The 57,671-nt window shown below is 40.9% G+C and carries 55 protein-coding genes (1 of these 55 running past the window's edge); 22 read left to right on the top strand and 33 right to left on the bottom strand.

Going from position 1 to position 57,671, the window contains the following annotated elements; all coding sequences use genetic code 11:
• The 3 genes from ACTF5Q_RS05285 to ACTF5Q_RS05275 all read left to right on the top strand — a co-directional run.
• A protein-coding gene (locus ACTF5Q_RS05285; RefSeq protein WP_438953615.1) for a 3-hydroxyacyl-CoA dehydrogenase NAD-binding domain-containing protein crosses the window boundary here: on the top strand, window positions 1-1,392 show its 3' portion. It extends 804 nt beyond the left edge of the window; only the last 1,392 of its 2,196 coding nucleotides appear in the window; the start codon falls outside the window, past its left edge; the stop codon is at window positions 1,390-1,392.
• Window positions 1,393-1,527: 135 nt separating this feature from the next.
• On the top strand, window positions 1,528-3,159 hold the full coding sequence (locus ACTF5Q_RS05280) for an AMP-binding protein (protein WP_438953614.1): 1,632 nt from the start codon (window positions 1,528-1,530) through the stop codon (window positions 3,157-3,159).
• Between the two features lie 49 nt (window positions 3,160-3,208).
• Window positions 3,209-4,228 (top strand): hypothetical protein, encoded by a 1,020-nt coding sequence (locus tag ACTF5Q_RS05275; RefSeq protein WP_438953613.1) that lies wholly within the window; start codon window positions 3,209-3,211, stop codon window positions 4,226-4,228.
• Between the two features lie 30 nt (window positions 4,229-4,258).
• Here the strand turns inward: ACTF5Q_RS05275 and upp are convergent, their stop codons facing one another.
• Genes upp through cdd form a run of 5 tightly spaced genes read right to left on the bottom strand, consistent with a single transcriptional unit; the run spans window position 4,259 to window position 8,787 of the window.
• Window positions 4,259-4,891: a uracil phosphoribosyltransferase gene (gene upp, locus ACTF5Q_RS05270; protein ID WP_153691923.1), complete on the bottom strand. Its 633-nt coding sequence runs from the start codon at window positions 4,889-4,891 to the stop codon at window positions 4,259-4,261.
• On the bottom strand, window positions 4,876-5,874 hold the full coding sequence (locus ACTF5Q_RS05265) for an adenosine deaminase (RefSeq protein ID WP_438953612.1): 999 nt from the start codon (window positions 5,872-5,874) through the stop codon (window positions 4,876-4,878). The genes upp and ACTF5Q_RS05265 overlap by 16 nt, the downstream gene beginning before the upstream one ends.
• Window positions 5,871-7,085, bottom strand: coding sequence for a phosphopentomutase (locus ACTF5Q_RS05260; protein ID WP_438953611.1), 1,215 nt, complete (start codon window positions 7,083-7,085; stop codon window positions 5,871-5,873). The genes ACTF5Q_RS05265 and ACTF5Q_RS05260 overlap by 4 nt, the downstream gene beginning before the upstream one ends.
• Window positions 7,085-8,401 (bottom strand): thymidine phosphorylase, encoded by a 1,317-nt coding sequence (locus ACTF5Q_RS05255; RefSeq protein WP_438953610.1) that lies wholly within the window; start codon window positions 8,399-8,401, stop codon window positions 7,085-7,087. The genes ACTF5Q_RS05260 and ACTF5Q_RS05255 overlap by 1 nt, the downstream gene beginning before the upstream one ends.
• A complete protein-coding gene (gene cdd / locus ACTF5Q_RS05250) occupies window positions 8,398-8,787 on the bottom strand; it encodes a cytidine deaminase (RefSeq protein WP_154038477.1) in 390 nt (129 codons plus the stop codon). The genes ACTF5Q_RS05255 and cdd overlap by 4 nt, the downstream gene beginning before the upstream one ends.
• A gap of 304 nt (window positions 8,788-9,091) precedes the next feature.
• On the opposite strand from cdd, the gene ACTF5Q_RS05245 reads away from it, so the two are divergent.
• On the top strand, window positions 9,092-9,772 hold the full coding sequence (locus ACTF5Q_RS05245; RefSeq protein WP_438953609.1) for an NUDIX hydrolase: 681 nt from the start codon (window positions 9,092-9,094) through the stop codon (window positions 9,770-9,772).
• Window position 9,773: 1 nt separating this feature from the next.
• On the opposite strand, the gene ACTF5Q_RS05240 is transcribed toward ACTF5Q_RS05245, so the two are convergent.
• Both ACTF5Q_RS05240 and ACTF5Q_RS05235 read right to left on the bottom strand, forming a co-directional pair.
• Window positions 9,774-10,670 carry an EamA family transporter gene (locus ACTF5Q_RS05240; RefSeq protein ID WP_438953608.1) on the bottom strand — a complete coding sequence of 299 codons (897 nt, stop codon included), beginning with the start codon at window positions 10,668-10,670 and terminating at the stop codon, window positions 9,774-9,776.
• A 43-nt stretch (window positions 10,671-10,713) separates the two neighbouring features.
• On the bottom strand, window positions 10,714-11,760 hold the full coding sequence (locus tag ACTF5Q_RS05235) for an aldo/keto reductase (protein WP_438953607.1): 1,047 nt from the start codon (window positions 11,758-11,760) through the stop codon (window positions 10,714-10,716).
• A gap of 101 nt (window positions 11,761-11,861) precedes the next feature.
• Here ACTF5Q_RS05235 and ACTF5Q_RS05230 point away from each other — a divergent pair, with 101 nt between their 5' ends.
• The 4 genes from ACTF5Q_RS05230 (at window position 11,862) to ACTF5Q_RS05215 (ending at window position 16,006) form a co-directional block, all read left to right on the top strand.
• Window positions 11,862-12,458, top strand: a complete 597-nt coding sequence (locus ACTF5Q_RS05230; protein ID WP_438953606.1) for an ImuA family protein — start codon at window positions 11,862-11,864, stop codon at window positions 12,456-12,458.
• Window positions 12,459-12,520: 62 nt separating this feature from the next.
• Window positions 12,521-13,747, top strand: coding sequence for an MFS transporter (locus ACTF5Q_RS05225; protein ID WP_438953605.1), 1,227 nt, complete (start codon window positions 12,521-12,523; stop codon window positions 13,745-13,747).
• 114 nt (window positions 13,748-13,861) lie between these two features.
• A complete protein-coding gene (gene metG, locus ACTF5Q_RS05220; protein WP_438953604.1) occupies window positions 13,862-15,571 on the top strand; it encodes a methionine--tRNA ligase in 1,710 nt (569 codons plus the stop codon).
• A 69-nt stretch (window positions 15,572-15,640) separates the two neighbouring features.
• On the top strand, window positions 15,641-16,006 hold the full coding sequence (locus ACTF5Q_RS05215) for a thermonuclease family protein (RefSeq protein WP_438953603.1): 366 nt from the start codon (window positions 15,641-15,643) through the stop codon (window positions 16,004-16,006).
• 26 nt (window positions 16,007-16,032) lie between these two features.
• On the opposite strand, the gene ACTF5Q_RS05210 is transcribed toward ACTF5Q_RS05215, so the two are convergent.
• The 4 genes from ACTF5Q_RS05210 to ACTF5Q_RS05195 all read right to left on the bottom strand — a co-directional run bounded on the left by ACTF5Q_RS05210 (window position 16,033) and on the right by ACTF5Q_RS05195 (window position 20,162).
• The gene (locus tag ACTF5Q_RS05210) at window positions 16,033-17,430 is read right to left on the bottom strand and encodes a TRAP transporter large permease (RefSeq protein ID WP_438953602.1); all 1,398 of its coding nucleotides are present in this window, start codon (window positions 17,428-17,430) and stop codon (window positions 16,033-16,035) included.
• Entirely contained in the window at window positions 17,430-18,059 is a 630-nt protein-coding gene (locus ACTF5Q_RS05205; RefSeq protein ID WP_438953601.1) for a TRAP transporter small permease subunit, read from the bottom strand. Before ACTF5Q_RS05205 ends, ACTF5Q_RS05210 begins: the two co-directional genes overlap by 1 nt.
• A gap of 61 nt (window positions 18,060-18,120) precedes the next feature.
• Window positions 18,121-19,134 carry a C4-dicarboxylate TRAP transporter substrate-binding protein gene (locus ACTF5Q_RS05200; RefSeq protein ID WP_438953600.1) on the bottom strand — a complete coding sequence of 338 codons (1,014 nt, stop codon included), beginning with the start codon at window positions 19,132-19,134 and terminating at the stop codon, window positions 18,121-18,123.
• 236 nt (window positions 19,135-19,370) lie between these two features.
• Window positions 19,371-20,162, bottom strand: coding sequence for a HalD/BesD family halogenase (locus tag ACTF5Q_RS05195; protein ID WP_438953599.1), 792 nt, complete (start codon window positions 20,160-20,162; stop codon window positions 19,371-19,373).
• 263 nt (window positions 20,163-20,425) lie between these two features.
• On the opposite strand from ACTF5Q_RS05195, the gene ACTF5Q_RS05190 reads away from it, so the two are divergent.
• A complete protein-coding gene (locus ACTF5Q_RS05190; RefSeq protein ID WP_438953598.1) occupies window positions 20,426-21,433 on the top strand; it encodes a Fe(3+) ABC transporter substrate-binding protein in 1,008 nt (335 codons plus the stop codon).
• Window positions 21,434-21,466: 33 nt separating this feature from the next.
• On the opposite strand, the gene cobS is transcribed toward ACTF5Q_RS05190, so the two are convergent.
• Window positions 21,467-22,240 carry an adenosylcobinamide-GDP ribazoletransferase gene (gene cobS / locus ACTF5Q_RS05185; RefSeq protein ID WP_438953597.1) on the bottom strand — a complete coding sequence of 258 codons (774 nt, stop codon included), beginning with the start codon at window positions 22,238-22,240 and terminating at the stop codon, window positions 21,467-21,469.
• A 42-nt stretch (window positions 22,241-22,282) separates the two neighbouring features.
• Entirely contained in the window at window positions 22,283-22,861 is a 579-nt protein-coding gene (locus ACTF5Q_RS05180; protein WP_438953596.1) for a histidine phosphatase family protein, read from the bottom strand.
• Between the two features lie 47 nt (window positions 22,862-22,908).
• Here ACTF5Q_RS05180 and cobU point away from each other — a divergent pair, with 47 nt between their 5' ends.
• A complete protein-coding gene (gene cobU, locus ACTF5Q_RS05175; protein WP_438953595.1) occupies window positions 22,909-23,412 on the top strand; it encodes a bifunctional adenosylcobinamide kinase/adenosylcobinamide-phosphate guanylyltransferase in 504 nt (167 codons plus the stop codon).
• A gap of 80 nt (window positions 23,413-23,492) precedes the next feature.
• On the opposite strand, the gene hemP is transcribed toward cobU, so the two are convergent.
• Entirely contained in the window at window positions 23,493-23,678 is a 186-nt protein-coding gene (hemP, locus tag ACTF5Q_RS05170; RefSeq protein WP_438953594.1) for a hemin uptake protein HemP, read from the bottom strand.
• Between the two features lie 356 nt (window positions 23,679-24,034).
• Between hemP and ACTF5Q_RS05165 the strand changes: the two genes are divergently transcribed.
• Entirely contained in the window at window positions 24,035-25,177 is a 1,143-nt protein-coding gene (locus tag ACTF5Q_RS05165; protein WP_438953593.1) for a glycine cleavage T C-terminal barrel domain-containing protein, read from the top strand.
• A gap of 33 nt (window positions 25,178-25,210) precedes the next feature.
• Here ACTF5Q_RS05165 and ACTF5Q_RS05160 read toward each other — a convergent pair whose 3' ends face one another.
• The 4 genes from ACTF5Q_RS05160 to ACTF5Q_RS05145 form a co-directional block, all read right to left on the bottom strand.
• The gene (locus ACTF5Q_RS05160; protein ID WP_438953592.1) at window positions 25,211-26,554 is read right to left on the bottom strand and encodes an aspartate aminotransferase family protein; all 1,344 of its coding nucleotides are present in this window, start codon (window positions 26,552-26,554) and stop codon (window positions 25,211-25,213) included.
• 96 nt (window positions 26,555-26,650) lie between these two features.
• The gene (phnY, locus tag ACTF5Q_RS05155) at window positions 26,651-28,099 is read right to left on the bottom strand and encodes a phosphonoacetaldehyde dehydrogenase (protein ID WP_438953591.1); all 1,449 of its coding nucleotides are present in this window, start codon (window positions 28,097-28,099) and stop codon (window positions 26,651-26,653) included.
• Window positions 28,100-28,112: 13 nt separating this feature from the next.
• Window positions 28,113-29,357, bottom strand: coding sequence for a phosphonoacetate hydrolase (gene phnA / locus ACTF5Q_RS05150; RefSeq protein ID WP_438953590.1), 1,245 nt, complete (start codon window positions 29,355-29,357; stop codon window positions 28,113-28,115).
• Window positions 29,358-29,386: 29 nt separating this feature from the next.
• Window positions 29,387-30,574: a 2-aminoethylphosphonate--pyruvate transaminase gene (locus ACTF5Q_RS05145; protein WP_438953589.1), complete on the bottom strand. Its 1,188-nt coding sequence runs from the start codon at window positions 30,572-30,574 to the stop codon at window positions 29,387-29,389.
• Between the two features lie 88 nt (window positions 30,575-30,662).
• Between ACTF5Q_RS05145 and ACTF5Q_RS05140 the strand changes: the two genes are divergently transcribed.
• From ACTF5Q_RS05140 to ACTF5Q_RS05125, 4 genes are all read left to right on the top strand, one after another.
• Window positions 30,663-31,433, top strand: a complete 771-nt coding sequence (locus tag ACTF5Q_RS05140; RefSeq protein WP_438953588.1) for a TIM barrel protein — start codon at window positions 30,663-30,665, stop codon at window positions 31,431-31,433.
• On the top strand, window positions 31,430-32,785 hold the full coding sequence (gene pbfA, locus ACTF5Q_RS05135; RefSeq protein WP_438953587.1) for a (R)-1-hydroxy-2-aminoethylphosphonate ammonia-lyase: 1,356 nt from the start codon (window positions 31,430-31,432) through the stop codon (window positions 32,783-32,785). The genes ACTF5Q_RS05140 and pbfA overlap by 4 nt, the downstream gene beginning before the upstream one ends.
• A 97-nt stretch (window positions 32,786-32,882) precedes the next feature.
• Window positions 32,883-34,076, top strand: coding sequence for a CaiB/BaiF CoA transferase family protein (locus ACTF5Q_RS05130; RefSeq protein ID WP_438953586.1), 1,194 nt, complete (start codon window positions 32,883-32,885; stop codon window positions 34,074-34,076).
• A 145-nt stretch (window positions 34,077-34,221) separates the two neighbouring features.
• Window positions 34,222-34,989, top strand: coding sequence for a hypothetical protein (locus ACTF5Q_RS05125; RefSeq protein ID WP_438953585.1), 768 nt, complete (start codon window positions 34,222-34,224; stop codon window positions 34,987-34,989).
• Window positions 34,990-35,092: 103 nt separating this feature from the next.
• Here the strand turns inward: ACTF5Q_RS05125 and ACTF5Q_RS05120 are convergent, their stop codons facing one another.
• Genes ACTF5Q_RS05120 through ACTF5Q_RS05110 form a run of 3 tightly spaced genes read right to left on the bottom strand, consistent with a single transcriptional unit; the run spans window position 35,093 to window position 38,717 of the window.
• Entirely contained in the window at window positions 35,093-36,139 is a 1,047-nt protein-coding gene (locus ACTF5Q_RS05120) for a substrate-binding domain-containing protein (RefSeq protein ID WP_020045309.1), read from the bottom strand.
• Between the two features lie 34 nt (window positions 36,140-36,173).
• Window positions 36,174-37,178: an ABC transporter permease gene (locus ACTF5Q_RS05115; RefSeq protein ID WP_154038540.1), complete on the bottom strand. Its 1,005-nt coding sequence runs from the start codon at window positions 37,176-37,178 to the stop codon at window positions 36,174-36,176.
• 9 nt (window positions 37,179-37,187) lie between these two features.
• Window positions 37,188-38,717 carry a sugar ABC transporter ATP-binding protein gene (locus ACTF5Q_RS05110; protein WP_438953584.1) on the bottom strand — a complete coding sequence of 510 codons (1,530 nt, stop codon included), beginning with the start codon at window positions 38,715-38,717 and terminating at the stop codon, window positions 37,188-37,190.
• Window positions 38,718-38,834: 117 nt separating this feature from the next.
• On the opposite strand from ACTF5Q_RS05110, the gene mtnK reads away from it, so the two are divergent.
• Genes mtnK through ACTF5Q_RS05090 form a run of 4 tightly spaced genes read left to right on the top strand, consistent with a single transcriptional unit; the run spans window position 38,835 to window position 44,246 of the window.
• Window positions 38,835-40,097 carry an S-methyl-5-thioribose kinase gene (mtnK, locus tag ACTF5Q_RS05105; protein ID WP_438953583.1) on the top strand — a complete coding sequence of 421 codons (1,263 nt, stop codon included), beginning with the start codon at window positions 38,835-38,837 and terminating at the stop codon, window positions 40,095-40,097.
• Window positions 40,094-41,203, top strand: coding sequence for an S-methyl-5-thioribose-1-phosphate isomerase (gene mtnA, locus ACTF5Q_RS05100; protein WP_438953582.1), 1,110 nt, complete (start codon window positions 40,094-40,096; stop codon window positions 41,201-41,203). Before mtnK ends, mtnA begins: the two co-directional genes overlap by 4 nt.
• Window positions 41,196-43,229 (top strand): bifunctional aldolase/short-chain dehydrogenase, encoded by a 2,034-nt coding sequence (locus tag ACTF5Q_RS05095; protein ID WP_438953581.1) that lies wholly within the window; start codon window positions 41,196-41,198, stop codon window positions 43,227-43,229. The genes mtnA and ACTF5Q_RS05095 overlap by 8 nt, the downstream gene beginning before the upstream one ends.
• A 36-nt stretch (window positions 43,230-43,265) precedes the next feature.
• The gene (locus ACTF5Q_RS05090) at window positions 43,266-44,246 is read left to right on the top strand and encodes a sugar-binding transcriptional regulator (protein ID WP_438953580.1); all 981 of its coding nucleotides are present in this window, start codon (window positions 43,266-43,268) and stop codon (window positions 44,244-44,246) included.
• Window positions 44,247-44,282: 36 nt separating this feature from the next.
• On the opposite strand, the gene ureG is transcribed toward ACTF5Q_RS05090, so the two are convergent.
• The 10 genes from ureG to iolD form a co-directional block, all read right to left on the bottom strand.
• Window positions 44,283-44,894 carry an urease accessory protein UreG gene (gene ureG, locus ACTF5Q_RS05085; RefSeq protein ID WP_153693148.1) on the bottom strand — a complete coding sequence of 204 codons (612 nt, stop codon included), beginning with the start codon at window positions 44,892-44,894 and terminating at the stop codon, window positions 44,283-44,285.
• Window positions 44,891-45,562, bottom strand: a complete 672-nt coding sequence (locus tag ACTF5Q_RS05080; protein WP_438953579.1) for an urease accessory protein UreF — start codon at window positions 45,560-45,562, stop codon at window positions 44,891-44,893. Before ACTF5Q_RS05080 ends, ureG begins: the two co-directional genes overlap by 4 nt.
• Complete coding sequence (locus ACTF5Q_RS05075; protein WP_438953578.1) at window positions 45,528-45,965, bottom strand: urease accessory protein UreE; 438 nt, start codon at window positions 45,963-45,965, stop codon at window positions 45,528-45,530. Before ACTF5Q_RS05075 ends, ACTF5Q_RS05080 begins: the two co-directional genes overlap by 35 nt.
• Window positions 45,966-45,974: 9 nt before the next feature.
• A complete protein-coding gene (ureC, locus tag ACTF5Q_RS05070; RefSeq protein ID WP_438953577.1) occupies window positions 45,975-47,684 on the bottom strand; it encodes an urease subunit alpha in 1,710 nt (569 codons plus the stop codon).
• Window positions 47,684-47,989, bottom strand: coding sequence for an urease subunit beta (locus ACTF5Q_RS05065; RefSeq protein WP_438953576.1), 306 nt, complete (start codon window positions 47,987-47,989; stop codon window positions 47,684-47,686). The genes ureC and ACTF5Q_RS05065 overlap by 1 nt, the downstream gene beginning before the upstream one ends.
• Before the next feature lie 82 nt (window positions 47,990-48,071).
• Complete coding sequence (locus ACTF5Q_RS05060; RefSeq protein WP_438953575.1) at window positions 48,072-48,374, bottom strand: urease subunit gamma; 303 nt, start codon at window positions 48,372-48,374, stop codon at window positions 48,072-48,074.
• A gap of 1 nt (window position 48,375) precedes the next feature.
• A complete protein-coding gene (locus ACTF5Q_RS05055; RefSeq protein ID WP_438953574.1) occupies window positions 48,376-49,128 on the bottom strand; it encodes an urease accessory protein UreD in 753 nt (250 codons plus the stop codon).
• A 290-nt stretch (window positions 49,129-49,418) separates the two neighbouring features.
• On the bottom strand, window positions 49,419-50,288 hold the full coding sequence (locus ACTF5Q_RS05050) for a dimethylarginine dimethylaminohydrolase family protein (protein ID WP_438953573.1): 870 nt from the start codon (window positions 50,286-50,288) through the stop codon (window positions 49,419-49,421).
• Window positions 50,285-50,905, bottom strand: coding sequence for an isochorismatase family protein (locus ACTF5Q_RS05045; protein WP_438953572.1), 621 nt, complete (start codon window positions 50,903-50,905; stop codon window positions 50,285-50,287). Before ACTF5Q_RS05045 ends, ACTF5Q_RS05050 begins: the two co-directional genes overlap by 4 nt.
• A 40-nt stretch (window positions 50,906-50,945) precedes the next feature.
• Window positions 50,946-52,805: a 3D-(3,5/4)-trihydroxycyclohexane-1,2-dione acylhydrolase (decyclizing) gene (iolD, locus tag ACTF5Q_RS05040; protein WP_438953571.1), complete on the bottom strand. Its 1,860-nt coding sequence runs from the start codon at window positions 52,803-52,805 to the stop codon at window positions 50,946-50,948.
• A 114-nt stretch (window positions 52,806-52,919) separates the two neighbouring features.
• On the opposite strand from iolD, the gene ACTF5Q_RS05035 reads away from it, so the two are divergent.
• Genes ACTF5Q_RS05035 through ACTF5Q_RS05025 form a run of 3 tightly spaced genes read left to right on the top strand, consistent with a single transcriptional unit; the run spans window position 52,920 to window position 55,812 of the window.
• Window positions 52,920-53,729: an HpcH/HpaI aldolase family protein gene (locus ACTF5Q_RS05035; RefSeq protein WP_438953570.1), complete on the top strand. Its 810-nt coding sequence runs from the start codon at window positions 52,920-52,922 to the stop codon at window positions 53,727-53,729.
• Window positions 53,729-54,697: a hydroxyacid dehydrogenase gene (locus tag ACTF5Q_RS05030; RefSeq protein ID WP_438953569.1), complete on the top strand. Its 969-nt coding sequence runs from the start codon at window positions 53,729-53,731 to the stop codon at window positions 54,695-54,697. Before ACTF5Q_RS05035 ends, ACTF5Q_RS05030 begins: the two co-directional genes overlap by 1 nt.
• The gene (locus ACTF5Q_RS05025; protein WP_438953568.1) at window positions 54,694-55,812 is read left to right on the top strand and encodes a Gfo/Idh/MocA family protein; all 1,119 of its coding nucleotides are present in this window, start codon (window positions 54,694-54,696) and stop codon (window positions 55,810-55,812) included. Before ACTF5Q_RS05030 ends, ACTF5Q_RS05025 begins: the two co-directional genes overlap by 4 nt.
• A gap of 49 nt (window positions 55,813-55,861) precedes the next feature.
• Here the strand turns inward: ACTF5Q_RS05025 and ACTF5Q_RS05020 are convergent, their stop codons facing one another.
• A complete protein-coding gene (locus ACTF5Q_RS05020; RefSeq protein ID WP_438953567.1) occupies window positions 55,862-56,410 on the bottom strand; it encodes an NADPH-dependent FMN reductase in 549 nt (182 codons plus the stop codon).
• A 40-nt stretch (window positions 56,411-56,450) separates the two neighbouring features.
• Entirely contained in the window at window positions 56,451-57,536 is a 1,086-nt protein-coding gene (locus ACTF5Q_RS05015; protein ID WP_438953566.1) for an alanine racemase, read from the bottom strand.
• Window positions 57,537-57,671 lie beyond the last annotated feature (135 nt).

Raw genomic sequence — 57,671 nt, 5'->3', positions numbered from 1 at the left:
GTTTATGAGGGCTCACTGGTTGCTTTTGATACTGCACTGAAGATTGAGGCGCGTTGGTTCACAAATATTGTTATGAACCCTTCTTCATCTGCTATGATTAGAAGCCTATTCATTAGTAAAGGAGCGCTAGAAAAGGGAGCTGTTCGACCAAAAGAAGTACCAGATCAGCGTGCAAAGACGGTTGGAGTGTTGGGCGCGGGAATGATGGGGGCCGGCATTGCCTTGGTAGCCGCTCAAGCCGGCATCGAAGTCGTGTTAGTTGATCGAAGCCAGGATGTTGCAGATAAGGGTAAGGCTTATTCCGAACAATATCTAAATGCCGGTATAAAACGTGGAAAAGTATCTGACAAAATTAAAGACGATATCCTCAACCGTATTTTAGCAACAGATGACTACACAAGACTTTCTAAGGCAGATTTAATTATCGAAGCAGTTTTTGAGGATACAAAGGTTAAATCTGATGTCACGAAGGCAGTTTTAGAAATAGTCCGGGAAGACTGTATATTTGCATCTAATACCTCAACACTTCCAATAAGCGAATTGGCGAAGGCGAGCAAATATCCTGAGAATTATATTGGGATACACTTTTTTAGCCCCGTCGAGAAAATGCTGCTCGTTGAAATCATCAAAGGGGAAAAAACTGGAAATAGAGCAGTTGCAAAAGCGTTGGACTTTGTTCGCCAGATCAAAAAGACTCCCATTGTTGTCAACGACTCCAGGTTTTTTTACGCTAATCGATGCATCATTCCTTACCTTAATGAAGGGCTCAGAATGATTACTGAAGGGATACCTCCGAGTATAATTGAAAGCGCGGCAAAGCAATTAGGATTTCCTCTAGGACCAATACAACTCGTGGATGAAACTTCCATTGAACTGGGTGCAAAAATTGCACGTGCTACTCGAGCGGCTATGGGAAAATCATATCCGAACGATCAAATTGACGAAATTTTGTTTTGGATGGAAGATAAGGGCCGTCTAGGAAGAAAAGCCAACGCTGGGTTTTTTAACTATAACGAAAATGGCAAAAGAGAAGGGTTTTGGACTGGTTTACAAGAAAAGTATCCTCTGTCAAAAACTACACCCAACCTCACAGAAGTGCAGCATAGACTTATGTTTATCCAAGCGCTAGAGGCCGTACGTGCATTGGAGGAAGGCGTTCTGATGGATATTCGAGAGGGAGATGTAGGTGCTGTTTTGGGATGGGGCTTTGCTCCTTGGTCAGGCGGGCCGTTAAGTTGGCTAGATATCCTAGGAACCCCATACGCTGCAGAACGCAGTCAGGAATTATGCAAAACTTATGGACCAAGGTTTGACTGCCCGCCTCTTCTAGCTGATATGGGAAAAAATAATGAGGCCTTCTATGAGCGATTTTCGCCTGAAAAATTAGACTAGACTTTTTAAAAGTCAAAAAGCCAATTCTAAAAATAAAAAATGTTACCCACTAATCTTAGTTGAGTTGCAAAAGCTATTAAATTTAGCTTTATTATGGTACGAGCGTGTGAACAAACAATTAGAGGCTGAACCGATATGGGCTGGATGAAAGACGAAACAGGACTAGAGAAAACTCAAGCGAATTTTGTTCCGTTAACTCCACTTTCTCACTTACAAAGAGCAGCAAAAGTATTCCCGACTAGCACAGCAGTTGTATACAATAATCATCGAGTAAATTATGCTGAATATTATGCTCGCTGTAGCCAACTAGCGTCGGCACTAATCGACGTTGGTGTAAAACCTGGCAGCGTTGTAGCGACTATTTTGCCAAATGTTCCTGCACAAGCTGAGGCTCATTTTGGTGTACCAGCATGTGGCGCTGTTTTAAACACGATAAACACTCGTTTAGACGTGGATACTGTTTCCTACATTTTTAACCATGGAGAAGCTAAAGTTGTTTTGGTTGACACCCAATTTTTACCACTAGCAGAGAGTGCATGTGCTAAAGTAGACGGAAAACCTCCTTTAATTATAGAGGTTCCAGACCCTAGTGCAGGATTTCAAAGCAGTGGGAAATACGTAACCTATGAGCAATTTTTGTCATCTGGAGATAAACAATTTAAATGGTTGATGCCACAGGATGAGTGGGAAAGCCTGGCATTAAATTATACATCAGGAACGACGGGACGACCAAAGGGAGTGGTCTACCATCATCGCGGTGCCTATTTGATGACCATGGGAACTGTTGTTTCATGGAGAATGCAAATATTCCCAGTCTTTTTGACAATAGTGCCACTTTTTCATTGTAACGGTTGGAACCATACATGGCTCATGCCAATGGTTGGAGGTAAACTAGTATGCTGCAGGGAAATCTCAGCAGCAGCAATTTATAGTGCTATTTCGCAGGAAAAAGTCGCATTTTTTGGTGGAGCTCCTATTGTCCTTAATTTGATTGTGAATGCAGACCAAAAAGAAAGAAAGCATTTTGACCACAAAGTTGAAGTTTTCACAGCGGGTGCTCCACCCGCACCTGCGACATTGGACAAGATGGAGAAATTAGGATTCAATGTTACTCAGGTCTACGGCCTAACTGAAACATATGGGCACGTTACAGAATGTTTATGGCAAGATAATGACTGGGCCACTGTTACAGATGAGGAACGGGCAACTATAAAGGCTCGGCAAGGCATTGCTATGCCGATGATGGAAGATATCACCGTTATGGATGATGAAATGAAACAAATTCCGATGGACAGCACCACACAGGGCGAAATAATGATCCGAGGTAACTCAGTTATGAAAGGGTACTACAAGAATGAGGAGGCGACGAATGTAGCTTTTTCAGGAGGCTATTTTCACTCAGGAGACATAGCGATCCAGCACCCAAATACATATATCCAAATAGCCGATCGTGCGAAAGATATAATTATTTCTGGTGGCGAAAATATTAGTTCGGTTGAGGTTGAAGGCGTGCTTATGGCACATGAGACCGTATCGCTGTGTGCAGTTGTCGCAATGCCGGACGATAAGTGGGGAGAAGTACCGTGTGCTTTTGTGGAGCTACTGCCTAATGCTGTAACAAACGAACGTGAATTGATTGATTTCTCACGCACGAAAATAGCTGGATTTAAATGTCCTAAGAAAATTGTTTTTCAAGAATTACCGAAGACATCGACCGGCAAGATACAAAAATTTGAACTCCGAAAAGTCGCTAAGGATTTAACGTAGCGATTAGTTTAGATAATTGCGCTAACCCAAGTCTAAAAAGTAGATAAAGATGACTGCCTTAACCCAGTATCAAAGATTGGAAGCAACGGGGATTTGGCGCAAGAGTGCTGAGGCTCAAAGGATTGATGTAATAATATCAATTGGTGAGTCATCGTTAGTCATCACTGATATAAATGAAAAACCACTCACTCACTGGTCCCTTGCCGCACTGGCTGTAAAACAGTCTAAAGATGGGCATAAGCTATATCATCCAGATGGGGATCCCAGTGAAACACTTGAGTTGGGGAATAATGAAAATGAAATGGCAGAAGCGATCGAAAAATTAATGAAAGTGGTGAGTCGTAGGCGACCAAAGCCAGGTCGGCTGCGTATCTATAGCTTAGCATCAATTTTACTTATAATTTCGGGGTTAAGTATTTTTTGGCTTCCCACTGCTCTGCGCGATTATACCCAAAAAATAATTCCAGAGGTTAGAGAACAGGAAATTGGCGAAGCTGTGTTGAATGAATTTATTTCATTTGTTGGAGCACCGTGCTCAAGAGAACTTGGGAAAATGGCATTAGATAAATTTGTCTCAAACTTAGGCTTTTTAGAATACACCTTTTACATAGTGCCGAGTGAAACTATTGATGTACTACACCTTCCAGGAAAAATAATTGTAGTTTCAAAAGCTCTTGTAGAAGACTTTGATGACCCTGATGTGTTGGCAGGTTATGTGTTGGCCCAGATACAAAGGGAAGCAAAAAGTAATGCTTTGGACGAGCTCATGAAGCAAATGAGCAATATGGAAATAATTCAGTTTCTGTTCGGGAAAAGTCCCGATGCCAAGACCCTTAGAGGCTTTTCGAAAGATTGGATCACAAAAAAGAAAGAGAGTTTAGACTTAGAGAGCCTAATGAAGGAGTTCAATAATAGAGAAATTTCTTCCCTGCCATACTCATACGCCAAAGATGTTACAGGCCAAACCACGCAATTTTTGATAAATAGTGAGAAAACATCGGAAAAAGCTAGAAAACCAAGTTTGGACGATAGTTCTTGGCTTGCTTTACAAACTATTTGCGGTGGCTAACCACCGACACTCATGGCAAAGAAATAATATTTACTTCGTCCCGAACATACGGTCCCCAGCATCACCCAGTCCAGGCACAATGTAACCATTTTCATTTAATTTTTCATCTACCGCGGCCGTTACAATCGGAACATCAGGATGCGCCTCTCTCATTCGCTCAACACCCTCAGGTGCAGCAAGCAAGCATAAAAACCTTATATCCCTAGCTCCCGCGTCTTTCAAACGCTGAATTGCAGCTGCAGATGAATTTCCAGTTGCAAGCATTGGATCTACCGCAATGACTACTCGGTCCTCTATGCCATCTGGAACCTTAAAATAGTACTCGACCGGCTGCAATGTTTTCTCATCTCTGTAGAGACCAACAAAACCAACGCGGGCAGACGGGATCAATTCCAACACACCATCCAAAAGGCCATTTCCTGCCCTAAGAATTGATACTAGAGCCAGCTTTTTACCTGCCATCACAGGTGCATCCATCGGAACAAGTGGTGTGTCAATCTTTTTTAAACGTGTGGGTAGTTCGCGAGTCACCTCATAGGCCAAAAACTGGCTTATTTCGCGTAATAACTGTCTGAATAATGCAGTCGGAGTCTCTTTTTCTCGCATCAAAGTAAGCTTATGCTGGACTAATGGATGATCAACAATAATTAGGTTTTGGTCCATTCAGAATTTATCCTCTCGAGTAATATTAATTTTTGCTTCTCATCACAAAAAGCGGCGTGAATTGCATTTTGATTTATAACTTTAAAGATGTCTTCATCCCAATCAAAAACATCTTTAAGATTATTATATTCTGTTGTCATGGTTGTATTAAAGAAGGGTGGGTCATCAGTAGATACTGTCACTGAGACACCGCTTTTTAATAGTGAATCAATGGGATGCAGTGAGAGCTTTTCAAATATACCAAGAAATACATTTGAACCAGGGCAAACTTCCAATGTTATTTCTTTATCGATAGCTTCCCTTATTAAATTCTTATCATTAATTATTTGAACGCCATGGCCCAAACGGGTAACGCTGAGATCCTGGATCGCCTGTCTCACGCTCTCAGCTCCTCCCCATTCACCTGCGTGTGTCGTTAATCCTAGCCCAGCCTCCTCAGCCATATCAAAAGAGAATTTAAAATCTGCTTGGCTACCGACTAGTTCATCACCCCCCATGCCAAAACCTACAACAAAGATGGAAGCTGTCTCTGCTGCACAAATCGCAGCTTTTTTGGCTAGGGCTGGACCATTATGTCTAATGCAAGTTACAATACCTCGCATTTCTATCCCTTGATCTTTTTTTGCAATATCCGCAGCACTCTCTATCGCCGCTAAATATTCCTTCCATGCAGTTAAATCTCCTCCACCACAAAAATCTGGTGAAATAAAAACTTCTGTATAAATTACACCATTTTCTGCCGACTTTTCTAATATTGACAAAGTAAGACGATGAAAATCTTCTGGTTCTTTTAATACCTGACACGCAGCTTCATAAGTAGATAAGAATTCATTAAAATTTGAAAAACTATAATCGCCGTCAGCATTGAAAATACCAGATAGATCAACGTTCTTTTCCGCCGCAAGTTGCTGGATGAAACTAGGCGGCGCTGCACCCTCATGATGCAAATGGAGCTCGATTTTCGGCAATTTTCTCATATTCATAAGAGACTCTTTCCGGGACCAATTGTAGGTAAACTCATATAATTAGCAACTGTTGCAGCAACATCCACGAAATTCACTTTTTTATTTTTATTGGGAGAAGCGCCTACCATGAGAATAGGAACATTTTCCCTAGTGTGTTCAGAACCGCTCCAGGTTGGATCATTTCCATGGTCAGCAGTTAGAACTAAAAAATCATCTTTCCTTAATTTACTAATTATTTTTGAAATTTCGGTATCAAACCACTCTAAAGCTTTTGCATAACCGGAGATATCACGTCTGTGGCCGTACAAGGTATCAAACTCTACAAAATTACCAAAAATAAAACTATCATCAGATCCAGTTTCAATTTCTGATTCCAGCGCTTGCATTAATTGAACATCCTCACCCTTTATAAGGCGATCGAAACCACGCATTGAAAAAATATCCCCTATTTTTCCCAAGGCTAATGTCGCAATCCCATCTTCTTGCATCCATTCACTTAGTATTTTTTTTGGAGGCGCCATAGCAAAATCACGCCGGTTGATGGTTCGTGACCATCCAGACTTATTGTTGCCAATAAAAGGACGAGCAATCACTCTGCCCACGTTCATTTTATGAAGATATGGTGCCAGTAAGTGACATAAATCATATAAGCGAGATAAACCAAAATACTCTTCATGGGCTGCAATCTGAAAAACACTGTCAGCCGACGTATAACAAATTGGGTTACCAGACTGGCAGTGCTCCTCACCAAGTTCATTCAGTATTTCTGTTCCAGATGCATGACAATTGCCCAGAATGCCTTCAAGTTTCCCAAGGTCACAAATGAGGTTCACTAATTCTGTGTCAAACGCCTTATCAGTATCTGGAAAATAGTGCCAATCACAATCCAGTGGTACACCAGCTAACTCCCAATGACCTGTTATAGTATCTTTTCCCATCGATACCGGGGCCGCGACCGCATATGCTGCTCCTTTTTCAACGATTGGAATGTTTGGGGCTGTATCTCCAGTTGATAAAGAAATCGCATTTCCCAGACCTAAAGATTGTAAAGTTGGAACCCTCAAGGGACCAGTTCGACCTTCACTTGCAATGCCAGACTCGCATGCTTTTGCAATATTGAGAATAGTATTTGAGCCTGAGTCACTTATAGAGCCATTAAAATATTTATCCGAGTCGATGGCCCCTCCAACCCCCACAGAATCCATTACAAGAAGTATAGCTCTGGGCATTAAATTACTCGCTTCAAAACTAACTCTGCTTCTTTCGGAGGGGTATCGCTCACTTTCATTGCTCCTAAAACTTGTATTTTTGCTGACTCCGCATGATCAATACGCGCGGCGTGAATTTTAAGAATTGGCGTTCCCTTTGACAATTTCGTCCCAACACTAACGATATCACTAAATCCAACGGCATGATCAACTTTGTCCGTTTCGACGAGTCGCCCACCACCAAGTTTAACAACGATATTTCCCAAGAATTGCCCATCCCATCCTACTAAATATCCTGACGCAGAGGCACAAACTTCAATAACCGCAGTGGATTCGGGAAGGTACCTGCCAAAATCATTACCAAAATTGCTGGGACCGCCCATTAATGCAATCATTTCACTAAATTTTTCCATAGCAGCGCCATTATTGATTTGTCTCTCTAATTCGACCGACGCTTCTTCTGTATTTTTAAATATTTTTTGAGCTGTGAGGATCTCGGCGCCAAGCGACACCGTTATAGACCGCAATCTTCCTCCCTTATCTCCAGACATAACGCGGACTGCTTCAACAATTTCAAGGGCATTGCCCATTGCAGGAGCTAGAGGTTGGTTCATGTCAGTTATAAGTCCAGTTGTCGGACAGCCCGCCTCATTCGCCGTTTTAACCAAAGCCTGCGCAAGTTTAGTAGCCTGGTTTAAGTCTGTCATAAATGCTCCAGACCCACATTTAATATCCAAAACTAAACCATCTAATCCCGAAGCAAGTTTCTTTGATAAAATAGAGGCTGTAATAAGGTCTAAGCTATCAACAGTTGATGTAACGTCTCTTACTGCATAAAGCCGCTTATCCGCTGGGGCAATGTCTTGACTGGCTCCTGCGATTACACAACCACAATTCTCGATAATTTGGACGAGTCTTTTGTCGGAGAGCATAACCTTCACACCTGGGATTGACTCAAGCTTATCTAAAGTACCACCTGTATGTCCTAAACCTCTTCCAGAAATCATTGGAACACAAACACCGACTGATGCAAGAAGTGGAGCTAGAACAAGTGAAACACAGTCGCCAATCCCTCCAGTTGAATGCTTGTCCAAAACCGGTAATCCAACGTCCCAAGATAAAGTTTTACCGCTATCCCGCATTGCTAAAGTCCAGTGAGTTCGAGATTTCTGGCTACCCAAACTGTTTAATGCAACAGACATTGCAAAGGCTCCTGCCTGTGCATCAGTAACCGTACCATTTGCTAACCCTCTCGCAAACCAGACTAATTCATCCTTCGTTAACGAGACCTTATTTCTTACTTTTGATAGTAATGATTGAGCAGTGAAGTTTTTCATATCTCAGTAAAAAAGTCATTGCTGAATGAACCGGGTAAAAGGTCCCTTACCGAAGTGGTCTTTTCCTTTCCACTTATTGTGGCCATTGTTACGGGAACATCTGGCTTAGAAAATTCTGCCAGTTTTTGGCGACAGCCACCACATGGGGGAACGGGTTCTTTGCAATCAGCTATTACATAAACCTCTGCTATTTCCCTTTGACCAGTAGCACACATCGCTGCAATAGCTGCTGCTTCCGCACATGTCCCTTCCGGATATGCAGCATTTTCGACATTAACTCCTGAAAATATTGATCCATCAATAGTTTTAATTGCCACTCCAACCTTAAACTTCGAATATGGAGCGTAAGCATTTGACCAAACACTCCTTGCTATATCTTTCAGCATAAAACTACCCCCATAAGCCGGCACGTATAACCTTTATCGACTTTATAAGATTTGACAAGAAAGCTTTGTGGAAACAGCATATATACGAAAGTAATAAAATTAGTTTAATATTAAACTATATTTATAGAAATTAATTCCCACGGCTTATTTTCTTTGCAAAATAAAATATTATGGGGTGTGGCTTCATCAAAAGTTGTTTCTCCGATTAATTACGTCGCGTGGTAGTTTGATTGGACATATTGAGGGTTTTAAATAACTTTTATAGTGTCTGTTATCGTCTTGTTGCAAAAGATTGCGTTTAAAAATGGTTAAAAATTTAAAAATTAAAGACGCGGCCTCTGTAATATTAATCCGCAATAGTAAATCAAGTCCATCTGTTCTTATGGGACAGAGGGGCAAAAATGCTAGCTTTATGCCTAACAAATTTGTCTTTCCAGGAGGAGCCGTTGAAAAAAATGACTTTCAGGTAAATTCTTTCAAACAACTAAACCCTAAATGTAGTGCCAGGATGGCTTATCAGTGTAACGAGGGTTTAGTTTTTGCACTTAGTGTTGCAGCAATTCGAGAGCTTTTTGAGGAAACAGGAATTATAGTAGGTCATAAAAAAGAATGGACTGGGGTAGTTCCGCCAGAATGGAAGCCGTTTGCAAACTTAGGGTTTGTCCCCGATGCATCTAACTTCAAATTTGTATTCCGAGCAATTACTCCACCTGGACGCCCACGACGCTTCGACGCTCGATTTTTGTATCTTGATGCAGATACCCTTTCCGAAGAAACCAATCTAGATGATTTTTCGAGCGCTTCCAACGAACTGACTCATTTACAGTGGATACCCATTAAAGAAGTAAGGAAATTTGATTTGCCGTTTATTACAGAAGTTGTATTTGCCGAGGTAATTTCAAATTTAAGTAAGAATATGGATATCGAAAGAGTACCATTTTTTCAAAATTGTGACGGTATGAGTGAATTTTCTTACATTAGCTAACTTAAGATAATGCAATCACTGCTAGAACGCTTAGCATAATTGTAAAAATACCAACTAGTTCCCTAAAGGTTATCTTCTCTTTGAATAAAACGGTACTGGCTAGAATTGAAAATAGTAATTCTATTTGACCTACGGCTTTTACCAAAGCTGCATTTACTAGCGAAAACGCCCAGAACCAAAAGAACGAACCTACTAAAGAGGTAAGCCCAACCCAAACTGCAATATTGCGTGCTTTCCAAACAACAATCAGCTCACGGCGATTAAAAATTAGCAGCCATCCGCCCATAATAATTACTTGAAACACTAAGACACATGTTAAGGTCAAAATTGCTCTATTAATTGAATTTTCATCTAATACAGAAAGGGTAGAAGCACGATAATATACACCAGAAATTGCAAATAAAAAACCTGACAGAAGACCCAGCAGAACGGACCGGTTGAATATCCCATACTTAAAAAAGCTTGTTTGATAGGCCTCTTTTGACAGAAGAATTAATCCTACAAATCCAACACAAATCGCATAAAACGCAGTAGTTGATACTTTTTCGCCCAGCACGATAAATGAAACCAGGGCAATTTGCAGAGTTTCTGTTTTTTTGAAAGCCATGCCAACTGCAAAGTTGCGTTGCTTAAAAAGTGCTATTACGCAAAGTGTGGCAAATATTTGAGAAATTCCCCCAATCACACAAAAAATAAAAAAATTCTTATTTACGGTTGGATAGCCAAAATAACCAAACCATATTGGGGCGATAACCAAGAGGACTGGAGCAGAATATATAAATCTTGAAAAGGTTGCTCCATCGACACCCAGCCCTGTATCACTTAAAAATTTTTGGAGAACAAACCGTAGCGTTTGGAAAATCGCGGCACCAAGTGAGAGAAGGACCCATATTTCCATTATCTACAATTACCAATATTCAATTTTTCAGAATACCAAATATCTAGTACGGCATTGGATTAAGTTTGTGAGTTTCATTTATCAGATCTAAACATTCATCATTTAAATCAATGTCTAATGATTCTAAAATGACTGGCAACTGATCGACTGACGTTGCTCCAAAAATGGAAGAGCACATAAATGGTCTCGTCCTGCACCAAGCTAATGCAAGATGTATAGGTTGAATTCCAAACTTTTCTGCTATGCTCAAGTATGACCTAACTGCGACTTCTGATCTAGTATTGTCTCTTCCACTTAAATCATTATTTATTAACTTCCGTGAATTTTTTGGTACGTTGCCGTCCAAATATTTACCTGTTAACAGACCAGCTGCTAAGGGCGAAAAAGCCATTAGACCAACTCCCTCGTTAACGCTTAATTCAGCTAAATCAGTATCGTATAATCTGCATAATAACGAGTATTCATTTTGGATAGTCGCGACTCTGGGTAAATTATGTTGCTCTGACAGTTTTAACCAATTAGCAGTTCCCCAGGCGCTTTCATTTGACAAGCCAAAATGTCTGATATTTCCTTTTTTTACTTGATCTTGAAGGGTAACGAGGCATTCATACATATTTTCTAATGTGCTTTTTTTGTCTTGCTTAGATGGATCATATTTCCAGTTTTGGCGAAACATATATGAGCCTCGATTTGGCCAGTGGAACTGATATAAATCAATATAGTCAGTTTTAAGCCTTTTGAGACTACCTTCTACGGCATCCTGAATGGTGTCTTTGGTGATTGGCGCACCATTTCTAACATGCGAGAGACCTTTTCCCGAATGTTTAGTGGCTAATATAAAATTTGACCTCTGGCTCTTGTTTGCGGATATCCATCGACCAATTATTTCTTCAGAGCGCCCAACGGTTTCAGCCGAAATTGGATTTACTGGATACATTTCAGCCGTATCGATGAAATTTATATTATTTGATAAGCATAAATCAATTTGCTGGTGAGCATCAGCTTCAGATGTTTGTGTGCCATAAGTCATGGTACCTAAACATAATTCAGAAACTTTTAACCCCGTTTGCCCTAAATCAAACATCCTCATAATGATTTCTCCCGGTAAGTATCAAATTTAAGTCCTAGACAAAATATTGTTAAACACAAGAAACTATTTGAGAACAAAACAAGAACATGATATTTTTGCTTATGAACCTGAGTCTTTTGATAAACGGCAGCACAACAAGCCAACCTAAAATTCCATTTTATGAAAATATAGGACTGGAACATGGACGCGTACATGAATGCTATGGGCCAGCTAAATTATTTTTTCCATTCCTCTTAGCTCAAAGGTGCAAAGGCCCGATATTATGGATTTGTCCTTCATACTCTAAGCATACGATTAACCCAAATGGAGTCTCAAAGTGGGTTAACCCACATCGATTTATATTTATTAATTCACCATCTTTTAAGAACACACTGTGGTGCATAGAAGAAAGTCTCAGAATTGGCACACCACCACTAATCATAGCAGAGCTAGAACAGATCCCCACCCTCACACAAATTAGGCGTATGCACTTGGCAGCTAAAAGTTGTAAATCAACAAAGGTTGCCCCATTGCCATTGATACTAACACCAAAGGATGGAGGTGCATTAGGTGTTGAAACACGCTGGTGTATTAGATCTAATCATACAAACACACCATATCAATGGAAAATAGATTTGACGCGCGCACGCTTAGTGCCAGAGAAAAAATTCTTACTAACAGAAATTAAAAACCAACTTGAAATATCATTAGCTCCATGAAAAGAACGGATATATAACGTTCTGCATCGCCCTCACAAAAGAAGACAACGAAAAATGAGTTAATGAGACTAATTATTTCTTTTGCCGCTCTTTATCTCTCTGTTGTTCTGCTACAGCTTTCAAACGGTGGCGTTGGTCCGTTGGATGCACTTTCCGGACTAAAGTTGAACTTTACCACCGACCAAATTGGCTTGTTAGGTTCTGCTCATTTTATTGGCTTTTTCATAGGATGCTGGTGGGCGCCCCGTCTAATGGGTAATGTTGGCCACTCGAGAGCATTTGCGGCCTTCACTGCGACCGGCGCAATCGCACTGTTAGCACACATGATAATAATAGATCCCTATGCATGGGCTATAATGCGGATAGGGTCTGGGTTCTGTGTTGCAGGTTGTTACACAATAATAGAATCGTGGCTTCAATCAAAAGTAACAAACGAAACTCGCGGAAGAACTATGGGTAGCTACAGGGTTGTAGACATGGGAGCATCCTTAATGTCTCAGTTGATAATAGGAATTTTAGAACCCGCTAGCTACGTATCTTATAACCTTCTCGCATTATTATGTTGCGCGACATTAATACCTTTGACCCTAACTAGGGTAGCCCAGCCAGAAACACCTCAGGCTCCAAGACTTAGGCCCATGCTGGCAATTAGCCGATCACCGCTCGCTGCAGTTGGTGTGGTAGTCGCTGCCCTGTCTGGAGCCTCCTTTCGAATGACAGGTCCTATTTTTGGTCAACAGGTAGGACTTGAGATTACTGCTATTGCCTACTTTTTAGCGTCCTTTGTTCTCGGCGGAGCAATTGCTCAATACCCGATTGGATATATCGCAGACAAAATAGACCGCCGTTGGGTACTTATTTGGCTATCATTTGCTGCGATAATAAGTTGCGCCGTAACTGCCAATATTACGACAACTAATATTTACACTCTTATGATTACAGCTGGCCTATTCGGGTTTACCACGTTTCCTATCTTTTCGGTGGCGGCTGCTCATGCTCATGACTTTGCTAATGATTATGAGCGAGTTGAGCTTTCGGCAGCCCTAATGTTCTTTTACGCGGTAGGCGCAATTGCAGCACCCTACACAGCCTCCGTCCTGATGGGTACATTTGGACCTGCAGCTTTATTTTACTTAATAGCTGTAGGACATTTAGGTTTAGTTATTTTTGGGTTTTACAGAATGCTCTCAAGACCATCTGTGGAGGAAAAAACGGACTATATTTATTCACCGCGGACATCATTTTTAATCGGCAGACTCTTGAAATCGACTAATAAAGATAAAAAATAGTGTTCCATTAACCCAAAAAATTGATGCAAGGTCATTTACGATAAAGTTAATTAGCTATGTCCCTTCCAAATTTCATCGACATAAGCTAAACGGTTGTAAAACAACAGGCTTACTATGCAGCGGCACCTTATAACTTCAGCAATACCCTATATTAATGGCGTAAAGCATCTTGGAAATCTAATTGGCAGCCAGCTTCCCGCTGATTTATATGCTAGGTATCAGCGAGGACGCGGTAATGAAGTCTTATTTCTATGTGCAACAGATGAACATGGAACCCCTGCAGAGCTGGCAGCAGCTAAGGCTAACCAAGACATATCAGAATATTGTGAGGAAATGCACGCAGTTCAAGCGCAATTAGCAGATGGATTCCGCCTTTCTTTCGATCACTTCGGAAGGTCTTCAAGCCTAGAAAACCATAAGTTAACTCAGCACTTCGCGGGTCAATTAGAAGCAGCAGGTTTAATTAAAGAAGTTATAGAAACGCAAATTTATTCTCATGTTGACAGAAGATACTTACCAGACCGTTATATCGAGGGAACCTGCCCTGCGTGTGGATTTGAAGATGCTAGAGGCGATCAATGTGACAGTTGCACGAAGCAGTTAGATCCTACAGATCTTATAAACCCGCGCTCCTCAATCTCGGGGGCAACAGAACTGGAGCAACGAGAAACTAAGCATTTGTATCTTTGCCAATCCAATATGAAAGATAACTTGGAAAACTGGATTGACAGTAAGACGGATTGGCCCGTTCTCACAACATCTATTGCGAAGAAATGGCTAAATGATGGTGATGGGTTGCAGGATCGTGGAATTACAAGAGACCTAGACTGGGGCATTCCCGTTAAAAAAGGTAACAGTCCTTGGCCTGGAATGGAAGACAAGGTATTTTATGTCTGGTTTGATGCTCCAATTGAGTACATCGCATGTGCGCAGGAATGGGTGAATGCGGGTAAAGGGAACAACTGGGAAAAGTGGTGGCGCACTGATAAAGGTGCTGATGACGTTGTCTATACCCAATTCATGGGAAAAGATAACGTACCTTTTCATACTCTTTCTTTCCCTGCCACTATTTTGGGCTCAGGAGAACCTTGGAAGCTAGTAGACTATATAAAATCCTTTAACTATTTAAATTATGACGGCGGTCAATTTTCCACTTCGAGAGGGCGAGGTGTTTTCATGGACGATGCTCTCCACATTCTTCCAGCGGATTATTGGCGCTGGTGGCTGCTGAGCCATGCTCCTGAAAGTTCTGACTCTGAATTTACATGGGATAATTTTCAAAGTAGCGTAAACAAAGATCTGGCAGATGTTCTAGGCAATTTTGTAAGCAGAGTAACCAAATTTTGCCGGTCTAAATTTGGTGAAGAAATACCAGCCGGTGGAGACTATGGTCAGGCCGAAAATAGTCTGATTGATAGCTTAGCAAGCCAAGTAAAAAGTTACGAAAAATATATGGAAAAAATAGAAATTCGCAAAGCTGCATCTGAGCTTCGCGCAATCTGGGCTTTAGGAAACGAATATTTGCAATCATCGGCACCATGGTCTGTATATAAAGAGGATGAAGGCAAAGCCGCTGCGCAAATTAGACTAGCGCTTAACTTAATTCGAATTTATGCGATTTTATCTCAACCGTTTATTCCGACTACATCAGAAAAACTTATGTTGGCAATGGACTGTAATGACTGGAGCTGGCCCGAAAAAGTACTTGAGGCCGCCAATACTTTGATCGCAGGTTCTAAATTTACAGTTCCAGAGGTGTTATTCCAAAAAATAAGTGATGAGGAGTGTGAAAACTGGCGCTCTCAATTTTCGGGGACTCGCTGAGAAGGAGATTAAATTATCTTATTTTGTGCCCTCGGCAGGTATAATTCTATTATTAGGGTCTTCAGCTTTATGATCTTAATATTACTGATAATTTCTACTTTTATTCCGCAAGCAAAAGCTCTCGAATATTCCGTGCTTACCGGCATAATCTCCCACGTCAGAGACGGCGATACGATTGAGGTGGGGAATATCCCTGTCCGTATAGCGGCATTAGACTGCCCCGAAAATGATACAGCAGAAGGCCAGCGTGCTTCTAAATTTGCCTCGCAATTTAAGAATTCAAAGGTGATCTGTGAGTTAACTGGTGCAATGAGCTACAAAAGATTGGTGGGGTATTGTCGGATCAAGGAAACAGATTTTGCGACTACTATGATAAACAATACTAGCTGCAAAATATGGCCAAAATATGATGTATGGGGAAGGTATAGTGAATAGCCTACAACCAAAAAACTAATATGCTTTTAAGCGAGTGATGGAAGCCAAAGAACAATCGGAGGGAAAGCTATCAAAATAGCTATAGTAAAAGCATCAGCTATGAAAAAAGGTGTAACGCCTTTAAATACATCTTGAACACTTAAATCATCACGCACTCCAGCAACAACAAAGCAATTCAATCCAATTGGTGGGGTGATCAAACAAAATTCGGCCATTTTCACCACCAGAATTCCAAACCATATTGCACACATCGGCCCAGACATTCCAAAAGCACTATCAGTTACGGAAACGTACTCGCCACCATTTAAGGCCATTACCGCAGGATAAACTACAGGCAAGGTTAGTAGCAACATTCCAATAGCATCCATAAACATGCCAAGGATGGCGTAGCCGAGCAATATAAAGATTAGTATTAAAATTGGTGACATTTCCAAAGACGTAATCCACGTAGAAAATGCATCGGGCAACTCCGCAAAACCCAGAAATCTTACATATATCAATACACCCCATATTATGGTAAAAATCATTATGGTTAATTTTGCCGTTTCTAGCAAAGCCTCTTTAAGTTGCTTCAACCGCATTCCTCTGTACAAAGCCATTATAAAGACAATGAACGCTCCTATCGCCCCACCCTCCGTCGGTGTCCCCCAGGCGTCTCCAAATGGATTATAAACAAAGAAAATAATGATGATGACGACAGCTACAATTGGGAAGGCCGGAGGTAAACTTTCAATTCGTTCTTTCCAAGTAAAACCACTGACAGGAGGTCCAATATTTTTAAAAAAAACAGCCATCGACACAATTAAAGCACCATAGACAACAGCTGAAAATGCACCTGGAATAAACCCGGCTAGTAATAATTTTCCCACATCTTGTTCAACAATTATTGCATAAATAACAAGAATTGCAGACGGTGGAATTAATGAGGCCAGCGTACCGCCCGCAGCCACTACACCAGCCGCGAACTGCTTATTGTAACCTATTTTGAGCATTTCAGGGATGGCAATTCTAGCGAATACAGCAGCCGTTGCAACTGATGCTCCCGAAACAGCCGCGAAACCTGCAGTCGCAAAAACCGTTGATACCGCTAAGCCTCCCGGCACCCAGGCAATCCAACGCTTAGCCGCCTCAAACAGGGCAGTTGTCAATTTTGCATAGTAAGCCAAATAGCCAATCAGAATAAATACAGGGATCAAACTAAGTACTTGTGCACTTACTTTGGAGTGTGGGGTCAGCCCAGCAATTTTGACGCTGATTTGCAGTGCCTTCGCGAACCTATCTGGGTCATAATCAAACCCGTTCCAACGCAGCCAAACAAGTCCCAAAAAGCCTGCTAGACCAGCAGCAAAAGCTACTCGCATCCCTGCGAATACGAGAACCAGCATTCCGCCGCTCACCCATAGACCTATTGTAATATTTTCCATTACTTCGCTCTATCAATAGCGTCTGTTTCCAGCCTTGCCTGTTCCGTGGCGTTCAGCACAAGTGGTACAGCCGCCGGCTTCTCTAAACCTAAGAAAAGAGCGCGTGAATATCCAATTCCTTGCAATATAAGACGTAAAGCTAATACTGAAAAAGCAAACGGAACAACCAGTTTTGATGGCCAAATTGGTATCCCAATATCAATTGAGCTATCCCGACTGCAAAACGGGCGTGCGCAATCAAAAGATCGATCGAAGTGTAACCAAGCACCCCATGTAAGAGACGTAATCAATATAAATATTAATATCACCGATATCAGTTCAAACATCCATAACGAACGTCCCTTTAACAATGATACGAAAAGATCCATTCGGATATGGCTACCGTCTCTTTGAACATAGGAAACACCCATGATTGCAATTATAGGCATAGCAGCTTCTATATAGTCGACATAACCCGCCAGCGGTGAATTAAAAAATTTTCGTCCGGTAACAGAATATGCTGCTAGAAACATAAGAGAAAATATTGCCAAGCCGCTGATTAAAGCACAAGCTCTCTCTATTTTTAGAAGGCCTAAATCTAAGCGACTCAATAGACTTGAGTCTTCAATTACAGATACTTGGCCACCCATAAATTGCTCCCAGAGCTAATCGGTTGGGCCGGTGTGAGCCAGCCCAACTTTAAGTTTGGAATTAATTTGAAGCTTTAGCTTTTGCTAAGGTGCTCATAACTAAATCGTAAAGCTCCTGTCCAGGAATACCTTGGGCCTCCATATCAGCGATCCAAGCATCCCGAATAGGGTCTGCCGCTTTTGCCCTGAACTCCTGTATAACAGAGTCACTTATCTCAACTTTTTTCACACCCTTTTCACTAAGAACAGTATCCCACTTAGCCAATAACTTGCCGTAGTTATCAAGGTAGTGATCAAGCGCTTCCTCAATAGATCCGTCAAGCGCTTCCCGATGATCAGCAGAAAGTCCTTCATACGCATCAATGTTAACTACAACCGGACAATTCACAGTTCCAGGATTTAGGTTTGCAGTCCACCAATCCGCTTGATTTATTGTTCCAAAAGACAGGTGTGCATGCTGAGCAAACGCAACTGTATCAACGACACCCGACTCCATAGCTTGATATGCTTCTGTAGCCGTAACCGATGTTGGAACTGCACCTACAGACTTAAATGCTTGGCCCAATCCACCAGTAGCGCGCACTCGCATGCCATTAAAATCCTCCAGCGTATCTCTCGGCTCACCAGTGCCAACGAGATTATACTGAGGCATGGGTGATGTCATAAGTAGTTTTGCATTCCACTGCGACATTTCTTCCGTCGCGGCAGGATGAGCGTAAACAGCGCTCGACACCGCAACTTCCTGTTCAAGCGTTTCAACACCCAAAAATGGAAGTTCTAACACCGTTACAACCCTATTTTTATCTCTGTGATAACCCGCACAAAATTGTGCCATTTCGAATGCGCCAATACTTATTCCATCCAAATTTTCTTTATTTTTTGACAACCCACCATAAGAAATATTCATAGTGAATTCCCCGCCAGTCTTTGCACTCACTAGCTCAGCTAACTTTTCAACATGCTCGGTAAAAGCTCTACGTTTACCCCAAACGGATACATTCCATTCTTCTGCAAAAGTTTCAGTAGCGAAACCAACAGATACTGCAATAAGGCTGACTTTCGTTAAAAGTTTCATTAGATACTCCCAATTTTCTCTATTTTATATAATTTCCTGTATCCGCCCTCAAAGCTAAAAATCTTGGACAACCTCAAAAATAAACGAGAGCTATAAAATTAGCCAAGAAAGCAAGTAACAAAAATTTCTATGATCATGTATAAATATTCTTTTTAAGCGCTCAGACAAGTATTTATAACATAAAGCATGATAATTGTTATCTAGAAATTTATTACTGATGTATTTTGCAGCAACTGCTAATTAAGGCGACCGTAAAAGGTTTTTCTTGCGCTTTCTGAAAGTGCTATCCCCGGCTGTGAATTATAAGCAAGGACAACAAGAATTCTGCCTTGCTCACCAATTGAAGGTGTCACTCGATGTATTGAATTACGACCACGAAAAAGTACTAATGTTCCAGGCTCCATAATTAAGGTCTCGGGTTTTACTGAACCGTTTAGCAACTCTGCTACACCCTCAAAGTTCATTTCGTTTTTTTCAGCATTGCGGAAATTTTTTATGTATTCAAATTTTCCACCCTCAAGAGGACTTTGTAATAGCAAAGTAATGGCAAACTCTGAGTTATCAAAGTGCCAATTTAACTCCTGACCTTCGCCCGCATAATGCACGTTGATCGATGAAAGTGGATCTTCGTATGGGTATAATTTTTTTTCACCGACTATTTTTGCTACAAAATTTTTAAACCCTGAGTAGTTGTATAGTTTTTTGAGTTTTGAATTGGATGGGATTTGATCCATACAAATACAACCCTTCGAAGACACCAATTGCTTATTAAACACATGGTCTGGTGGAAAACGAGTGTCTACGGGGGTTAAGTAAACATTGTGAGTTGAATTAGTGAAAAAAGCCTCAGATGCCGCAAGCTCAGCCTCAATAATCAATTCTTTCAGTGCTTTATTTTCCAGGAAATTTGGAAGAGCAAGTACGCCATTTATATCAAGTTTCCTTTTGTATTCTTTTATTAATTCTAAATCTAATAAATCGTATATCTTAGCATTTATAATGTTACTTAAGGTAGGTTTCGCGGCCATTTTGGCAGACCTCAATAGTTTTCATAAATATTATATCTTCGGCAAGAGCACATTGGAAAGCACTCATATTCTCTCTTTCGCGGACCAAACAATCATCCTCGTTTAACAAAGCACTTTAACGGCAAACTTATTCCAACGCACTACAAATATTTTAACTCACAAGGTCACAAATAATGAAGTCATAAATTTATTCTTGACTAATTTACTCAGATATATATAAATCCTGACAAATATTGTAAGTTAATTTTAAAAGGATACTCATTATGAAATATTTCCTCTCTCTTAAAATCCTAATGGCAATGCTTCTTGGCAGTAGTGTTTCTGCTTCAGAACTAAATATTTACTCATACCGCCAGCCATTTTTAATCGAACCACTTACAAGCGCATTTTCAGATCAAACAGGAATTAAAGTTAATATCGTTCACTTAAAGAAAGGAATGATTGAACGAATGAAGGCAGAAGGTAAACGGAGCCCTGCAGATATCGTTCTAACAGTAGATATTTCACGGCTTTCAGCCCTTGTAGATGCTGAACTAACGCAAAGCGTCGACAGCACGATACTTGATAGCAACATACCTGAAAAATACAGAGATCCAAATGGCCTTTGGTTTGGCTTAACCACACGCGCAAGAATAATATATGCAAGTAAAGAAAGAATAAAAAATGGTGAGGTCGAAACTTATGAACAATTAGCAGATCCTAAATTGAGAGGTAAGATCTGCACTCGCTCAGGCCTAAACGCCTACAACCTGGCCTTGACTTCAGCAATTCTCCATCATCATGGTGAAGAATTCGCTATAAATTGGTTGAACGGTTTGAAAGGTAATCTTGCCAGAAAACCTCAGGGGAATGATCGGGCTCAGGTTAAAGCCATATGGGCGGGTGAATGCGATATATCAATTGGGAACACTTACTATATGGGCAAAATGCTTGAAGATTCAGAACAAGCAGAATGGGCGAATAGCGTTAGAATAATATTCCCAAAATTCGAAAATGGAGGCACCCATGTCAATGTATCAGGCATAGGGATGGCAAAATTTTCTCCTAACCCAGAAAATGCTTTAAAGTTTATGGAGTTCTTGAGTTCTGAAAATGCACAGGAAATTTATGCGACTGCTAACTTTGAATACCCAATAGCTCCAGGTACGCAGGCTGATAAATTAGTCAAGAGTTGGGGCAGTTTCGAAGCAGATGACGTGAATCTAATGACAATTGCCAAATTACGTAAAAGAGCATTAGAGCTCACTGAAATTGTCGACTTTGACGGATAATTACAAAAATTTAATGACTTAGACATTACTCGTCTAAGTCATTAACAGTACCGCCAACAGAAAACAAAGTTCTGTTAAAAATGCGGTGGCCCCTAAAATGTCACCTGAAATACCACCAAGGTAGAATTTTGAACGAAAGCCACACCAAAGCGCAACAATAAAACTAAGAAATATAGCAATTACAATTTGTGATAGTGAGAAAATAAGGAAACACGGGAAAACCCAAATCAAAAGGCAGAAAAGTTGGCGAGCATCATTTCCAAGGAAAGAAACCGTTTCGGGACCAGCAAATTCTGATACTGGAAAAATTCTTCGGTTTATCATGATAAAACCTTTGCCAGCCGCCAAGCCTGCCCCCATCACCAGAAATAGCGAAAAGCCTTCTTCGACGAGGCTGTAAAGAACTAAAATCCTAATAATTATCGCTAAGCATAATGCAGATACGCCATATGTACCCAAGCGGCTATCGTGAATTATCGAACTTATTCTTTCACCATTACCGCCGGCTCCAAAACCATCAGCCATATCTGCCAGCCCATCTTCGTGATACGCGCCACTCAGGTAAACACATAAAGCGGTAGCAATCGTGCAACTAAGGAGTGCCGGTAGGTCTAAAAAAATCAAAATTTGCCCAATCCCACCGGACACGAAACCTAGTAACCACCCCGCTAGTGGGAAGGCCCAGCTAGCCCTCTTTAAGTCAGGCGGCTCATCTGAAAAATACGGCCAATAAATTTTAATTCTTGTAAATTGCATCAATACAGCAAAGAAATCCGCAATTATTTTATGTCGATAAAAACGTCTCAAAATAACTCTCAGAATTATATTCGTAACTCTTTCATTTCTATATTAGTTACAGTTCCTATTTAGGTAATTTATAACGAGACTATCAATCAAAAAAACAATTTCGGTTGCCGACAAATTGTCTACCTGAAAACTAAGTGCAGAGTTACCCACCAACCTAGAAATAACAGCTCGGATAGTTCCTGAATGGGCAACGACTACATTACAATCTTGCGTCGATGTTTGAGCCAATATCTTATCGATAGCAAAATTGACACGAACGGCCATGTCTGCAAAACTTTCGCCGTTGGGCGGATAAAAATCAAATAATTGATCTGTGCTCAACTTTCCGATATCCGGTATTTCTGAAAATATAGTACCCTCCCAATCACCAAAATCTTGCTCTCGAAATTCATCAATCTGATTGCAATTAATACCGGGAAACAAGCTCTCGCAAGTAGTCAAACACCTTTTTGCTGGACTCGTGTAGAGATTAAATTTTGGCGGCAAAAGGTTCAGGGTCGCTGCAATTTGCGCTTCATTCGGTGGATGAGCCTCAATATCTCTTGAACCATAAAAACGACCATCCAAAATTACTTCAGCATGCCGAACAAAAATAAATTTTTTCCCAATTATATTTGTCATGCCGTTTTCTGTTAAATCTTTTTATTTTTTATGCTTATTTAATTTTTATGACTATTTCATTTTATACAGGCGGCGCAAGGTCAGGCAAATCCTTATCAGCTGAAAAGCGAACATTATGCTATGGTTCCCAAGCTGTATATATTGCTACTAGCGAAATACTAGACGATGAGATGGCTCAAAGAATTGAGAACCATATCGAGAGACGGGGCAGCAATTGGCAAACCTTGGAAATCCCATTAGACTTGACGGGAGCAATTCATAGCTTAGATGGCGCCAAACCAGTTTTAATCGATTGCTTAACACTATGGCTTTCAAACCATCTACTTGCAAAAAGCGACTTAAACAAAGAGATTTGTAATTTTGCAGACGCGTTGGAAATTTCCAAGACAAATATTGTTATTGTAAGTAATGAAGTTGGATCCGGAATAGTTCCAGATAACAAACTTGCGAGGCAATTCCAAGATGCAGCAGGATTTATGAACCAAAAAGTTGCATCAGTATCCGATGAAGTATATTTTGTGGTAGCCGGAATCGAAACGAGAATTAAGTGAAGGCTATTTTGGATTTACTTGATAATGCTCAATTTGGAGCAAAAGACTTTTTAGGTACTGATAAAACATCCAAAACAAATTCACTTCGTAAGTATCAATTTGGCTGATTTGGTTATTCGTAAGGTGTAATGTTTATCAGCGAGAGTGATTGTAGCCAATTTTCCGCCCTTTGTTAAATCTAATGCAACGTGCTTCGGAATACCTTCTTTTTTTTCTCTGTCAGACTTAAGTTCTTGCACAACCTTAATATCCATAATTTCCCTCATTCTCTATCCAAAATTTGGTTTATTATTCACTTCAAGCAAAATTATATGATGAGACAATTAATCAGCAATTTTGTAATTAGCCTGGACTAAATGTAATTTTTTAACTTCTGCCATCTCACTAGTTCACTTCACCAAATTTTTCATTCAATACGTAAACTAGCTTGCAAAGTCTCATGCTGGCTGCCTGAATTGTGATCTAATTTGAGCGCAACGTCAATCCTGATTATTTTTGTCGGGATTTATAAGCTTATTTTCAATTTGTAATTGATTAAATTTAAAAACATAATAAGTCTTTGTTAAATAGGGCGATTACGATATGCCACTCCCGCCCTTACTAAATTTAATTGGATATTTAAATGAAGAAACTTGATGACTTCGGATTTGGTACTCAAATCCGCAAATCCCCTTTTTTTGATGCTACAATAGAATGGGGTGCTACGGGCTTTTCTGTATATAATCACATGTATATACCACGAGACTTTGGAGATCCTGAACAAAATTTCTGGAACCTAGTTAATGAAGCGATACTCTGCGATGTATCTGTAGAGCGGCAGGTAGAAATTTCTGGGCCTGACGCCGGAAGATTTGTGCAATTTTTGACACCAAGGGATCTATCCCAAATGAAAGTTGGTCAGTGCAAATATATACTGATAACAAATCAAGACGGTGGACTTCTTAACGATCCAGTTCTTCTGAAATTGGCGGATGATCGTTTTTGGATTTCTTTAGCGGATAGTGACATTTTGTTATGGGCACAGGGTGTAGCTGTAAACACAGACTATGATGTAAATATTTTTGAGCCAGATGCTTCACCACTACAATTGCAGGGCCCAAAGTCTCGGGATATTATGGTTAAGTTGTTCGGGGAGAGCATCTTAGATCTCAAATACTATTGGCATCGAGAATATAAATGGAACGGTATTTCTTTGATTGTATCTCGCACAGGCTGGTCTAGCGAACTTGGGTATGAGATCTTTCTCACAGATCACACAATGGGGAATGAACTTTGGAACCATATAATGTTAATTGGAGAACCCTTGGGGCTTAAACCAGGTCATACATCATCAATCAGGCGTATCGAAGGCGCCATGTTGTCTTATCATGCCGATGCTGACATTAGCACCAACCCTTTCGAGCTAGGACTCGATCGGCTTGTAAATATAGATTCATCTCAAGATTTTATTGGGAAAAAGGCACTTGTTAAAATCAGAACTGAAGGCGTGGACAAAACTCAGGTTGGTTTAGTAATTGAGTGCGATCCTCTTGGTGGCCCCAATACTAAGTTTTGGCCGGTTAAAAAAGGGGAACAAAAGGTGGGGAAAGTAACATCAGCAGTCTACTCCCCAAGGCTTAAAAAAAATATAGCACTTGCGATGCTTTCCGTTAAATCCCTCGATAAAAGTACAAAGTTCCAGGTCGATACATCACAGGGATCATTTCCAGCTCATATCGTTGATTTGCCATTCTATGATCCAAATAAAAGGATTACCAAAAGCTAAGGTGCCTGATTTATAGTAATAAAGTTTAATGGATTACATTGTTTCTTCTGACGATTGAAGAGCTTCTTCTAAACTATCTGCGAGCAAGTCTGTTAGCTCATTTATCTCTGCTTCATTAATAATATACGGGGGCGCTAATAATATATGATCTCCTATTTTCCCATCAATCGTACCCGACATGGGATAGCATAATAGTCCCCTCTGCTTTGCAATAGCCTTAATCTTTCTTGCTATAAAATAGGAGGAAGAAAACGGCTCTTTAGTTTCCCTATCTTCCACAATTTCTATACCATAAAATAATCCTCTACCGCGAATATCTCCAACATGGGTATGTTGACCAAATTTAGTATCCAAAGCATATTTAAATTGATGTCCCATAACATTTACGTTTTCTAAAATATTATCGTCTAGCAGAACATCCAAAACGGCATTTGCCGCCGCGGCTGCCATGGGGTGACCCAAGTAAGTATGACCGTGTTGAAAAAACCCAGAACCATTTTTAATAGCTGCATAAATTTTGTCGGTACAAATAGTGGCACCTATTGGCTGATATCCAGCCCCAAGACCCTTAGCGATACATACAATATCAGGAGCGATAGCCTCTTGCTCATAAGCAAAAAGAGTACCAGTGCGTCCCATACCACACATAACTTCGTCTAAAATCAAAAGTATCCCATGGTGATCACAAATTTCTCGGATCGTTTTAAAATATCCATCGACTGCAGGAACTGCCCCGAGGGTTGCACCAACAACAGGTTCAGCAACAAATGCCATTACATTTTGTGAACCAAGTTTCTCAATAGTTATTTCTAATTCGCCGGCAACACGTTGGCCAAATTCATAGTCCGTTTCGTAATCATGCTTCTCTCGGTATGCATAGCAGGGAGCTATGTGATGCGTGTCAATCAACAGTGGAGCAAATTGTGAGCGTCTCCATTCGTTGCCACCAACCGCCAATGCTCCCAGTGTATTACCATGGTAGCTTTGCCGACGGGCAATTACTTCTTTCCTACCAGGCTGGCCAGTCTCAAGAAAATATTGTCTTGCTAATTTCAAACCTGCTTCAATCGCCTCTGAACCCCCTGAGACAAGGTAGACTTGGCTTAGATCACCAGGTGCGTTAGTTATGAGTTTTGTAGCTAATTTCTCGGCAGGTTCAGAAGAAAAAAAAGACGTATGAGCATATGCCAAGACATCTAACTGTTCATGAAGTGCATTGATTATTTTGGGATGCGAATGGCCTAAGCATGAAACTGCCGCTCCACCCGAAGCATCTAAATATTTCTTACCAGACTCATCAAAAAGAAAACACCCATCACCTCCAGAAGCTATCGGCAATTCATCATGTGTATGCCTGGGAAAGATGTGGCTGACCAAATTACGTTCCTACGATTTCTAATTTTAACTTTCTCAGATTAGCTAGGTACTAATCACAAAATTTTTTGCCTAGAATAAGGTTGAGGAACATAATAGTTATTCTGGCCATGGCAATGAGTATGTTTTTAAGTTTGTAAAGAAACGCATCGCCTCAATCACACCCTCTTTCACAGCATTTCCACTATCTTTTATTCCGCCAAAAGGTGACATTTCAATTCTGTAACCTGGCTGTTCCCAAATATTACACGTACCCACATCCAAACTGTTTATGTATTTTATTGCTCTATTTAAATCATTGGTACAGACACCTGAAGACAAGCCAAATTGAGTGCTATTGGAAATTCTTATTACCTCTTCATCTGAGTCTGGAACTCTCACCATAGGTATGATCGGGCCAAAGGTTTCTTCCATTACCAACTCACTATTATGGGGAACTTTATCAACAACTATTGGAGGGAGAAGAGCGCCTTGCCTACCAGGATGATATAATATTTCAGCACCTTCTTGCTCAGCCTGTAGCACTCTATTTTCAAATAGTTCAGCCGCTTGATCGTGTATCACGCAACCAAGCTGAGTTTCTGGATCTTGTGGATCTCCAAACTTGATTTTTTTGGCTTTTTCTAACACAAGTGGAACAAAAGCATCAGCTACACTTTCTTGTACTAAAATGCGTTTTATTGCAGTGCAGCGCTGACCAGAGTTTCCAGTAGCTCCCGCTACTGCAATAGTAGCAGCCTTATCCAAATCGCTGCCTGAAAGATCATTACAAACAATTAACGGATCATTACCACCTAGCTCAAGCGCCTGCCGTTTGTACCCAGCCTTTGATGCTATCAACTTACCTACGGGGACACCACCAGTAAAAGTTATAATGTCGATGTGCTCGTTTAGCATCATTTCTTCACCAATATCTTCAGGTAGGCCAGTAACAATCTGAAACATCTCTGGAGGCAAACCAGCCTCATATAAAATATCAGCCAAAGTTATAGCAGTGAGCGGTGTAAGTTCAGTCGGCTTGCATACCATACAGTTATTTGTAGCAATGGAAGGGGCTATCTTGTGACTTACCATATTAAGTGGGTGATTAAAGGGTGTAATGGCACTAATTGCTCGGACAGGTTCTCGCTTAGTGAAGATTTTTCTTTCTTTTCCATTATGAGTTAAATCACACGAAAATATTTGCCCATCATCGTTCATTGCTTGAGCTGCGGCGAATTGGTAAACGTCTTGTGCTCGTTTAGTCTCATATATTGCATGCTGATGGCATATCCCCAATTCTAGAGTAAGCCATTTGGCTAAGTAATCCTGTCTTTCTGCAATTATTTCACCAGTTCTTTGAAGAATCTGGCTCCGCTCATATCTACTAAGTGACGGCTTATAGTCAGACGCAATTTTAAAGGCTTTTGCTGCGTGTTGAGCAGCACCAGCTGGTACAGTACCGACAACTTCATTTGTGTAAGGGTATTTTACTTCAATGACTTTTTCTGTAAGGACCTTTTCTCCACCGATCCGCATTCCCTCATGACGTATATCGTTTTTTTTCATTATTTAATTTCCTCTATGATGCTGCTGCTTGTGTTGCGTAGAAAAACGCATCAAAATTTCTTAGTTTAGGTGCATTTGGCAAATCCATAACCTTATTAACAATGAATGGTACGTCCTGTTCTGTTAAACCACCGTGTGATCTAAGTGGCTCTTTTAGCGCTGCAAGATCATGCCGGTCTTCACTTGTCCCAATGGTAAGATTTTCCGTTGAAATCATAACTATGTCACCAATGCGATCACCTGGCAGATCGTAATTATTAATTGCTTCATCTTTGCCCATAACTTTTAAAATTTCCGGACACGCTGCAATTCTGCTAATTATGTCATCGACGTCACATTTATCTGGCAAATAAGCTGTTGCAAAAGAACCTAACGCGCCATGATGAACAACGTAAGGATCAGTTATTGGTAAAATGACCCTTGCTTGTCCTGCGCCTAGCCACTCATCCATCTTATCTTGCATATATATAACCGCAGGCATTTTATTATCATCATGTTTAGGTTTCATTCCGTGATCTGCAGTAACTACGATTGCAACATCAAACTTTTGCAACTCGCCTAAATATCGATCGAACATTGCATAAAAATCTTTAGCGCCCTGCTCCTGTGGGGAAAATTTATGCTGGACATAATCTGTTGTTGATAGGTACATAATATCTGGCTTCATTTCCTTTAATAATTTGATACCGGCAGCAAAAACAAACTCCGATAATTCTGCCGAATAAACCTCAGGAACAGGCATATCCAACCAATCACTAGCATTTTCAACACCATTATTCGCTATCGATGTTTCACCGGCTCGCTCCGCTGAAAAAGCTATTGCCCGTCCCTCATCATATTCAAGGCCAGCACTCAACAGCGCGCGCAACTTATCTTTCGCCGTAACCATAGCAACGCGAGCTCCTGCCTCATAAAATTTAGAAAAAATCGTCGGTGCTCGAAGGAAGCGCACATCATTCATCATCACTTCTTCACCCGTATCAGGATCAAAAAGATAGTTTCCACAAATCCCATGTATTGCAGGTGGACGCCCAGTAGCAATTGACAAGTTGTTCGGATTTGTAAAGCTGGGAATTACAGAATGGGCAATTCGATCTGTGCCAGTTTCACGCATAAGTTTTAAATTTGGCATCAATCCTTCAGCTATCGCTACATCCAAATATTCAGGCTCACAACCGTCAAGGCAGATGGCGACAGCGCATCTTTTTGGCATTGAATAGGTTCTTTCGTTGGCAATTACATTGGGTACAAGTGTCATTAAATTTACCTTTTAAACGTTATTTAATATTAGGACTGAAGCCGTTTTCTTTCTTCCAAAGCTTTTGACGGAGGTGAAGCATCAGTCACGCCCATCTCGCAAAGGCTCGCTCGTGCTGCATCAACTACTTTAAGCATTATTTGATCATCCATTTGTCCAATACAACCAATTCTAAAACTCTCCACGACGGTTAACTTTCCCGGATAGATAATGAAACCTTTTGATTTCATTAAATCATAAAACCTCGTAAATTCGAAACTTGGATCTGCTGGACAAAAAAATGTCACAATTATTGGTGATAACCAGCGTTCACTCAAAAGGGTTTCAAAACCTATAGATCTCATCCCTGACACTAGAGCATTTTGATTTTTAGTATATCTGGCACCACGTGCAATTACTCCACCCTCTTTACGATGAGACTCAAGTGCTACTAAAAAAGCGGCAAGGACATGAGTTGGTGGTGTATAACGCCATTGTCCAGTTTTATTCATATGGGACCACTGATCATGAAGGTCTAAACAAAGCGAATGGCTATTCCCTTCTGCCGCTTCCAAAGCAGACTTTCGAGCCAGAATAAAACCAAACCCAGGCACACCCTCAATACATTTGTTCGCCGATGAAACTATGGCTTCAAATTTTATTTTATTTGGCTCAACTAAAATAGCCCCAAATGCCGACATACTATCTATAAGAAGTTTCCGCCCTGCATTATATGTTGCTGCAGATATTTCCTCTATTGGATTAAGTATACCAGAACTCGTCTCACAGTGAACTGCAACAACATGTGTTATATCATTATCTGCTTCCAGAATTTCAGCGACTTCTTCCCCACGAGGAGGAAGATAATCGCCTTTATCAAGGACAATATGATCACGTTTTAAATACTGTAGAGTTTTTGCAGCTCGTTGACCATATGCGCCATTAGAAAGTACTAACAACTTTCCATCCCTTGGTACAAGTGAACCTAACATGGCTTCAACCGAAAAAGATCCACTACCTTGCATTGGAACACAATCAAAACTTTCGTTACCGCTGCCCAACATTTCTATAAGTGTATCTCTCATTAGTTGAGTCATTTGCCGAAAATCGCCATCCCAACTGCCCCAGTCTTTAAGCATAGCTGACTTAGTATCATACGACGTTGTAAGCGGACCTGGTGTGAGTAAAAAAGGTTCACCCAATCGCGGCGCCTCAATTTCTGATTCTTCCAATCGCATAAAAGATCTCCACTTTAAGACTGTACTAATTATTACTTTTAATCATACAACAGTATGAGAAGTTTTGATACCATGACACTACGGGCCCATGATGAACTTTGCACATAATTTTTCAGCTAATACTGGCTATCTTTGGAAGGAGCTGTCTTTTCTAGACAGATTGGCTATTGCAAAAAAATATGGTTTTGAAAGTTTAGAATTTCACGACGAACCACATTACGAAAACTTAACAGAATTACAGTTAATTCTCTCCAAACATGAGCTGCCGGTTAACGGCATGAATGTCAGAATGGGTGAAACTTTTGGCTGCGCATCGCTTAGTCAATACAACGAGAAATATGTAAATGACATAAATGATGCTGTTGAAATCGCAACGGCATTAAATATTCCTGCAATTCATGTAATGTCAGGTATAACAAATGCTGATGATGCAAATGAAACTTTTATATCCTCACTAAACTATGCATTGGAAAACTCAACTCAAATAATTCTAATCGAACCGGTATGTAATGAACAGCTACCTGGTTATTTTCTCAAAACAATTGAGCAGGCTGCCGGAATACTGAAAACTATAAATCATCCACGTTTGAAAATCTTATTTGATTGTTACCATGTATACAAAGAGAGTGAAAATCTCATGGATGCCTTTGCTAAGCATGTAAGTAACATTGGTCATATTCAAATTTCTGCTGCTGAAAACAGAGCAGAACCTCATCCGGGCATATTGAATTACTCCAAGATTTTACCACAGATGGAAGCACTCGGATATAAAGGGGCATTTGGTTGTGAATACAGGCCACAAGCTGCTACGGAGGATGGTCTGGCATGGAGAGATAACTTCAGAAGAGATACAAGATGAGAAAAAAAAAGAATGTAAATGAACCAATTGACACAGAGGGTGATATCAACCTCTCTCCAAGACGGTTGGAATGGTCGAAAAACAATATCAACACAAATTCGCAGAAATTGTTATCAGAAGACTCAAAGTACTTCTTACATCAATCACTCTCAACACCTTGTTTAAATGTTCTAGAAGCAAGTGACGGTATATATCTGGAGGATCTCCAAGGTCGTAAAATTATGGACTTTCATGGGAATAGTGTTCATCAAGTTGGTCATGGAAATAAGCGAGTTATAGCTGCAATTAAAGAGCAGCTCGACATTCTCCCATTTTGTCCTCGGCGTTACACGAATAAGGTTGCAATTGAACTTGCAGAACGCCTTACCTCTCTCGCACCTGGAAATTTGAATAAAGTTCTTTTTGCACCCGGTGGTACCAATGCAATCGGCATGGCGTTAAAGCTGGCTCGATATGCAACTGGTAGACATAAAACAATTTCCATGTGGGATAGTTTTCATGGTGCTTCTTTAGATGCTATCTCAATCGGTGGAGAAAAATTGTTTCGAAAAGATGTAGGTCCGCTCATGCCTGGCACGGAACATATCCCTCCTCCCACAAGAGGAAAATGTCATTTCAATTGCTCAGATGAGAGCCATGACGGATGTATCAACTATTTAGAGTATGTTATCGAAATGGAGGGAGATATTGGAGCCCTTGTTGCCGAACCCATGAGGTGGACAACCGTAGAATTACCACCGCCAAACTATTGGACAAGAGTACGGGATATTTGCACAAAGAATGATGTTCTGTTGATTTTTGATGAAATACCCTCTGCCTTAGGTCGAACAGGCAAAATGTTTGTGTGTGAACACTTTGACGTTGAGCCCGACATGTTAGTCATAGGTAAAGGCTTAGGTGGAGGAGTTTTCCCGATGGCAGCATTACTTGCCAACGATGCTTTAAATGTCGTCGAAGATAAAGCCTTAGGGCATTACACTCATGAAAAAAGTTCTGTTGGTTGTGCAGCAGCGCTAGCGACAATTGATTGTCTAATGGAAGACGGATTACTTGATAATGCAGTAACTCTGGGCAATTCAGGTTTACAGGAATTGGAAGCTCTTAAACTAAAGCATTCAATAATTCATGAAGTAAGAGGTCTTGGTTTATTCTATGGAATAGACTTACGAGTAGATGGCAAACCGGCCTCGAACGAAGCGGATGCTATCCTTTATCACTCACTATCAAATGGATTGAGCTATAAAGTAGGGGGTGGCTCAATATTAACGCTTTGTCCTCCGCTTACAATTAACAAAGATGAGTTAACGCAAGCTTTCAATATAATTGAAAATGGAATTAATAGCTTAAACTAGGCTAATTACTCAAAAAATTAATATTGTGTATATAATTGTTTACATAAGCAATAATTTAACTCATTAACTTTTGGCCGTGGTTTAGAAAATTATTAATATGAAAAAACCCTTAAATGGTATACGAGTACTAGATTTAACAAATGTTCTAGCGGGACCCTACTGCTGTCACCAATTAGTACATTTAGGCGCAGAGGTCATCAAAGTTGAAGCTCCTAAAACAGGCGATTTAGCACGTCAACTAGGTGCAGACGAAAGACTCAATAAAAAATTAATGGGTATTTCTTTTCTAGCGCAAAATGCTGGTAAAAAATCGATAACATTAAATCTCAAGTCTCCAAGAGGTAAGAAACTTTTTTTACAGCTTACAGAAACTGCAGACGTGCTTGTAGAAAATTTCCGACCAGGTGTGATGAAGCGTCTTGGATTAGATTTTGAAGAACTAAAAAAGATAAACTCAGATTTAATTTATTGTGCAATTTCTGGTTTTGGACAATCTGGCAAATCAAGTGACCAACCTGCCTATGACCAAATTATTCAAGGTGCGTCCGGCTTAATGTCTATTACCGGAAACCAAAGTAGTTCTCCGTTGCGCGTTGGCTTTCCAGTGGCTGATACTGTTGGCGGCATAACCGCTGCATTCGCTATTTCCTCAGCACTTAATGCTAATCCTCGCGGAGCATTTATTGACGTAAGTATGTTGGAGGCTTTAATGTCTTCAATGGGTTGGGCGGTGTCTAATTATCTTAACACGGGTGTTGAACCACTTGCTTGCGGAAATGAAAACCCCACTTCTGCACCTTCCGGAACCTTTAAAACAAGCGATGGACTATTAAATATCGCTGCAAATAAAAATGAACATTGGATAGCTTTGACGGATCATCTTGATCTGCCTTATTTACGTGATAACCCTCAATATGCAACCCGCGAGGCTCGAAAAATTAATCGTAAAAAATTAAAAAAGGAACTTGAAGAAAAATTAAAGAAGCAGTCCGCAGAAAAATGGGCTCAAGAGCTGAATTGCCTTGGAATTCCAGCTGGAAAAGTTCTAACGGTTGCCCAAGCCCTGCAATCTAAAGAAATTTCAGAAAGTAACTTTTTGACTGAATATACAGATGTACCGGGAGTTCAAAGAAATTTAAAATTAGTGACTACCGGGATTAAACTAAATGGTGAGCATCCTACTGCAGCTAACCCTCCCCCAGCTCTTGGTGCTCATAATGAAGAAATATTTAATGGTGTTGGAGTGAGCTCAGTCGAGTTAAAGGAGCTCAAAAGGCAGGGCATCGTTTAAAGCATTCGATGTTGATCTAATCCTTTAATTTTTAGATTCAAAAGAAAGTATTAGACACCTTTAATTTTATTTTTATGGGTATAAAGTATAAAGAATAATTAGGTATTTTACATTGCCTAGTTATGGCTTCAACACGAGGAACAATATGAATAAGACCGTGCTTTGCATGAAATGGGGCAACCTTTACTCGTCCGATTATGTAAATGTTTTGTATAACGCCGCTAAAAGAAACATAACTGGCGATTTTCGTTTTATTTGCCTTACCGATAAAAATGATGGAATAAATATTAACGTCGAAACATACCCAATTCCTGATATAGGACTTGAACCAGACCATTGGCATCATGGAGCATGGCCTAAAATATCTATTTTTAAGGAAAACCTTTACGACTTAACTGGGCATGCGCTTTTTATTGATTTGGACACTTTTATAATGGGCTCAATAGATGAGTTTTTTAACTTTGCGCCGAATGCCATCTCAGTAATTGATGTTGGGCCTTGGGGAAAAGATACTCTGGCACATGAACGAGTAGTTGGCACAGGTATATTTTGCTTTGAGATTGGGAAGTATTCACATTTTGTGTCTAATTTACAAAACAACTTAAATACTCTTGTAAACCAGCATGAACTTGAACAAGTTTACGTACAAGAAATTTGTGAAAATATTGAATTTTGGCCTGAGCCTTGGGTTATTAGCTATAAGCGATCTCTTAGACAGCCAATAGGAAAAGATCTTATATTTTCACCTACTAAACCAGGACCTCAAACTAAAGTGATTGCATTTCATGGAAAACCAAGACCAATCGATTTGGTAACTAAGGGGTTCTATAATCGAGATCGTTTTCCACACTTTCTTTTGAGATCTGTCGATTGGGCCAGAGATTACTGGTTACAAAATGGTGGTAGTCTCTAAAAGAGTATTAAAATAGCATTGAAATGCAAATATATGGGTTCAAGTAAGCAGTTTTTGAATATCAAAGGCTGGATAAAGGATTTATCCAGCCTTTAATTATAATTTATCGCGGCGGTAGTGGCATCCAGCTTGGCACTGAAACATCAGCATGCGCAAACTGAGGCATTTTTGCAGACAAGTCTTCCATATTTTTTATGTCATTTTCATTTAAAAATGCTTGTGTGATTAGTGTCGGAGGCACCACAACGTTACTACCTGGATTTTCACCAGCAAGCATCATTGCAAGCGATCTCACTGAAACTTCTCCAACCACTGCAGGATTTGTTGCAACCGTAGCAGCCCATGCAGAATTTGGCTCTCTCATAGCTGAAATATCAGCGGTAGAGACATCAGCTGAATATATGTCGATTTGATCTGTTAAACCTGCTTCGTCAACTGCGATTTTAACACCCTTGGCAAACTCGTCGTAAGGAGCAAACATGACAGTTATATCTGAATTTGCTTGCAAAACTGATCTCGCCTGGTTCGCATTAGAGTTAGCTATTGGATTATCGAGAGTGCCGAATTGAGCAACTTCCTCGATTCCTGGATTTGCTGCTTTAATGTCTTCCCATGCAGCATGGCGACGATCTAGCGGAGCAATACCCGGCACATAAACATAGCCGGCTTTCCAACTTGTGCCATTATCTATTATTGCCTGCTCCAAAGCCAATTTACCCAGTAGGTAGTCTGATTGTTCTATCTGAGGTATTGCTGGATTTTCTACATTAACGTCAAAGGCGACAACTTTAATACCAGCATCGACTGCTCTTTGAGCTGCATCTCGCATACTCTCGGTCAGACCATGTTGAATTACAATACCATCAACACCAAGTGCAATGGCTTGATCTACCATATCAGATTGGAGAGCCGCATCCTGTCTGCTATCAAAAACTCTCAAGTCGACGCCTAGAGCTGCAGCTTGGGTTTCTACTCCCGAAAGATAGGCCTGAAAAAAATCACCCGTAGATAGATATCTAACGAGCGCAATTTTTACGTCACCCGGATTGTCAAACGGTGCTGGCATATCACCAGCTGTCACCGCGGTTGAAAAAAGCGCAGGTAGAACAACGCTTCCTCCTAGTATTTTTAGTATTGATCTTCTAAACATAATTACCTCCCATGGTATTTTAAAAGCCTGTTATTCAGTGGCTAGTTTTTCGCCCCTTCGATGAAAGAGCAAATGTAAAAATGAGTGCAATAACTAGTACACTCCCCTTTACAAAATCTTGAGTATAATACGGCGCGTTCATCATCGTCAAACCTTGAAGAAGCACTCCAACAAAGAGAGCACCTATTGCAGTGCCAAATGCATTAGGCTTCGCCGCTCCTAACACGGCAAAACCTATCAATGCCGCAGCAACAGAATCCAGTAACAAGTTATTTCCTGAAGCTATATCACCACGACCTAATCTGGCAGAAAGTAGAATTCCGCCTATCGAAGCAGTAATCCCTGAAATGACATAAGCAAGAATTTTATATTTATTAACATTCGCTCCAGCCAAAGCAGTGGCAGTCTCGTTTGAACCTATTGCATACATAAGCCTACCATGTCTGGTAAGCTCCAAAAAAAGCCAAATAAATACCCCAACCAATAAAAATATAATTACTGGAATTGGTATAAGGTTTTCTAAGAAAAAATCTAAACGATGTCGACCAAGCCATAAAAAGCTTTGTGAGTAAACACCCTCTGCTGTCTCACCACTAGGAAGCTTCATACCAGTAGAGATAGATCTACCTTCCGTAGGTATGCGCTGCAGTCCGATAAGTAAAAACATCATGCCCAGCGTGGCTAATAAGTCTGGAACCCTGGCCTTCACGATTAGAAGCCCATTTACCAAACCTACAAATGCTCCCATAATAAGACAAGCAATTATGGCCGTGAAGGCTGACATCTCAAGTACGACCATCACATACGCTGAGAGCATAAGTGCAGTGGTAGCCACAGAACCTATAGATAAATCAAATCCATCTACCACCAAAGTTGCAGTAACACCGAGCGCCAAAATACCCGTAATAGAAACGGATTGAAAAATAAAAACAGCTGAGCGTGGACCGGCAAAACCCTCTGCAACTATAGAGAAGAACAACACCAAACCCAAAAGTAACAATAGAAAACCATAGCGGATTGCAAAACTTCTCATATTCATAATACTTTTTCACCCATTTAAACTTCCTCTTGCTTCAGCTAAAGTTTCAGACGGTTTTCCACTATAGAGAGAAAGAATATCTGCAATATTGTTCTCTTTATTCTCGAAGATACCAGAATAAGAACCTTCATGTAACACAACGATTTTATCAGCAATTTCTACTGCTTCGTCGAGCTCGGCGACGAAGACTAATGTTGCTCTATCTTTAGATGACTGCCTTATCTGGCTTCCAATGTCCCTACGCGCTTTTATATCAACTCCTTGAAAGGGCTCATCAAGTAACAAAACTTCTGATTTTTCTGAAAGCCAACGACCAATCATTACCTTTTGCTGATTGCCTCCTGACAGTGTAGTAACTAAATCAAGCTCTGACTGACACACTATCCCTAATTCTGAGATCGACACAGTTGCTTTTCTTTCTAAATTTTTTGGCTTCAGAAATGAAAACCAACTGTGCCGATCCAAGAACGGGAGAACCATATTATTTGTAATGTCGAAGTCAGAAACCACAGCATTTGTAGACCTATCCTTCGGACACATAAAAATACCTTTTGATATGGCATCGGCAGGACTTTTAGGATTATAAGGCTCGCCGTGTAAAAGCATGTCTCCCTCTAATAGAGGGTTCAAACCAAAAATAGCAGAGGCTATTGCCGTTTTTCCGCTGCCTAATAAGCCAGTTATTGCAATGATTTCATTTTTATAAAATACCAAATCAAAGGGACTACTATATTTTGAAAGTTTTGCGTCACGCAATTCAAATATGGGCGTCCCCTTTTCTTGCAACTGCAATTTACCATGAACCATTTTTTGACCAAGCATTGCAGTAACTGCGCCCTCGTAATCTAGAGAAGGACCATCAAAAATACCAGAAATCTTACCATCTCTCATGGTAACTATACGGTCGGCAATAGCTCTAATGTCTGACATGCGATGTGAGATATAAAGTATAGCGACACCTTGCTCTTTTAAATTGGCAAGAAGTTTAAATAGGCGTTTAGCTTCGTTAGCAGAAAGAGACGAAGTTGGCTCATCAAGTATGAGTAGTTTTGGTTTGCGAGTCATTGCTCTTGCGATTGCAATCATTTGCCTGTCCGCTAGTCCCAAATCTTTAACTTCAGCTGTGATATCTAAATCTAAGTCCATTGTTGCTGCTACTTTTCTGGCTTCAGCTCGTAATTTTTCTGTTCGTAGAAAAAAACCTGCACTACTGTCAGCTAATCGATCAATCATGAGATTTGACGCTACATCAAGGTCCGGGATTACTCCATTATTAATAGTTTGATGAACCGTAACTACGCCGGACTGAAACGCATCTGAAGGTGAAGCTGGGGAGAAATTTTCTCCAAAAAGAGTTACGGTTCCTGCATCTGCATTATGGACACCACACAATATTTTCACCAGAGTAGATTTACCTGCACCATTTGCTCCCATCAGCACAGTAATTGTGGCTGAAGGCAATTCTAGGTCAACCTCTTTGAGCACTCGGTTAGGCCCAAAAGATTTTACAATACCTGAAATCTGGCAAGCTAGCTCCAACGTGTTGTCCTCCTAAAACTTATGCTTACAAGAGGCTTTTCAATTGTCAACACTCTTGACAAAAGTCAAAATTTGCCAATGCTTGAAATATCAGTGTTTTTTGTTAAGAGGCTCCAAATGAAAGATGATTTAGAGTATGAACCTCTGAATTCCAAAACCCTTCCAGAACGATTAAAAAATTTAGAAAGTATAACGTCGTTAATTGGTAATAAATCTGAAGAATGGAAAGTCACAGAAGTCGGCGATGGAAACCTAAATCTCGTATTTGTTGTTGAGGGGAAACAAGCAAGTCTCATTGTTAAACAAGCTTTACCATATGTACGCTTAGTTGGTGACAGTTGGCCCCTTCCATTGAGCCGTTCATTCTTTGAACATGAGATACTTTGCAGGCAGGGAGAAAGAGATCCAGGCAGCGTCCCTCAAATCTATTATTTTAATAAAAAACAAGCAATTATTGTAATGGAAATGCTCTCTCCTCACGTAATTCTACGAAAAAAATTAATCGCTGGAGAATACGTAAATGGGCTTGGGAAAACTCTAGGTAATTTTTGTGCACGAACTGCGTTTAGAGGATCTGATCTTTCATTGTCAACAAAGGAGAAAAAGAAAGATACTGCACTGTTCCAAGGCAATGACGAACTCATGGCAATCACCGAAAACCTTATCTTTACTGATCCTTACTTTGAAGCAGAGATGAACCACCACACAGAAGGACTTGAGCCAGTCATCAAGACGCTAAGATCCGATGTTTCTTTAAAACAGGAGGTTCAGCATATGCTTCTAAAATTCACCTCAAATACGGAAACATTACTTCACGGCGACCTTCACTCCGGATCAGTTATGTGTACTGACAGCGAAACGAAAATTATAGATCCGGAATTTGGGTTTTACGGGCCTATGGGTTTCGATATTGGTATGCTGATATCTAACTTTTTAATGGCTTATTTCAGCCAACCAGGTCATAGAACTGAAAATACATTAGAAGAGTACCAAAATTGGATACTATCAACTATTGAAGAGATATATTCAACGTTCATAAGTGAATTCAGCAATCTTTGGCGCAATGAAAGGCAGGGGATTTTATTTCCAAAAAGTCTTTTCGAAAATCAAGGACATAGCTCAGAAGGTGCACTGAACGGAGTGCTTAACCATATTTGGTCAGATGCATTGGGTGTATGTGGGATTGAAATGCATAGACGTATTCTTTCCCTTGCTCACAATGCAGACTTTGAAGAAATAGCTGACTTAAAAACACGGGCAGAACTGGAAGCTAGAAACCTCATTATGGGTCGCCAACTCATTCTTGAAAGAAACCAAATCAAAGATATTCAGGCAATTCAAAGTCTTGCAAGAAAATATAATTCGGAGAAACACCTATGAAGGTAAACGGTACTCATTACCGCTCAATTTGGTATGATCATGAACTTTCAAAAGTTAAAATAATAGACCAGCGCTGGTTACCGCATGATTTCAAGGTCGTTGAACTAGAGACATTACAAAGTTTTGCAACTGCGATAAAAGATATGTGGGTTAGAGGGGCACCATTAATTGGGGCAACGGCGGCTTATGGAGTAGCTATAGCTTTGGAACATGATGCATCTGACAACGGATTAAAAAATGCATACGATACTCTAATCCAAACCCGCCCAACAGCAATTAACTTACGTTGGTCACTTGACCGAATGCAAACTGAGTTAGCAAACGTTGGAGAAAGTCAACGTCCAGCAGTTGCTATGGAAATTGCACATAGAATTGCCGAAGAAGATGTGGAAATAAATAAAAACATCGGCGAATTTGGATTAAAGATAATCAAAAAATTAGCTGAAACAAAAAAACCAGGAGAGCCTGTACGTTTGCTGACCCATTGTAATGCTGGTTGGCCTGCTACCGTCGATTGGGGGACTGCAACCTCTCCTATGTATCATGCGCACAATGAAAACATTCCAATACATGTATGGGTTGATGAAACAAGACCCAGAAACCAAGGAGGAATGACGGCTTGGGAATTACAGAGCCACGGCATCAGCAATACTTATATAACAGACAATGCGGGCGGTCATCTTATGCAAAAAGGCTTAGTTGACATGGTTATTGTTGGTACCGATAGAACAACCGCTCAAGGAGATGTGTGTAACAAGATTGGAACTTACCTAAAAGCTCTTGCCGCTCATGACAATAAAGTACCTTTCTATGTTGCATTACCTTCTCCAACCATAGATTGGCGAATAAATGATGGTCTTACGGATATTCCGATTGAAGAGCGACCAGAGAGGGAAGTTACTCATATTTTAGGTAGAAACTCACACAATGATATAGCAGAAGTTCAAGTCACCTCCGAGGGTGTTCCTGGTGGCAATCCGGCGTTCGATGTAACACCCAATCGACTAATAACTGGCTTGATAACTGAGCGAGGTGTTTCGGAAGCGTCTAAAGATGCATTAGCAGAAATGTTCCCAGAAATGGCTGGAGCCACAAAGAATGATTAAAAATAATTATAAGGAAAAAGACGCTCAAACCTGGACGTCTGAAGCGTCCAAAGACGATGCTGATCAACATTTAGCACTACGGGTTTATACCTCTCGATTAATTGGTCAGAATCCTGATCTTGTAATGCATGGAGGCGGGAACACTTCGGTTAAAGTGGAAAGAAAAAATCTTTTTGGGGAAACCTGCAAAGTTATGCACGTCAAGGGTTCTGGGTGGGATTTGGACACAATACTTGCGCCAGGGCTTCCAGGCCTTTGGTTGGATCCGCTCAAGAAATTGCGAGAACTTGAGCAGCTTTCCGATGAGAATATGGTAAATATACAACGCGCTAATTTGCTAGATAGTAGCTCACCCAACCCATCTGTAGAGACTTTGTTGCACGCATTTCTTCCGCATAAGTATATTGATCATACACACGCAACTCCATTTCTAATTCTGGCAAATTTACCCAACGCCACTGAGGTGTGCAAAGATATATTTGGTGAAAAGCTAGGTATTGTTCCATATATCATGCCTGGATTTGCTTTAGCAAAAAAAGCGGCAGAAGTTTTTGAGCAAAATCCAAGCGTAGAAGGCCTAATGCTCTTGGGACATGGTCATTTTGCCTTTGGAGAGACTGCAAAAGAAAGTTATGATCAAATCATCGTGCATACTCAAGCAGTAGCCGACTATCTAAAAATGGAGAATCCAACAAACCTTTTCACTCGCAAACCCCATAAGGCAAGCGGTGTATTTCCAATCATACGAGGCCTGATAGGTGATATGATTGGACCAAATTCACCTATGCCGATAATGGATCTCAGGAACGGAAAAGACGAACTTCAATTCCTGAAACGCAATGATCTTGAAGAACTCTCAACTAGAGGGACAGCCTCTCCAGATCACGTGATCCGCATAAAAGGTAGACCTTTAATCTTAAAGGAGTCTGTTTGGTCTAGGGGCAGAGAGGCAATTAAAGAAGAATTGGATAAATATGCAAAAGAATATAAAGCGATGTTTGAGCGCCAGGCGCCAAAAGCCGACCAGCCCAAAACAATGTTGCCTACTGATCCGAAAAATATTTGGATGGAAGGTATCGGCCTAATTGGATTGGGCGCAAATGCAAAGGCAGCCAGCATAGCAGGAGATCTTGTAGTTCAAAACGCACGAGTGAGAGCTATTGGCGAAGATGCCGGAGGATTTAGGCCGATCTCCGAAAAAGACTTATTCGATTGCGAGTATTGGTCACTTGAACAGGCAAAGCTAGGAAAGGGTGCACCACCCAAATTTCAAGGTAAAATTGTGATGATAACTGGCGGCTCTGGAACAATCGGCTTTGCACTAGCTAAGGCCTTTTCTAAGCTTGGGGCACAAACCATTCTTGTAGACAAAGACGAGATAGCTTTGGAAGAATCCGTAGCTAAACTTGGCGTTGGACACAAATATTTTCCAATTGACGTAACTCATTCCGATGCAGCCAACCAAGCCATGTTGGCTGCTATAAATAATTTTGGTGGTTTAGATATATTAATTTCCAATGCCGGAGCCGCGCATGCAGGTCCAATGCTGGGCATTTCAAATGAAGAATTGCGGAATGCCTTTGAATTGAACTTTTTCTCTCATTACAGTTTTTCGACGGAAGCGGCAAAAATTCTGAAAGATCAAAATCGCGGCGGCCAAATTCTGTTCAACATATCAAAGCAAGCAGTGAACCCCGGCAAGAACTTTGGTGCCTATGGGCTTCCAAAGGCCACAACTTTTTTCTTAATGCGACAGTTAGCACTTGAACTGGGGTCTGATGGAATTCGTGTGAATGGTATAAATGCGGATAGAATTCGTTCCGGTCTTCTTACCGATGACTTTATATCATCCCGAGCTAAATCCCGTGGAGTTTCAGAGTCTGAGTACATGGCAGGGAACCTACTAAATAAGGAAGTTACAGCTGAACATGTTGCAGATGCATTCACAGCGTTGGCTTGTGCTGAAAGCACAACTGGACATGTTATGACCGTGGATGGTGGTAATATAGAAGCAAGTTTACGGTAAATCAAAGTAACTCTGATAAAGGTATAATAAAAACTATTGAAGCAACTCAAACAGAAATTTACTCACTCGCCAAACTATATTCTAAGAGATGATGGCTATCTCGCAAATATTGCGTTGCTGTATTACCAAGAGGGCCTCAATCAAAGTGAGATTGCAAAACGTCTTGGTTTATCTCGTACGACTATTTTGAATTATCTCAAGGAAGGAAGAGAGCGGGGCATAGTTGATATACGAGTAAATGGCGAGACCCTTAATTCTTCAAAGATGGCCCGGGATTTAGCACAGAAATATAAACTTGAAGGTGTCTATGTTGCATATGTTGGAAGAAAAGCTAAATCAGACTTTTCACTCAGGCATACAGCTCGAGTGGCTGCTCTTGCACTTCATGACATAATCAATCCAGGGGACTTACTGGGAATTGCATGGGGGGAGACAATAAAGCTAATTGGAGAGCAACTCCCGAACAGGGGGATACCCAATACGGAAGTATGTCAAGTAATTGGCTCGATGGAATCCGATAGATTATTAAGCGCAGAAGATTGCGCAATCCAAATTGCAAACAAAATTGGCGCTCAATGCCATACCCTCCACGCTCCCGCCATTTTATCATCTTCAAGTTTGGCCACAGCTCTAAGAGATGAGCCAGCAATAAAAAAACAATTAAAAAAATTTGAAAATCTGAGTGCGATACTGACATCAGTTGGGGATTTAACAGAAACTACTCACGTTCTATCATCCGGCCTAATTAAAAGAAAACACTTAGATGAAATTATCTCGAATGGAGGCGTTGGTTTTCTTTGTGGCAATTTCATAAAGTCCAATGGCGATGATCTTCCATCACCGTTAAAAGATTGTATGATTTCAATAACTCCATCTGAAATAAGAAAAACTCCAAAACGCATCATGGTTGCATCAGGAGAGAAAAAAATACATGCTGTTAAAGCAGCACTGACTGGTGGGCACGCAACACATGTGATCTTAGATGAAAATCTAATTTTAGAAATTCTTAAAAGTTAAACTATATATTGGACAGAATGATCTTAGGGTATTAAGCTATAAACCGCCAATTTCACGAATTTTTTCAAAAATTTTATCTGAATTATGACCTGCTTTAAGCGACGCAAAAATAGTTGGCAGGCCGCCTCGCATTTTTAAAGCATCACGCTCCATCACCTCTAAACTGGCGCCTACATGCGGTGCAAGATCTGTCTTATTTATGACAAGTATATCAGAGCGTGTGATGGCTGGGCCACCCTTACGAGGGATTTCTTCTCCCGCAGCTACATCAATAACATAAATAGTTAAATCCGCTAATTCAGGACTAAAGGTGGCAGACAAGTTATCACCTCCAGACTCAATTAAAATGACTTCAAGATCAGGTAAACGCTCATTCATTTTCGCTACCGCAGCAAGATTAATGGATGCGTCCTCTCGGATCGCAGTATGAGGGCACCCGCCCGTTTCGACCCCAAGAATTCTATCAGAGCTCAAAACTTGCATACGTGTCAAAGCTTCCGCATCCTCTTGAGTATAGATATCGTTAGTTATGGCGGCAATTGAATATGAGTCTTTCATCAACTTACACAATCGTGCAGTCAATGTTGTTTTCCCGGCCCCAACTGGGCCACCTATGCCTATCCTAAGTGGACCATTTTGATTCATCATGTTTTAAATATCCTCGACACCTGTGTTTCATGTTTCATTGCGGCAATATCCGAAATAAAGACAGATGAATAAATATTATCTAAATTGCCATCTCTCGTTTCATCTGCAACTTGGAGACAAATTGGTGATAATGTTTTTATAATTTTTTGGGCCTCAGTTTGACCAAGTGGCATCAATCGCTGTGCCGCAGAAACTAGATTTGATACGTAGGCTTGCAAATATAAACTGGTTGTCAAATTTAATTCTATTCCCTCGACATTTGCACAAAAACCAATTGCAATTGGGTATACCAACTCATCAATTTCAATTGGCCATACTGCTTCCGTAACACTTTTAAATGCTTTACCAAGTTCGTCCATCTCTAAAAGGCGCTCCTGGGAACTTGCAAGTGCACGAGCTTTCCTATTTATTTCTATAAGAGCTTCATCTGAGTTGCATTTATAAGCTGCAGCCAAAAATAATGCATCTGTACGAGCAGCACCATGCTGCAAAATATTGAATAGCCACTCGCAAAGACTGTCTGCATTACCCAGCCACTGTAAATTCACAAGAGCCTCAAGACCGTGACTATATGTGAAGGATCCAACAGGATACGATGGGGAGATCCACTGGCTGAGAGTTAAGATACTTTGCTCAGTGGGCATGGCTGTGCGTGCGTCCGTGACCATAGGCACCTCCCTCTGGATTGAATGGCTCTTTTACAGTTCCCACCTCAGCGCCTAGCTTGATTAGCATTTCCTTGATGACATGATCTTTTTTAATAAGTAGTCGTGCTCCTTCTATTTGACATGGCACGTGACGATTGCCGATGTGCCATGCAAACCTTAGAAGATCACCTTTTATCTGTAATAGTTCTTCATCAGCAAACACTACACCAACTAGCCTCCCATCCTCGAGTAGAAAAGCTTCATTTTTAGAAATTGAACGAGTTTTGGGAAGGTCTACTAAAAACTTTAGACCGCGCTTAGTTTCCAAAACCTTACGACGCAAAAACCTTGCATGGTAATCTAAAATGACAAATTCGTCAGATTTATGACTATGTATAACGTCAACGCACCGAGGGAAATCCATATCGCCTCCTTAAAACATAAAATAGCGTTGCGCCATTGGAAGAACTTCAGCAGGTTCGCACGTCAATAGTTCTCCATCTGCCCTGACTTCATATGTCTCTGGATTCACCTCCATAACCGGAGTCGCATTATTGAGCAACAAATCTGCCTTGCCAATATCTCTTGTGTTGATAACTGGTAAAAGTTCCTTCGCCAGTCCAAGTGTATTCTTTATCCCTTCGTCGAAAGCTGCCTTACTAACAAATGTAGCAGCTGATTTTTCTACTGAACGCCCGTAAGCACCAAACATTGGGCGAGAGTAAACGGGTTGAGGCGTTGGAATAGATGCATTAGGATCACCCATCTGAGCCATGGCGATTGTTCCTCCCAGTAGAACCATTTCTGGCTTCACACCAAAAAAAGCAGGATCCCACAACACAAGATCAGCTCGTTTTCCTATCTCAACACTACCAATTTCACTCGACATTCCATGTGCAATCGCAGGATTAATAGTATATTTCGCAATATACCTTCGGACACGAAAATTATCATTGTTACCATTTTCGTCTGTTAATTGCCCTCTTTGCTTTTTCATTTTGTCAGCCGTTTGCCATGTCCTAATGAGCACTTCACCTACTCGGCCCATTGCTTGACTATCAGAAGCTATGATACTGAATGCACCCATATCATGTAGAATATCTTCTGCTGCAATAGTCTCGCGGCGTATACGACTTTCCGCAAAAGCGACGTCCTCAGGAATAGATTTATCGAGATGATGACATACCATGAGCATGTCAAGATGTTCCTCGATTGTGTTCTTTGTAAAAGGTCTAGTTGGGTTTGTTGAAGATGGTAAAACATGCGATTCACCACAAATTTTTATAATATCAGGAGCATGTCCTCCTCCAGCACCCTCAGTATGAAATGCATGTATTGTGCGCCCTTTTAAAGAATCAATTGTATTTTCTACAAAACCAGACTCATTCAGAGTGTCGGTATGTATCATAACCTGTACATCCATGGCATCTGCTACACCCAAACAACAATCTATTGCGCCCGGCGTAGTACCCCAATCTTCATGTAATTTTAACGCACATGCACCACCTCTAATTTGCTCTTCTAATGCCTGGGGAAGGGAAGCATTTCCTTTTCCTGCAAATGCAAGATTCATAGGAAATGCATCTGCTGCCTGAAGCATTCGAGCTATATGCCAGGGCCCAGGAGTGCAAGTAGTTGCAAGCGTCCCGTGTGCCGGCCCTGTTCCGCCTCCCAACATGGTTGTAATTCCAGAGTGCAGGGCATCCTCGATTTGCTGCGGACATATAAAATGAATATGGCTATCAAATCCACCCGCCGTTAAGATTTTACCTTCTGCTGCGATTATTTCCGTGCCTGGGCCAATAACAATATCAACATTTGGTTGGGTATCAGGATTTCCTGCTTTGCCGATCTTCAAAATGCGACCATCCATTAAACCAACATCTGCCTTGTATATACCGCTGTAATCTACAACCAGCGCGTTGGTTAGCACCGTATCTACGGCGCCTTGCGAGCGTGTGGCTTGTGATTGCCCCATACCATCCCGGATGACCTTTCCACCGCCGAACTTAACTTCTTCACCATAGGTTGTGAAATCCCGCTCTACCTCGATAATAAGGTCGGTATCAGCAAGCCGTATTTTGTCGCCAGTTGTTGGACCGTACATTGCCGAATAATCATATCTCGATATCGTGGAAGCCATTATATTTCTCCCATAACTTTCTGATTAAATCCAAAAATTCTTCGACCACCTGAGATTTCAATAAGTTCGACCTCCCTTTGCTGTCCTGGCTCAAACCGTATTGCAGTACCTGCGGCTATATCAAGGCGCATGCCTAGTGCAATCTCACGATCAAATTCAAGAGCACTATTCGCTTCACCAAAATGGTAGTGTGAGCCAACCTGGATGGGACGATCACCAGTATTAGCAACCATCAAGGTAGTACTTTTTCTATCTTCATTCAGTGCTATTGCGCCTGCTAATGGAATTACTTCGCCGGGTATCATTTTTTGGCCTTTCTCAAAAGTATTTGGTTTTTAACTTCACTCAAAATCTGATTTTTTAAAATTTTTATATATTCGATAAATCTTACCTAATAGGGTTGTGAACTGTTACAAGCTTGGTTCCATCCGGAAATGTAGCCTCAACTTGAATTTCAGCTATCATATCAGCAATACCATCCATACATTGATCCCGGGTAATTACGTGTGCTCCGGCTTCCATCATATCTGCAACACTTCGACCGTCTCTCGCTCCTTCAACCACTGCGTCAGTAATTATGGCAATAGCCTCCGGATGATTTAGTTTAACACCTCTTGCCAAACGTTTTCTGGCTACTTCTGCGGCCATTGCTATTAATAATTTATCTTTTTCTCTTGGAGTAAGTTTCATTTCAAATCATCCATGGTTTAGGTAATAGATTTCCACTGAGTCGCTTTAAGACGGGAATTAAAAAATGTCTCATTTCGTAACTGTTGGGAGCCAAAGCTCGCATAACAAGGGTATCTTTATGCACCAAGGAAGCACCCGCAGTCTCGGGCAACAAAGATCGCACCACTGGAAGTAACTTGCCAGCATCAGAACCGATGTAAACAACAAGAACCGTAACGTTTGCGCCATTGGCAATTGTAGCGCTGCTAAGGTGTTCAGTAATATTATTCGATAAGAAGAGCTTCTCTAAGAAATGTATAGAACCATTTTTTCTTATCTCAATATGGTCTTTTATTTTTGCAGAATTTAATCTTTCGCCACTTGCAATTCTCCCAAATACTAAGGGCTCAACCAGCAAACAGTTACTAGTTTCATGCATATCTATGATGAGCGACCGGGAAAGATTGGAATTCTCAAAAAGTATAGTTTCCTGCGGCATCCAATGAAGCTGTGCATTTTTTTCAACTGTTACTTTATTATGGACGGAAGCCGCCGTGAACTTCGGAGCCATATACGCGCGTTCTGCTGCTTGAGTTGTTAAAGTTAGACGCGCGTTTTTTTTCACAGTAGCATCTATTTTGAATTGATCACCCCCAGTCGCTCCACCTGCGGTATTGACAGTAACTGCTTGTAAAAAGCTGGTCTGATTTCTTGGAAACAATACCTTCAAAGATCCAGATTGATGTAGCTGATCAATCCGACTTTGTCCCTCCACATATTTTGCAGAAAGCTTTACAAAACCCCTTGCCCTAGGTTGAACCGCGGGCTTAGCATCTAAATATGTTTCTTTAATATTAATTCGCGTCTCCCAGCAGAATTGATGGTACAGCTAATGCCAGAAAGATTTGGCTTGTAGTAGAGATTTTAAAGGAGCCAAACAACAATATTCACATATCGCCTATTTTTTAAGCATTTTAAATAAATTTGCACTACAATCTAACAACACTTCAGTTGCACTCCGATTAAACTCTTCTCCAGACAACTAATGCATAATCATTCAACGCCCTAAATACGAGATATAGGTCTCGTGAGACACGTAGGACCTCCTTCGCATCCAATGCAGAGCGAAGGAGCTTGGAAAGTTGTCACTTTTAGCTTGGCATTTCTTAAGACTTTTTCAGTCTCAGGAAGATTATTTAGCATCACACATTCTCCGGGAGCCAAAGCCAATACGTTAGTACTTAAGGTATCGCTTAAATAAAATTCCGGTTCCGGCGCAGAAATAATATTGATATTCTTTTTAATCAAAAGTTTCCACAATCCTACAGGAAGTAATGGTTTGAAAACGAGGGCCGATTTAGTATCGACCATGCTTATAAGTGACATTAAATGTAAGCATGCATTTCTACCTTGGTAAAAAGGTAAGTCGAAAATATAGCATTTAACACCTATAGAATTTAAAATGTCTTTAACCTGTTCTGCACCATTTGTATTTGTCCTAAAACCTCTACCTATAAGCATAGTGTTTTCATCAAGCCAAAGTGTATCGCCTGCCTCTGCCGTTCCGGGAGTTTCAATCTGTCCGATAATTGGTATTCCGTTACTTCGATAGAAAGTGGCGTGCAGATTTTCTTCTCCTCGCCTTTTTTCCTTTCCGGGTGACATTAAAATTGCACCATTGGGAGTCATCAAAGAAGCATCATAGGCAAATACAGAATCAGCATTACCAAAATCATCGCCCTTGATCCAATGGATCTTTACACCAAAATTTTCGAGAGCCGAAACAAATCTGTCATATTCACTCTCAATTTTACTCGGATCAAAATGCTTGCCATAGTTCCAAGCGCTTGGTTCTGCTGTTATTATGGACTTTCCTGGACGTCTGAGTGCAACCTCTCTGAGCGGCGCAGTCATTGAAGCTACACCATAGGTCATTCGTTTCCTTGAACGCGCTCAAGTTCGAGGCAATCCTCCACACAAAGCTTCATAGCTACTTCTTTTGATATGGCAGTACAAAATTCTCCATGCAAACTTGCAATGGACATATTATGAACCAGATCAGCTTCATAATATGTGCCGTCATGGCCCAATGTGTTAATAGCAGCACAGGCATCATGAACCAGATAGGTATCAAACCCTAAATTACCAGCCATTCTAACAGTAGTTTCAATGCAATAATTCGTATAAAAACCCATAACAACAAGTCGATCTATTCCACTTCGTCTGAGTTCGAGTTCTAGTGAAGTCCCGATAAACCCACTATTTACGTCCTTGTCGACAACTATATCAGGTTCATGGATATCAAGACCTTCAATCTGCTTTCCTGTCTCTAGGCTTAGTTTTAAAGGTGAGTGCAGCTCTCGGGAATTATGCCGTGTAAAGGCTACTTGCTTTCCAAGTCGCCGCCATTCGGTCAAGAGACACCGCATATTTTCTTCTGCACTATCATTATTTCTTTTTCCAGACGGCCCGCCGTAATATTTTACGTCGTTAACACCTTCCTGAACATCGACTAACAAGAGAGCTGTAGATTTATCAAATTTTTCTATCATAAATTTTTATATCCATAGAAATTTAAGTAGTATCCTTGAGTTAAATACCCTGTCTTTGTTTCTTGCGAAACGCTTCTTGTCCCTCTCGAGCCTCTCTTATACTTTGCCGATCATTTATTTCTGGGACACCTACGTACCAGTCAGCACCACCAGGGGTCCATGAATAAGCATCCGAATTAATAGAAATTACAGTTGTTCTATCTGTCGTTTGAGCCCATTCCATGGCATTTTCCAGGTCAGAGAGGCTCTCGCAATGTTTAGCCAAAGCGCCCATTGCCTCGGCATGCTTAGCAAAATCAACATGTGGGGGGTTATCTTTATTTTTTATCCTCGCATCTTTTAGTAAATTGTTAAACCCAGGCACACCCATACCGGTTTGCAGCCTATTTATTACCGCAAATCCACCATTATCACACACAACAACAATCATCTTATGACCCGACAGAACTGATGAATAAATATCAGAATTCATCATCATGTATGATCCATCACCCACCAAGACGATTGGAACGCCATCTCCATTCATGGCCATAGCGTGCCCCCAGGCTCCAGCTATTTCATATCCCATGCATGAAAATCCAAACTCACAGTCAAATGTATTTGATGCCTTCACGCGCCAATTTTTAATTGTTTCTCCCGGCAATCCACCAGCTGCTGTTACCATAGTATCCGTTGGTTTGGCATGCTTATTTACCACTGCAATAACTTGAGCATAACTTGGGAACGAGGCATTTGTGGGCGCCTGCCCTTTATCGATCGCTTCATTCCAATCAGAATATAGTTTGCGTGCTTCATCTATACGACTGGCATCACAAACCCATCCTTCAAGTTTTGAATTAAGTTCCTCTAAACATTCTAAAGCATCACCAACAATCGGATTTGAAAAATGCTTTTTTGCATCGAAGCGAGCAGTATTGATATTTATGAATTTAGCATCATACCGAAAAGTCGTCCAAGACCCTGTAGTAAAATCCTGAAGTCGAGTTCCTACTGCAATTACTACATCTGCACTTTCTGCTAATTCTTTAGCGGCGTCAGTTCCTTCGATACCTATGGCACCAACGTAAAATGGATGATCATGAACGAATGCTCCTTTCCCAGCGATCGTTTCCGCAACTGGTATCATCCTGTCTTCAGCAAATTTCATAAGCGCCTCTACAGCACCTGAATACCGTACACCACCACCGGAAATAATAAGTGGTTTCTTTGCCGCTTTTAAAATCTTTACAGCTTCATCAACTTGCTGAATATCAGGTCTGCTTCGTGGTATTCTCCAAGTTGTTTCAGTGAAAAATTCGACTGGATAATCATAAGCTATTTCCTGTACGTCCTGTGGTAATCCAATAAAAGCAGGTCCACAATCTGCTGGATCCATCATCGTAGCCACTGCCTGTGGCAATGAAGAAAGTATTTGAGCTGGATGGGTAATCCGATCCCAATAACGCGAAACTGCTCGAAAGCTATCATTCACCGTCGTCGAAGGTTCACCAAAATGCTCTACTTGTTGTAAAACGGGATCTGGTAAACGGTTATTATAAGTATCCCCAGATAAAAGCAACACAGGCAATCTATTCGAGTGTGCCACTCCTGCGGCAGTCACCATGTTAGTTGCACCTGGCCCAACCGAAGTAGTCGCAATCATAATTTGACGGCGCAGTTTGGCCTTGGCATATCCAATTGCCGCTAAGGCCATGGATTGCTCATTCTGGCCACGCCATGTAGGCAACCGGTCTTGAACTTGTTCGAGGGCTTCCGATAGGCAAGTAACATTACCATGACCAAAAATACCGAATACTCCAGCAAATAATTGATGACGTTCACCGTCTATTATTGTGTATTGATTTATTAAATATCGTACAATTGCTTGACCAACTGTCAGCTTTACTGTTTTCCCAGTCATCTCACCCTCTAGAATTTAATTAATTAGCGTGCCAAGCTATGCATATTGACAAATTATTACTATTGCAATTGAAACATTAGGCGGCAATTTTGGCAGAAATCTGAGGGGTCACAGATGCAAAAAAATAAATTAAAAGCTTTATGGTCGAGCGGCCAACCAATTCTCAACGGATGGTGTTCGATTGGAAATTCCTTCACTGCCGAGATAATGGCCTCGCAGGGGTATGATAGTGTAACAGTAGATATACAACATGGTGCATTAGATTATTCCGATGTTTTACCGATGTTCCAGGCGATGCAATCTTCAGGTGCAACGCTTATGGCACGTGTGCCTTGGCGCGATCCAGGTTATATAATGAAAGCGTTAGATGTTGGTGCAATGGGTATTATCTGCCCAATGATAAATAATTCTGAAGAAGCAGCAGAATTCATATCCTTCATGCGGTATCCACCGCTAGGTCAACGCAGTTTTGGTCCAACTAGGGTTGCTGTTTCAGTTCCTGACTATGGGGTTGAGGCTAATGATGAAGTTTTGGCCTTTGCAATGATTGAAACAGCTGATGGTGTACAGAATTTGGAGGCCATCGCGGCCACAGCCGGTTTAGACGGGATATATGTTGGACCGGCTGATCTTACTCTCGGAACACAGTTAGGCCGTTTGGCTCCGGGGCTGGATCGAACCGAAGACGAAATGGTTACTCTAATTCAAAAGGTAGCCAGTGTTTGTAAAGAATACGGTCTAATTGCCGGCATTCACTGCGGAACTGCTGAATATGCATCAAAAGCTATTGGATGGGGCTATAACTTAACCACTATTGGTGGAGATACCAGGCTGCTCGCAAGTGCAGCCGCTGCTTCAGTTTCTTCTTGGCGGAAACTTACTGGGCGTAAAGAAAAAGTTCAAGTTACCGGTGGAGTTTACTGATGTCCAAATTGCTTATTGCTGGTAAGTTGCATCCAGCAGGGGTGAGCCGAACTTTGGAGTTAGAACAAGAGGGATATTCAATAACCTACATAGAGGATATTACAGAAGAATCTTATGCTAGTTTAATTTCAGACATTGATGCACTTATAATACGAACCCAACCACTTTCATCAAAAACTTTAGATAATGCATCCAAGCTAAAAGTCGTATCGCGTCATGGGGTTGGATATGACGCCATCGATTTAAACGCACTTAATTCTCGTAAGATTGCCCTAACAATTGTTGGTGACGTGAATTCCGTTTCAGTAGCAGAGCATGCAATGATGCAGCTCCTTGCTTGTGCAAAACATGTCATCCGAGGGGATCGCTCAGTTCGTGATCCATCTAAATGGAACTGGCGAAATCAACTTGAACAACGGGAAATTTCAGGAAGTAACCTTTTGATAATTGGATTTGGTCGTGCTGGTCAGAAGTTGGCACAAATGGCTAAGGCTTTTAATATGAGTGTTAGAGCTTTTGATCCTTACATATCTCCAGAGCTATGGCCAGATAACGATGTGCTCAAAGTCATGGATTTAAAGCAAGGATTAGCCTGGGCAGATTGCTTATCGCTCCATGTACCCAAAAGTGAAAAACCACTTATAAACACTACTGAATTTGCTCAAATGAAACCTGGAATGATAATCGCAAATACATCAAGAGGAGGTGTTATTTGCGAAAAAGCCCTCTTAAAGGCGCTTAATTCAAGAAAGGTTCACGCTGTAGGTCTTGATGTTTTTGAGCAGGAACCACCCTCTTCTGAAGAAGCGCTTTGTAATAGAGATGACACTCTTTTGTCCCCGCATATTGCTGGACTTACAGATAAGGCTAGTGAACGCATGGCTTTAGCATGCATTGAAAATGCAATTAATTATCTCAATGGGACAATAAACCCAAATTTAATTGTTAATAAAGAAGCTTTGCTATGATAAGAAAACCTACCCTTTCTATCGGCCTTATAGGCTCAGGCTTTATGGGAAAAGCACATGTTTTTGGCTTCGCTACAGCGCAAAAAGTTTTTGATATCCCAGCAAAAGTAAATCTTCACACTTTAGCAGACATAGATCAACAGACAGCAAAATCCGCAGCAGATGAGTTTGGCTTCAAAAATTCAACAGATAACTGGCGTGATTTAGTGAACAACCCAGAAATTGATATAATCGACATTACGGCACCTAACGCACTTCACAAAGAGATGGCTCTTGAGGCGATCTCCGCCAGCAAACATGTCTATTGTGAGAAACCATTAGCGCCCCTGTTTTCTGACGCTTTAGAAATGACAAATGCCGCTGAAAAAATGGGGGTAAAAACACAAGTTGGTTTTAACTACTTATGTAACCCAATGATAACTCTGGCGAAAGAAATGATTGCCAGCGGAGAACTAGGTGAAATTCGATCATATCGCGGAATTCACGCTGAAGATTATATGTCGAATGCTAGTGACCCGTTTACATTTCGCCACGATCAAGCGGGCGGCGGAGCGCTCGCTGATTTAGGCAGTCACGCATTAGCTACAGCAGAATTTCTTTTAGGAGAGATTAAAGAAGTAATGGGAGATTGCATTAATCTAATTTCTGAACGTCCAGAAATTGGAGGTGGAAATAAAGCAGTTCAAGTAGACGATATAGGAAGGGCTTTTGTACGCTTTTCCAATGGAGCCTCGGGTTATGTAGAGGGAAATTGGGTGGCAACTGGCCGCAAGATGCAACATGATTTCGAAGTTCATGGATCAAAAGGCGCTCTTTTTTTTACTCAAGAGCGATTAAATGAACTGCACTTTTATTCTACAAAAGATGCTGGAGGGCGGCGCGGGTTTAGAAAGATCGAGGCTGCTCCTGATCATTATCCATACGGTAATTTTTGTGTAGCACCAGGACACCAAATTGGCTTTAATGATCTGAAAGCAATAGAAATTGCTGGATACTTAAATGCAATCATGGGTAATGGTCCTGAGCCATTTTCTTTCAGGCAGGGAATGCGCATCCAGCACCTTATTGAGAAAATACAAAAATCATCAACCACTAGAAGGTGGCTATCAGTTTAACAAAAGAGCTGAATTTTATTTACTAATTTTCTAAGTTTAGATATCGATCTTAAAACACTGTTTTACTAATGCGAATTTCTCTTCTTAGTTTTTCCATCAGCAACTTAAGCGTATTGGTGTAACGCTCAGAAACGAGGCTTCCGTTTGCGTCAAATTGATCCTTTGCGTTAGCTACACAAACATTGGGTGCCGTGACTAGTCTCGGACCAAATGGCGTTAACCAAGCTCGAGTCATGAATTGTGCTGTTTCGTCTCCAGAACGACCAGCGGCCGCGCTTACTAATGCGACTGGTTTATCTTTCCATATACTTCCAGGAGTACGGCTCAACCAATCTAGTGCATTTTTTAGGACTCCTGAAATACCTTTGTTATATTCCGGACTTGCTATAATTATTGCATCTGCTTTTTCAATTACTTCCGCTACCTCTTTTACTTTTACCGGGATACCAGTCGTCTCCATATCTTCATCAAATAATGGTAGTGAAATGTCTACTTCCTCATATTCATCCGGCCGATAAAGCCTAATAGCCTCATTTAACAATTTTCTATTCAGTGATGCATGGCGTAAAGATCCACAAAGCCCAACCAAATTTGTCATAAAGAAATCCAATTTATCAACAAGGACGCTCCGACAGCCGCTACACGAGCAACCCACGAGCTTCAACCTTTATAGCATCTATTATTTTTTTATCACGAACCAAAACCAAGTCATTAAACATATTTACAACAACGCATACATGATTTGGTATTACTCGTACAATTTCTCCTACTTCAGGCTGAACAGCACAATCTTCAAGATTTAGAAAACCATGCTCTTCAGCTAATTTGCCAATAATTGCATCAGGGTATTCTAGAATTGAACCAAAACCATTTAACCCACCCAAATCTGATGTTAATGTTTTTGAACCAGCATCCAATATACCTCGGTCTTTACCAGCACGACTAACTACACTGGTATAAATGCAAAGGGCACAGTCATGGATAGTAGAAAACCCATCTTTTATCATCATCAAATCATTAAAAACACATGTTCCGGCCCTGTGCTCTGTAGACCCACTGAGCTTTCCTACATTTTGAAGATTTGGAGTGCCTCCAGTGGATATTATTTCGGGGACCAAATTTACTTCACTTAATAACTTTACCAGTTTCGAATTGAAAACCTCCGCTTCACTCCAGTTATCCTTTGTTGGATAATAAAGAAGTCCCTTAAAGTTAAGATAGCTGTCATCATCAATTAACTTGGCAAAACGGCACGCTTCTTCCGGATTTTCAACTCCCGCTCGTTTTTGACCTGTGTCACATTCAACTAAAACATCCAAAACACGCCCTGCATCCTTAGCAGCAGTCGAATACGCATTAATTGAATATGCGCTATCAGCGCATACTTTAAGCGAAATACGCCTCTGCAAAGCTGCTAATGCACCTGAAGCCGCTGCACCCAATACGTTAGTTGCTATCAAAATATCCTTGATACCCGCGGCTGCCATAACTTCTGCTTCACCTACTTTCTGGCAGGTGACGCCAGATGCACCTGCATCAACTTGCATTCGCGCGATCTCACAAGACTTATGCGTTTTGATATGTGGTCTATTTAAAACCCCTGCTTTATCACAAATTTTCTGAACGCGAATGATATTCTCTTCAAGAATATTTAGATCCACAACCGCACAAGGTGTACCAAATTGATTTATTATATCTTTCTTTAGTGCCAGTAAATCACTCATTAAATGACCCCTAATGAATTAGAAAGTTTCATGATTTCTTTTGATCATATCTAACTAATCTGATCTTTCATAGAGAGCACTTTGGGGATCTTACAGGGCGTTATTAATTATGGGGTCTACTTTTCATTTTCCTGG

It is taken from the genome of Candidatus Salinivivens marinus (assembly GCF_965655845.1).
GTDB classification, from domain to species: Bacteria; Pseudomonadota; Alphaproteobacteria; order Rhodobacterales; family Rhodobacteraceae; genus Salinivivens; species Salinivivens marinus.
Note: the sequence above shows the minus strand (reverse complement) of the source record. Positions and strands in the feature narration are given on the sequence as shown.

Excerpts from the sequence above, each read along its gene's own strand:
- ACTF5Q_RS05280 (WP_438953614.1), top strand. The coding sequence starts at position 1,528 with ATGGGCTGGATGAAAGACGAAACAGGACTAGAGAAAACTCAAGCGAAT.
- ACTF5Q_RS05275 (WP_438953613.1), top strand. The coding sequence starts at position 3,209 with ATGACTGCCTTAACCCAGTATCAAAGATTGGAAGCAACGGGGATTTGG.
- upp (WP_153691923.1), bottom strand. The coding sequence starts at position 4,891 with ATGGACCAAAACCTAATTATTGTTGATCATCCATTAGTCCAGCATAAG.
- ACTF5Q_RS05265 (WP_438953612.1), bottom strand. The coding sequence starts at position 5,874 with ATGAATATGAGAAAATTGCCGAAAATCGAGCTCCATTTGCATCATGAG.
- ACTF5Q_RS05260 (WP_438953611.1), bottom strand. The coding sequence starts at position 7,085 with ATGCCCAGAGCTATACTTCTTGTAATGGATTCTGTGGGGGTTGGAGGG.
- ACTF5Q_RS05255 (WP_438953610.1), bottom strand. The coding sequence starts at position 8,401 with ATGAAAAACTTCACTGCTCAATCATTACTATCAAAAGTAAGAAATAAG.
- cdd (WP_154038477.1), bottom strand. The coding sequence starts at position 8,787 with ATGCTGAAAGATATAGCAAGGAGTGTTTGGTCAAATGCTTACGCTCCA.
- ACTF5Q_RS05245 (WP_438953609.1), top strand. The coding sequence starts at position 9,092 with ATGGTTAAAAATTTAAAAATTAAAGACGCGGCCTCTGTAATATTAATC.
- ACTF5Q_RS05240 (WP_438953608.1), bottom strand. The coding sequence starts at position 10,670 with ATGGAAATATGGGTCCTTCTCTCACTTGGTGCCGCGATTTTCCAAACG.
- ACTF5Q_RS05235 (WP_438953607.1), bottom strand. The coding sequence starts at position 11,760 with ATGAGGATGTTTGATTTAGGGCAAACGGGGTTAAAAGTTTCTGAATTA.
- ACTF5Q_RS05230 (WP_438953606.1), top strand. The coding sequence starts at position 11,862 with ATGAACCTGAGTCTTTTGATAAACGGCAGCACAACAAGCCAACCTAAA.
- ACTF5Q_RS05225 (WP_438953605.1), top strand. The coding sequence starts at position 12,521 with ATGAGACTAATTATTTCTTTTGCCGCTCTTTATCTCTCTGTTGTTCTG.
- metG (WP_438953604.1), top strand. The coding sequence starts at position 13,862 with ATGCAGCGGCACCTTATAACTTCAGCAATACCCTATATTAATGGCGTA.
- ACTF5Q_RS05215 (WP_438953603.1), top strand. The coding sequence starts at position 15,641 with ATGATCTTAATATTACTGATAATTTCTACTTTTATTCCGCAAGCAAAA.
- ACTF5Q_RS05210 (WP_438953602.1), bottom strand. The coding sequence starts at position 17,430 with ATGGAAAATATTACAATAGGTCTATGGGTGAGCGGCGGAATGCTGGTT.
- ACTF5Q_RS05205 (WP_438953601.1), bottom strand. The coding sequence starts at position 18,059 with ATGGGTGGCCAAGTATCTGTAATTGAAGACTCAAGTCTATTGAGTCGC.
- ACTF5Q_RS05200 (WP_438953600.1), bottom strand. The coding sequence starts at position 19,134 with ATGAAACTTTTAACGAAAGTCAGCCTTATTGCAGTATCTGTTGGTTTC.
- ACTF5Q_RS05195 (WP_438953599.1), bottom strand. The coding sequence starts at position 20,162 with ATGGCCGCGAAACCTACCTTAAGTAACATTATAAATGCTAAGATATAC.
- ACTF5Q_RS05190 (WP_438953598.1), top strand. The coding sequence starts at position 20,426 with ATGAAATATTTCCTCTCTCTTAAAATCCTAATGGCAATGCTTCTTGGC.
- ACTF5Q_RS05180 (WP_438953596.1), bottom strand. The coding sequence starts at position 22,861 with ATGACAAATATAATTGGGAAAAAATTTATTTTTGTTCGGCATGCTGAA.
- cobU (WP_438953595.1), top strand. The coding sequence starts at position 22,909 with ATGACTATTTCATTTTATACAGGCGGCGCAAGGTCAGGCAAATCCTTA.
- hemP (WP_438953594.1), bottom strand. The coding sequence starts at position 23,678 with ATGAGGGAAATTATGGATATTAAGGTTGTGCAAGAACTTAAGTCTGAC.
- ACTF5Q_RS05165 (WP_438953593.1), top strand. The coding sequence starts at position 24,035 with ATGAAGAAACTTGATGACTTCGGATTTGGTACTCAAATCCGCAAATCC.
- phnY (WP_438953591.1), bottom strand. The coding sequence starts at position 28,099 with ATGAAAAAAAACGATATACGTCATGAGGGAATGCGGATCGGTGGAGAA.
- phnA (WP_438953590.1), bottom strand. The coding sequence starts at position 29,357 with ATGACACTTGTACCCAATGTAATTGCCAACGAAAGAACCTATTCAATG.
- ACTF5Q_RS05145 (WP_438953589.1), bottom strand. The coding sequence starts at position 30,574 with ATGCGATTGGAAGAATCAGAAATTGAGGCGCCGCGATTGGGTGAACCT.
- ACTF5Q_RS05140 (WP_438953588.1), top strand. The coding sequence starts at position 30,663 with ATGATGAACTTTGCACATAATTTTTCAGCTAATACTGGCTATCTTTGG.
- pbfA (WP_438953587.1), top strand. The coding sequence starts at position 31,430 with ATGAGAAAAAAAAAGAATGTAAATGAACCAATTGACACAGAGGGTGAT.
- ACTF5Q_RS05130 (WP_438953586.1), top strand. The coding sequence starts at position 32,883 with ATGAAAAAACCCTTAAATGGTATACGAGTACTAGATTTAACAAATGTT.
- ACTF5Q_RS05125 (WP_438953585.1), top strand. The coding sequence starts at position 34,222 with ATGAATAAGACCGTGCTTTGCATGAAATGGGGCAACCTTTACTCGTCC.
- ACTF5Q_RS05120 (WP_020045309.1), bottom strand. The coding sequence starts at position 36,139 with ATGTTTAGAAGATCAATACTAAAAATACTAGGAGGAAGCGTTGTTCTA.
- ACTF5Q_RS05115 (WP_154038540.1), bottom strand. The coding sequence starts at position 37,178 with ATGAATATGAGAAGTTTTGCAATCCGCTATGGTTTTCTATTGTTACTT.
- mtnK (WP_438953583.1), top strand. The coding sequence starts at position 38,835 with ATGAAAGATGATTTAGAGTATGAACCTCTGAATTCCAAAACCCTTCCA.
- mtnA (WP_438953582.1), top strand. The coding sequence starts at position 40,094 with ATGAAGGTAAACGGTACTCATTACCGCTCAATTTGGTATGATCATGAA.
- ACTF5Q_RS05095 (WP_438953581.1), top strand. The coding sequence starts at position 41,196 with ATGATTAAAAATAATTATAAGGAAAAAGACGCTCAAACCTGGACGTCT.
- ureG (WP_153693148.1), bottom strand. The coding sequence starts at position 44,894 with ATGATGAATCAAAATGGTCCACTTAGGATAGGCATAGGTGGCCCAGTT.
- ACTF5Q_RS05080 (WP_438953579.1), bottom strand. The coding sequence starts at position 45,562 with ATGGTCACGGACGCACGCACAGCCATGCCCACTGAGCAAAGTATCTTA.
- ACTF5Q_RS05075 (WP_438953578.1), bottom strand. The coding sequence starts at position 45,965 with ATGGATTTCCCTCGGTGCGTTGACGTTATACATAGTCATAAATCTGAC.
- ureC (WP_438953577.1), bottom strand. The coding sequence starts at position 47,684 with ATGGCTTCCACGATATCGAGATATGATTATTCGGCAATGTACGGTCCA.
- ACTF5Q_RS05065 (WP_438953576.1), bottom strand. The coding sequence starts at position 47,989 with ATGATACCCGGCGAAGTAATTCCATTAGCAGGCGCAATAGCACTGAAT.
- ACTF5Q_RS05060 (WP_438953575.1), bottom strand. The coding sequence starts at position 48,374 with ATGAAACTTACTCCAAGAGAAAAAGATAAATTATTAATAGCAATGGCC.
- ACTF5Q_RS05050 (WP_438953573.1), bottom strand. The coding sequence starts at position 50,288 with ATGACCTATGGTGTAGCTTCAATGACTGCGCCGCTCAGAGAGGTTGCA.
- ACTF5Q_RS05045 (WP_438953572.1), bottom strand. The coding sequence starts at position 50,905 with ATGATAGAAAAATTTGATAAATCTACAGCTCTCTTGTTAGTCGATGTT.
- iolD (WP_438953571.1), bottom strand. The coding sequence starts at position 52,805 with ATGACTGGGAAAACAGTAAAGCTGACAGTTGGTCAAGCAATTGTACGA.
- ACTF5Q_RS05035 (WP_438953570.1), top strand. The coding sequence starts at position 52,920 with ATGCAAAAAAATAAATTAAAAGCTTTATGGTCGAGCGGCCAACCAATT.
- ACTF5Q_RS05030 (WP_438953569.1), top strand. The coding sequence starts at position 53,729 with ATGTCCAAATTGCTTATTGCTGGTAAGTTGCATCCAGCAGGGGTGAGC.
- ACTF5Q_RS05025 (WP_438953568.1), top strand. The coding sequence starts at position 54,694 with ATGATAAGAAAACCTACCCTTTCTATCGGCCTTATAGGCTCAGGCTTT.
- ACTF5Q_RS05020 (WP_438953567.1), bottom strand. The coding sequence starts at position 56,410 with ATGACAAATTTGGTTGGGCTTTGTGGATCTTTACGCCATGCATCACTG.
- ACTF5Q_RS05015 (WP_438953566.1), bottom strand. The coding sequence starts at position 57,536 with ATGAGTGATTTACTGGCACTAAAGAAAGATATAATAAATCAATTTGGT.